A 57,521-nucleotide genomic window follows, 5' to 3' on the forward strand; every position below is an offset into this window, starting at 1 on the left:
AGTTGCACCTGCGTCATGCATGACGATCTACAGGAACCCGCCCCGCTGCGGGAGCGGAGCCCACAGATTGATCACAACTGGATACGCCCCCTAGTAGGCCCGCCGCGTAAGGGCCGGAGCCCGTCTACGCAGGAGCGCCGTCCCCCCGAAGGCGGGCGGGACTTCGGCGGCAGGCCCGGCCCCGGCCGCCGCCCGGACCCCGCAACCAGGACGAGGTGCGGGGCCCGGCCGGCGCCGGACGCCATATCGTGGAGGGCGGCGGCCGTGCGGGGCCGCTGCCCCATCCAAGAGAAGGACCGGACGCCCATGACCCGCGTGATCGCCGGAGCTGCCGGCGGACGCCGCCTGGCCGTACCGCCGGGCACCGGCACCCGCCCGACCTCCGACCGGGCGCGCGAGGGCCTGTTCTCCACCTGGGAGTCGCTGCTCGGTGACCTGGACGGGGCCCGGGTCCTGGACCTCTACGGCGGATCGGGCGCCGTCGGGCTGGAGGCGCTCTCCCGCGGGGCCGGGCATGTGCTGCTCGTGGAGGCCGATACGCGCGCGGCCCGGGTCATCCGGGACAACGTGCGCGTGATCGGCCTGCCCGGCGCCGAGGTCCGCACCGCCAGGGCCGAGCACCTGCTCGCGGGGCCCGCTCCGGCCGATCCGTACGACGTGGTGTTCCTGGACCCGCCCTACGTCGTCACGGATGACGATCTTCGCGAGATCCTGCTCACACTCCGTACGGAGGGCTGGCTCGCCGGTGACGCGCTCGCCACCGTGGAGCGCAGCACCAGAGGCGGAGAATTCCGGTGGCCGGCCGGGTTCGAAGGGCTGCGGGCCCGTCGCTACGGCGAGGGCACGCTTTGGTACGGTCGCGCCGCCTCGACGCGCACCACAGCAACATCAACCCGCGTGTCATGACCGGACCGGAGAGCGAGGAACCACAGTTGCGCCGCGCCGTCTGTCCGGGGTCCTTCGACCCCGTCACCAATGGACACCTCGACATCATCGGCCGCGCCTCGAAGCTGTACGACGAGGTGTACGTCGCCGTGATGATCAACAAGTCGAAGAAGGGCCTGTTCAGCGTCGACGAGCGGATCGACCTGCTGCGGCGGGTCACCGCCGAGTACGGCAACGTCAGGGTCGAGGCCTTCCACGGTCTGCTCGTCGACTTCTGCAAGCAGCGCGACATCCCGGCGATCGTCAAGGGTCTCCGCGCGGTCAGCGACTTCGACTACGAGCTGCAGATGGCCCAGATGAACAACGGCCTCTCCGGCGTCGAGACCCTCTTCGTCCCCACCAATCCCACGTACAGCTTCCTCTCCTCCAGCCTGGTCAAGGAGGTCGCGGCCTGGGGCGGTGACGTGTCCCATCTCGTGCCGCCGCTGGTGCTGGAGGCGCTGGTCAAGCGCCTCGGCGAGCGCGAGGCCTGACGAGGCGCGGCGACGTGCCGGACGGCTTCCCGATCTGACAGCCCGTCAGCAGGTGTCGGCGGGGTGCCCCGTGGTCGTACAGTCGTCAGGACCCGACCCATCCCGGTAGAGAGTGGCGAAGCCCAAGGTGGACGTGCAGAACAAACTCGACGAGATCGTCGAGGTGATCGGCAGGGCCCGGTCCATGCCCATGTCGGCCTCGTGCGTGGTCAACCGCGCCGAGCTCCTCGCCATGCTCGAAGAGGTCCGCGAGGCGCTGCCGGGGTCGCTCGCCCGGGCGCAGGAACTGCTCGGCGGCCGTGACCGGATGGTCGAGGAGGCCCGTGCCGAGGCCGAGCGGATCATCCAGGGCGCGCACGCCGAGCGGGGCTCGCTGGTCTCCGGCACCGAGGTCGCCCTGCGGTCCCAGGAGGAGGCCGACCGTATCCTGGCCGAGGCCCGCCGCGAGGCCGAGGAGATCCGCGCCGAGGCCGACGACTACGTCGACAGCAAGCTGGCCAACTTCGAGGTCGTCCTGACCAAGACCATCGGTTCCGTCGACCGAGGCCGGGAGAAACTGCTCGGCCGCGGCCCCGGCCTCGACGAGCAGGGCTACGAGGACGAGGACGCCCCCGAGCGCAGCGCGGACCCCGCCACCCTGCGCGAGCGCGCCGACGCGTACGTCGACACCAAGCTGGGTGCCTTCGAGGCCGTGCTGTCCAAGACGCTGGAGGCGGTCGGCCGCGGCCGGCAGAAGCTGCACGGGCAGCGGCCGAGCGACGAGCTGGGCGCGCACATGGCCGCACAGGACGGTGTCGCCCAGGTCCCGCAGACCTCCGACGCCGAGTACCTGGCGGGCCTTGCCGGACAGGATCCATCCCAGCAGGCCCAGGTCCCGGCCCAACCGCAGCAGGTCGCGGCGCAGGCCCAGCCTCAGGTCCCCGCCCAGATGCAGCCCCACCAGGACTACTACGCCGCCTATCAGCCGCAGGACCCCTACGGCTACCAGCAGACGTACGGGCAGCAGGACGCGTACGGCACCTACCAGGACCCGTACGGCTACCAGCAGGGGTACGACCCGGCCTACGCGCAGCAGCAGGCCGAGCAGCAGGCCCAGCAGCAACAGCAGCCTCAGGCGCCGCAGGGTGCGGCCGCGCTGGACGAGACGAGCCTCTTCGACACGAGCATGATCGACCTCGACCAGCTCCGGCAGTACGAGCAGGGCCGCTGACCGTCCTGCGCCCGGGTCGTGGGTCGCCTGGCAACGGGCGGATTGGGCCCACGGCGCCCCGTCCAGTATCCTGGCCCTTCGGTCGCGCGTACGTCCGCGATCACGGCTGCCCGCACTCATCCGGAGGTCACTCCGGGCGCCAGGGCCGCCGGCACCGCAGCGTAGAAAGCAGGAAGCCCTGAACGCCCGCCTCGACCACCGCAACCCGCTCGTGTTCGACACGCACGAGCTGGGCCGGCGTCCCGGCGCGCTTCAGCGGCTCACCCGCTCCGTCGACGCCCCGGAAGATCTCGGCATCGAGGTCATCGGGGTGCCCGGCGACGCGGCGGTGGAGCTCGACCTCCGCCTGGAGTCGGTCATGGAAGGGGTGCTCGTCACGGGCACCGTCCGTGCGCCGCTCAAGGGGGAGTGCGTAAGGTGTCTGGAGCCGCTGGAGCGAGAGCTCGAAGCGGACTTCCAGGAGATGTTCTCCTACCCCGACGCCGATGACCGGAGCCGCGAGACGGAGTCCGGCGACGACGCCGAGGACGAGGACTTGCTCTTCCTCGAGGACGGCATGTTCGACCTCGAGCCGGTGCTGCGCGACGCGGTGGTGCTCGCACTTCCGCTGCAGCCGGTGTGCCGGGAGGACTGCCCCGGACTGTGCCCCGAGTGCGGGGCGCGGCTCGCGGACGACCCGGACCACCACCACGACGCCGTCGACATCCGTTGGGCGGCACTGCAGGGACTCGCCGATTCACTCAAGGACGGCGAGAAGGACGACATGAGCGGCGCCGAAGCGGGCGTCGACGAGAAGCAGGAGAAGTAGCCGTGGCCGTTCCCAAGCGGAAGATGTCGCGCAGCAACACGCGTCACCGCCGGTCGCAGTGGAAGGCTGCGGTCCCCACCCTGGTGGCGTGCGAGCGCTGCCACGAGCCGAAGCAGCAGCACATCGCGTGCCCGAGCTGCGGCACCTACAACCGCCGCCAGGTCCTCGAGGTCTGAACGGCGGGTGACAGGCTTCATGTCGGACGCCAGCAAGCCGAAAAAGGCTCAGGCAGACAAGGCCTCGTCCCATGCGCTCCTGGAAGGGCGGCTCGGGTATCGGCTCGAGTCCGCCCTTCTGGTGCGTGCGCTGACCCACCGCTCCTACGCGTACGAGAACGGCGGTCTGCCCACCAATGAGCGGCTGGAGTTCCTCGGGGACTCCGTGCTCGGACTGGTGGTCACGGACACGCTGTACCGCATCCACCCCGACCTGCCCGAGGGCCAGCTGGCCAAGCTGCGGGCCGCGGTGGTCAACTCGCGCGCGCTCGCGGGGGTCGGCCGTGGCCTGGAGCTGGGCTCGTTCATCCGGCTCGGGAGGGGCGAAGAGGGCACGGGAGGCCGGGACAAGGCGTCGATCCTCGCGGACACCCTGGAAGCGGTGATCGGGGCCGTCTATCTGGACCGGGGTCTCGACGCGGCCGCGGAGCTGGTGCACCGGCTCTTCGACCCGCTGATCGAGAAGTCCTCCAACCTGGGAGCGGGCCTGGACTGGAAGACCAGTCTCCAGGAGCTGACCGCAACCGAGGGCCTCGGGGTCCCCGAGTACCTGGTCACCGAGACCGGGCCCGACCACGAGAAGACCTTCACGGCTGCCGCCCGCGTCGGTGGTGTCGCGTACGGCACCGGCACCGGCCGCAGCAAGAAGGAAGCCGAGCAGCAGGCGGCGGAGACCGCCTGGCGCGCGATCCGCGAGGCCGCGGACGCCGCGGCCAAGGCGAAGGCCGAAGCGGAAGGTGCTTCCGGCAACGGGAAGGCCCAGGCAGCCGCCGACGGCGGCGCCAAGGGCTCCCGCGCCAACGCCGACCACTCGGCGGGCTGACGCACCGTCCGCCCGGCCTTCGCGGGCCGGGCGGAAGCGTCACGAAGGCTTCTCCCGTGGGCCGGTCCGTATGCGGGCCGCGGCGCGAGCGGTCGCGGGCCGTCGCTCGGCCCGCTCGGTCTCCCGCGCCTCGGGGCGTACCGCGTACGGCGTCGGGGCCCAGTAGCGTCAACGGTCGCCGTCCGGCGCGGAGCGTGGGGCACCACACTCCGACCGGTGTGGCCGCGGACGTGTCCGCGCGGTGCCCGCGGGAATGACCTTGGGCGCAACCGTGTCCGCCGAACCTCCCGGAGGAGCCCCCGTGCCAGAGCTGCCCGAAGTCGAGGTGGTCCGACGCGGCCTGGACCGCTGGGTGTCCGGCCGCACCATCGCCTCCGTCGAGGTGCGGCACGCCCGCGCGATCCGCCGCCATCTGGCCGGTCCCGCCGACTTCGCCGACCGGCTCGTCGGCGCCACCTTCGGCCCGGCCCACCGCCGGGGCAAGTACCTCTGGCTGCCCGTCGAGTCCACCGGAACCTCGGTCCTCGGTCACCTCGGCATGAGCGGTCAGCTGCTCGTCCAGCCCGAGGACGCCCTTGACGAGACCCATCTGCGCATCCGCTTCCGCTTCGCCGACGCCGCGGGAACGGAGCTGCGCTTCGTCGACCAGCGGACGTTCGGCGGTCTGTCCCTGCACGCCCAGGTGCCGGGGTCGCCGGACGGGCTCCCGGACGCCATCGTCCACATCGCCCGCGACCCGCTCGACCCCGCCTTCGACGAGTCCGCCTTCCACGCGGCGCTGCGCCGCCGTCGTACCACGGTCAAGCGGGCGCTCGTCGACCAGTCCCTCATCAGCGGTGTCGGCAACATCTACGCCGACGAGGCCCTGTGGCGGTCCAAGTTGCACTACGACCGGCCGACGGCGACCATGACCCGGCCCCGGAGCACCGAACTGCTCGGCCACATACGGGATGTGCTGAACGCGGCCCTCGCCGTCGGGGGCACCAGCTTCGACAGTCTCTACGTCAATGTGAACGGCGAATCCGGCTACTTCGACCGCTCCCTGGACGCGTACGGCCGCGAGGACGAGCCCTGCCGCCGCTGCGGCACCCCGATCCGGCGCCGTCCCTGGATGAACCGGTCCAGCTATTACTGCCCCCGCTGCCAGCGCCCCCCGGCCCGCAGAACGCTCGCCCCGCGCTGAGCGCCCGGGCTCTCATGGCCTCTCGAACAGGCCCTGGCACGCGCGCCCCTGCGTATCTCGCCGCCCCGGCGCGCGTGAACCAACCAAAGTCGCTAATTGCCTATATTCAGTGAGGTTTGTCCTATTTCTGTTCAGGGATCCTCACGAATCCTCATCGGTGTACGCGGAGGCGATGGTGACGGAAGTGCCCACGGCGGTCGGACTGGAAGAGCCCAGCAAGGTGCGCGACACCGCCCCGCCGTCGGCGCCGAAGGAGGTCCGCCTCGCCCCGCTGCCCGGCGCGCCGGGCAGCCGGCTCCGCTGGTACCGGCCGCGGACCTGGCCGCGTGACTGGCTGATCCTCGTCGCGTACTGGAGCGCCTCCCGGCTGCTGATGCTCGCCCTGCTGCGCCAGGGGCACGACCACATCGCGGCAGAGGTCCATGTGCTCTACCGCCGGTGGGACGAGCAGCTCCGCGGCGGATCGTTCCCCATCGGGGACGTGAGCTGGCAGTACCCGCCGGGCGCCGCGTTCGTCATGATCGCGCCGGGCCTGGTCCCCCGGATCAGCTACCTCCAGGCCTTCGTGCTGCTCATGCTCGTCTCCGACGCGGTGGTCCTGCTGGCGCTGGTGCTGGCCGTGCACCGCGGCCGCGGACGCAGCCCGGCCGGGGCCTGGATGTGGGCGCTCGCCCTGCCGCTGCTGCTGAGTCTGCCCTTCGCCCGTTACGACGTCCTGGTCACCGGACTCGCCGTCCTCGCCCTGCTCGCGCTGCCGACGCGCCCGCGCCTGGGCGGCACACTGGTCGGCCTCGCCGCCGTGATCAAGGTGTGGCCGGTGCTGACCGTGCTCGGCACGCCACGGGGTCGTACGACGCGCGGGGCCTGGCTCGCGCTCACCGCGTCCGCCGGAGTCCTGCTCCTGATGCTCGCGACCGCGTTCCGGGGCGCGTTCGCCTTCCTCTTCGCCCAGCAGGAGCGCGGCGTGGAGATCGAGTCGATGGGCGGCGCAGTGCTGCATGCGGCGCGCCTGTTCGGATGGCCGGGGGAGGTGAAGCACCAGTACGGCTCGTTCGAGTTCGTCGGCCCGTATGTCTCCTCGGTCGCGGCGGCGTCGCTGCTGCTCACCGCCGCCGCCTTCGCCTGGCTGCTGCTATGGCGTGTGCGGGCACGCCGCTGGACCGATGCCACGCCCTACGATGCCGCGCTGGCCGCCGTACTCCTCTTCACCACCACGAGCCGGGTGATCAGCCCGCAATATCTGATCTGGCTGATCGGGCTGGCCGCGGTGTGCCTGACGGTGGAGCGGACCACGCAGCGCCCGGTGGCCGTGCTGCTGCTCCTCGTGGCCGCGGTGACCACCATCGACTATCCGCTGTTCTTCAGTGCCGTGGTGGGCGGTTCATGGCAGGGAACCGCCGTGGTGGTCGTGCGGGACGGCCTGCTGCTCGCGGCGACGCTGCTGTCCTGCGTACGCCTGTGGCGGGCCACGGTGCCGCGCCGTCCGCGCGGCGCGGGCCGCCTGCCCCGGCCGGGCCACGGTGCCGCGCCGTGACGGCAGGGAAGCCGGGGGGCTGACGGGCCGGTTCTCCGAGGTCGAGCACGCACGGGCGCCGCATGCGCCTCCCCGAGGCGCCCCCCAGGTCTCGCCTCGACCGTTCCGGCAGCTGACGAACGACGGACCCGCGCGCCGCCATTGACCGCGCACCCGGGGGTGTGCAGTCCTCACCCACCGGGGCCCGGAGGCGGCCCGACTCGTCGGGCACGCCCCCTGACCTGCGGCTGCCTCAGAAGCCGAAGTCCTGCGTCCACCAGGGGCCGCCCTCACCGAACTGCGCGCCCACGCCCATCTTCTTGTAGTCGCAGTTGAGGATGTTGGCCCGGTGGCCGGGGCTCGCCATCCAGGCGTCCACGACCGCTTCGGCGTCCTGCTGGCCGCGGGCGATGTTCTCGCCGCCCAGTCCGATGATCCCGAGCACGTCCGCACGGTCCCAGGGATTCTCGCCGTCGGGGTCGGTGTGGTCGAAGAAGTCGCGGTCGGCCATGTCCTCGCTGAAGGCCTCGGCAAGATCCGCGAGGTCCTTGTCACGCTTCACCGGGCGGCAACCGGCCTCCTTCCGCTCCTTGTTGACCAGGCGCAGCACCTTGGCCTCGGCGGAGGACTCCGATTCCGTCGAGCCGGGCACGCGTCCGGGCTTCTCCTGCTTGCCCTTGGGCGGGCGGGGTGCGGACGGCTTGCTGTCGTCGTCCGAAGAGCCGGACGGCCGCTGCGAAGGTTCGGAGGGTTTCTCCGGTTGGTGCGACCGGGACGGGATCGAGCTCGGCGGGCCCGTCGGATCGCTGCCGCGTCCGATCGGGCTCGAGGGGCGGCCCGTGGGGGTCGATGATGCGGTGCCCTGCGGGTCGAAGCCGGGTATGCCCCCGGTCTCCACCTGGGTGCCCTTGCCGACGGCACCGCCGACCGTGTAATCGTCGCCTCCCGGCATCAGCCCGGAGGCCATGGCCACGGCTCCCACGGCCATGGCGGCCGAAGCGCCGAGGAGACCCGTCCGGACTGGTGCATAGCTCCGGCGTGCACCTCGGTGCCGACCGGCGCCGTTCCTCGGTGGGGGCGCGGAAGCAGTGCGTCGGTGGCGGCCCATCGCTGCCTTCCTCCACATGCGTTGGAGACACCATGTTTCACTCGGATGAGTGAGCCTTTCAATTGCGGGGCACTGTACGCCATCACGGGTGGGGTCGGAGTGCTTCTCGAGTAAATGGCCGGTTAGCGTGGTGACATGAGCGAAGATGTCCGGCTCACTGCGTGGGTCCGTGGCCGTGTTCAGGGCGTCGGCTTCCGCTGGTTCACCCGAGCGGAGGCTCTCGGGATCGGTGGCCTCTCGGGGTTCGCCTCGAACCTCTACGACGGTCGCGTCCAGGTGGTCGCCGAGGGCTCACGAGAGGGCTGCGAGAAACTGCTGGATTGGCTCCGCGTCGGCGACACGCCCGGGCAGGTCAGCGGAGTGACGGATATCTGGGACGCCCCGCGGGGTGGATACGAGGGCTTCGAGATCCGGTGACCGACTCCGCGCTCCGACCCCTCGCGTACGGGCGCCGACCGCGCTCCGAAGTGCTGCTGTCATGTGCGCGGGGGCGGGGTGACCTGGTGGTTGCCAAGAACGCGCCGTCATGGAAAGCTGCGGCCGTAAGGATGATCTCCAAGCGCCACGGGCCTCCTGGAGTGAGCAGCGCCGCGCATGCAGCCGCCGCGCGCCACCGGGCCGCCCGGGCCTACGGCGTGTGATCGTGTTGACCGTCCAACCTTTTGGTGAGACGCTGGAATCCCCGCGCACCCTACCTGTTTGACATTGAGAACAACGGTGATGGCAGACATCGCGGGTGCGACATTCCCTCACGACCCACACCGCTTCGGTCGGTCACTCATTGTGGAGGACCATCCATCATGGCAAAGGCGCTTCTCGGTTACGTCGGCGGATCCGACCCGCGACTCCTCGCCGAGATGCGACGGCTGCAGCAGCGTGTACAGGACCTCGAATCCGAGCTTGTACGGATCCAGGCCGAGAACGACGCGCTCGCGGCTGCCGCGCACCAGGGCGACTCGCTGCTTGACGGCATCGACATCGACGTACCCAAGGCGGAGCCTGCGCTGACCTGACCCCAGCCATCACCATCGGCCGGTCGGGCTGCAACGTCAGCCGCTTGAGAATCTGCAAGGGACGCTTCGGCGTCCCTTCTTTCCTTTCCGCCCGGCATCCGTAGGGCGCCTCCCTTACCGACTGATGTGCCCTGCGTATCCTCCGGTGAAACTCTCCGGAGACACCCGAGCGCAAAGGTAGAGTCCGACGGCGTGCACCTCAAGAGCCTGACCCTGCGCGGGTTCAAATCCTTCGCGTCGGCCACGACGCTGAGATTCGAGCCCGGCATCACCTGTGTCGTGGGCCCGAACGGCTCGGGTAAGTCCAATGTCGTGGACGCCCTGTCCTGGGTCATGGGCGAACAAGGTGCGAAGTCGCTGCGCGGCGGCAAGATGGAGGACGTGATCTTCGCCGGGACCACCGGCCGGCCGCCGCTCGGGCGCGCCGAGGTGTCCCTCACGATCGACAATGCCGACGGCGCCCTGCCCATCGACTACGCCGAAGTGACCATCACGCGGATCATGTTCCGCAACGGTGGCAGCGAGTACCAGATCAACGGGGACACCTGCCGGCTCCTGGACATCCAGGAGCTGCTCTCCGACTCGGGTATCGGCCGTGAGATGCACGTGATCGTGGGTCAGGGCCAGCTCGACTCCGTCCTGCACGCCGACCCGATGGGCCGCAGGGCTTTCATCGAGGAGGCGGCGGGCGTCCTCAAACACCGCAAGCGCAAGGAGAAGGCGCTCCGGAAGCTGGACGCGATGCAGGCCAACCTCGCGCGTGTCCAGGACCTCACCGACGAGCTGCGGCGGCAGCTCAAGCCGCTGGGCCGGCAGGCCGCGGTGGCCCGACGGGCCGCCGTCATCCAGGCCGACCTCCGCGACGCGCGGCTGCGGCTGCTGGCCGACGACCTGGTGACGCTGCGCGAGGCGCTGCGCGCCGAGGTCGCCGACGAGGCCGCGCTCAAGGAGCGGAAGGAGGCCGCGGAGTCCGAGCTGCGCGCTGCGTCGCAGCGCGAGTCCGCCCTCGAGGACGAGGTGCGCCGACTCACCCCGCGGCTCCAGCAGGCGCAGCAGACCTGGTACGAGCTGTCGCAGCTCGCCGAGCGGGTGCGCGGCACGATCAGCCTCGCGGACGCCCGTGTGAAGAGCGCGACCTCCGCGCCCCCGGAGGAGCGACGCGGCCGGGACCCCGAGGACCTGGAGCGCGAGGCCGCGAGGATCCGCGAGCAGGAGGCGGAACTGGAGGCCGCGCTGGAGGCCGCGACCCGGGCCCTGGACGACACGGTCGCCCATCGGGCCGAACTGGAGCGCGAGTTGGCAATGGAGGAGCGGCGTCTGAAGGACGTCGCCCGCGCCATCGCCGACCGCCGCGAGGGTCTCGCGCGGCTCCACGGTCAGGTCAACGCCGCCCGTAGCCGGGCGGGTTCCGCCCAGGCCGAGATCGACCGGCTGGCGAGCGCCCGCGACGAGGCGCAGGAGCGCGCGGTGGCGGCCCAGGAGGAGTACGAGCAGCTCAAGGCCGAGGTCGATGGACTGGACGTGGGCGACGCCCAGTTGGCCGAGCGTCACGAACAGGCCAAGCGTGAGCTGGCCGCGGCCGAGACCGCGCTGAGCGAGGCGCGCGAGGCGGCCACCGCGGCCGAGCGCAGGCGCGCGGCGACCTCGGCCCGGCACGACGCCCTGGCCATGGGGCTGCGCCGCAAGGACGGTACGGGCGCGCTGCTGGCCGCCGCCGACCGGCTGAGCGGCCTTCTGGGCCCCGCCGCCGAACTGCTGACCGTCACGCCCGGCTACGAAGTACCCGCAGCCGCTGCCCTGGGCGCTGCCGCCGATGCCGTCGCGGTCGCCGACCCTGCCACCGCCGCCGACGCCATCCGCCTTCTCCGGAAGCAGGACGCGGGCCGTGCGGCGATCCTGCTGGCCGCGGTTCCGGAGCCCGGTTCTGTTGCGACGGCGTACGAGTCGGTGGCGGCCGCGCCGTCCGGAAGCGGCCGCGTCCCCGGTCCCGCCGCGGAGCCCGGCGTTACGGGGAACCCGGTGGGGGTGGGAGCCCAGGACGCCGGAGCCACTGGTTCCGCCGCGGAGTCGGCAGAGTCTGTCACGTCCGTTTCCGGCCGGACCGGAACGGTTCCGGGCGACGACCACCCGGAAGCGCCCGGGGACGGCCGCGCTGCCTCCCGCGCATGCCCCGATGACGAGCGCGGCGGTACCGGAGGCGAGGGCATCCCGGCCCCTGCCCGTACGCCCGGAGCGGATGCCAGGACGTACCCGGCGGTGACGGGGCACCTGGACCCGGAGCGCGACTCCGCGGCCGGGCCCGCTGCCGGTGCCTCGCCGGGGGACCGTGCGACGGCACTGCAGCAGCCGTACGACGGTGGCCACGGGCCTCTCGCCCGGCCGGGGGAGCCGGGGCAGGGGACGCCGGCCGCGCCCCGCCACACCGGAGCCGGGTCCACGGACGATGACGCAACCGGATCCGAGGACGCGCCAGCGGGCGACGGACCGGCAGCGGAGCCGGGCGCGCTCCCCGGACAGCGCTCGGACGCACCCGAGCCCAGCGGCTCCGGCATGCCGCACTCCGGCGGCTCCGGCGGCTCCGGCGTACCGCGGCCCGGCGGCTCCGGCGCGGCGCACGACAGCGCGGCCGGCCCGGGAGCCGGCCGTGCCGCCGGGGATCCGCCGTACGCCCATGACCTCGTCCGGGGTCCCGCGGACCTGATGCCCGCGCTGCGGCGCCTGCTGCGCGACGTGGTGGTCGTCGGAACCCTGGAGGACGCCGAGGACCTGGTCGCCGCGCGCCCCGGGCTCATCGCCGTCACCGCCGAAGGTGACGTGCTGGGCGCGCACTTCGCGCAGGGCGGTTCGGCCGGGGCGCCGAGCCTGCTGGAGGTGCAGGCCTCCGTCGACGAGGCGGCGGCCGAGCTTGAAGACCTGGCCGTACGGTGCGAGGAGCTGGCGCAGGCGCAGCACCGCGCGAGCGACCGGCGCACCGCGAGCGCCGCGCTCGTCGAGGAGCTGGCCGCGCAGCGCAGCGCCGCCGACCGGGAGAAGTCGGCCGTCGCCCAGTCGCTCGGACGGCTCGCCGGACAGGCCCGCGGCGCGGCGGGCGAGGCCGAGCGCATGACCGCTGCCGCGGCCAAGGCGGAGGGCGCCCTCGTCCGGGCGACGGAGGAGGTCGAGGAGCTCGCCGAACGGCTGCGCACCGCCGAGGAGGCGCCGGCCGAGGAGGAGCCCGACACCTCCGTACGGGACCGGCTCGCGGCCGACGGAGCCAACGCGCGGCAGACGGAGATGGAGGCGCGGCTGCAGGTCCGTACCCACGAGGAGAGGGTCAAGGGCCTTGCCGGACGGGCGGATTCGCTCGACCGGGCGGCGCGCACCGAGCGGGAGGCGCGAGCGCGCGCGGAGCAGCGGCGGGCCCGGATGCGCCATGAGGCCGCGGTCGCCTCGGCCGTCGCGGACGGTGCCCGGCAGCTGCTGGCCCATGTCGAGGTCTCGCTCGTACGGGCCGAGGAGGAGCGCGCGGCGGCCGAGCGCGCCAAGGGGGAGCGCGAGCAGGAGCTGTCCGCCGAGCGCAACCACGGGCGCGATCTGAAGGCGGAGCTCGACAAGCTGACCGACTCGGTGCACCGGGGCGAGGTGCTGGGCGCCGAGAAGCGGATGAAGATCGAGCAGCTGGAGGCGAAGGCGCTGGAGGAGCTGGGCGTCGAACCGGCCGGGCTGATCGCCGAGTACGGGCCGCAGCAGCTCGTTCCGCCGTCCCTGCCGGCCGAGGGCGAGGAACTGCCCGAGGACCCGGAGCATCCGCGCAACCAGCAGGTCCCCTATGTCCGGGCCCAGCAGGAGAAGCGGCTCAAGGCGGCTGAGCGGGCGTACCAGCAGCTCGGCAAGGTCAATCCGCTCGCGCTTGAGGAGTTCGCGGCGCTGGAGGAACGCCACAAGTTCCTCAGCGAGCAGCTCGAGGATCTGAAGAAGACCCGGGCCGATCTCCTTCAGGTGGTGAAGGAGGTCGACGAGCGCGTCGAGCAGGTCTTCACGGAGGCGTACCGGGACACGGCCCATGAGTTCGAGGGGGTTTTCTCCCGTTTGTTCCCGGGTGGCGAGGGACGGCTCGTCCTGACCGACCCCGACAACATGCTCACCACAGGCGTGGACGTCGAGGCGCGTCCGCCGGGGAAGAAGGTCAAGCGCCTCTCGCTTCTCTCGGGCGGCGAGCGGTCGTTGACCGCGGTGGCGATGCTGGTGTCCATCTTCAAGGCCAGGCCCAGCCCGTTCTATGTGATGGACGAGGTCGAGGCCGCCCTCGACGACACCAATCTGCAGCGGCTGATCCGGATCATGGAGGAGCTGCAGGAGAGTTCCCAGCTCATCGTGATCACCCATCAGAAGCGGACCATGGAGGTCGCGGACGCGCTGTACGGCGTCTCGATGCAGGGTGACGGCGTCTCGAAGGTCATCAGTCAGCGTCTGCGCTGATCAACTACAAGTATTGAACGAAATCTTCACATCGCTTCAGCGGTTCTCATGGACTGCGGCCTATTGACTTCGAGACTTGAAGACATAGTCTCTGCAACGTTGCCTTTACCTTCAAGTGGTGGCGCAGTCATGTCCGCGTCCCATCAGAAGGGCCGACCCCCAGACCCGGCGGCGCTGCCGGGCCAAGGAGCAGACGTTGACCACCACCGCGCAGCCACCGCAGACCGAAGGGCGCAAGGCCCGCCCCGAGCATCTCGGCCACGTCATCTTCATCACGGCCGCCGCAGCGATGGGCGGCTTTCTCTTCGGGTACGACAGTTCGGTCATCAACGGTGCCGTCGAAGCCATCCGCGCGAGGTTCGGCGTCGGTTCGGAAGCCCTCGCTCAGGTCATCGCGGCCGCGCTGATCGGCTGTGCCCTCGGCGCCGCCATCGCCGGCCGGCTCGCCGACCGCATCGGCCGTATCCGCGTGATGCAGATCGCGGCCGCGCTCTTCACGGTCAGCGCGCTCGGGTCCGCTGTACCGTTCGCGCTCTGGGACCTGGCCCTGTGGCGGGTGTTGGGCGGAGTCGCCATCGGCATGGCCTCTGTCATCGGCCCCGCCTACATCGCCGAGGTCGCCCCACCCGCGTACCGGGGCCGGCTCGCCTCCTTCCAGCAGGCCGCCATCGTCATCGGCATCGCAGTCTCCCAGCTCGTCAACTGGGGTGTGCTGACCGCCGCCGACGGTGAACAGCGCGGCGAGCTGGCCGGGTTCGAGGCCTGGCAGTGGATGCTCGGCGTGATGGTGGTCCCCGCCGTCCTCTACGGCGTGCTGTCCTTCGCGATCCCGGAGTCCCCCCGCTTCCTGATATCCGCCGGCCGTACGGATGAGGCGCGCAAGGTCCTGGCGGACGTCGAAGGCGGTGCCGTCGATCTGGACACCCGCGTCGGCGAGATCGAGACGGCGATGCGCAGCGAGCACAAGTCCACCTTCAAGGACCTTCTCGGCGGCCGCGCCGGATTGCTGCCCATCGTCTGGATCGGTATCGGCCTCTCGGTCTTCCAGCAGCTCGTCGGTATCAACGTGATCTTCTACTACTCGTCGTCGTTGTGGCAGTCCGTCGGCATCGACCCGAGCAGCTCGTTCTTCTACAGCTTCACCACATCGATCATCAACATCATCGGCACGGTGATCGCGATGGTCTTCGTCGACCGCCTCGGCCGCAAGCCGCTCGCCCTCATCGGCTCCGTCGGCATGGCGGTCTCGCTGGGCGCGGCCGCATGGGCGTTCTCGTACAAGACCGGCAGCGGCACCCACATCTCCATGCCGGACCTCCAGGGCACGGTGGCACTCTTCGCCGCCCACGCCTTTGTGCTGTTCTTCGCCCTTTCCTGGGGCGTGGTCGTCTGGGTGCTGCTCGGCGAGATGTTCCCCAACCGGATCCGTGCCGCCGCGCTCGGTGTCGCCGCCTCGGCCCAGTGGGTCGCCAACTGGCTGATCACCGTGAGCTTCCCGTCCCTCTCGGACTGGAACCTCTCCGGCGCGTACGTGATCTACACGGTCTTCGCTCTGCTCTCGGTCCCGTTCATCCTCAAGTGGGTGCCGGAGACCAAGGGCAAGGCGTTGGAGGAGATGGGCTGATTCCCCCCGCTGCCCACTCCTCGTGGCAGGTCGCTGCCCCGGCTCATCCCTGGAGCCGGGGCAGTACCTTTTCGCCGAACAGATGCAGACTGCGCCAGCCCTCGTCCACCGGCATACCGCCGCACAGCGGATGCAGCACCAGACTTCCCGCGCCCTCGCCCGATGCGGCGAACGCCGCGCACTCTTCGGGGGTGAGGATGCGGTGGATGCCCTCGCGGCGCAGCTCTCCGACCGTGTCCGCACGCGAGCGTACGGCCGAGTGGATGCCCCCGGCGGACTGCCAGGACGCGTACATCCGCGCCTCGTGCAGCAGGTGTTCGCCGTACAGCGCCCAGGCGCGGTCCGGGTCCTCCGCAATGTGCAGCAGCGGGGTACGGGCGGGCGGCATCATGCACCAGCCCTCCGTGCCGAACTCCTCGCGGCAGGCGTGGTAATAGGCCTCCAGTTCCGGGAGGTGGGCGCTGGGGAAGAAGGGCAGGCCGAGCCGGGCCGCACGCCGGGCCGCCGCCTTCGAGCTGCCGCCGACCAGCAGTAGCGGATGGGGCCGGGTGTACGGGCGGGGGGTGACGCGGACCGTACGGCCCCCGTAGTCGAACGGCTCGCCCGTCCAGGCCCTCAGCAGCGTTTCCAGTCCCTCGTCCTGGAGCCGCCCGCGCCGCTCCCAGGTGCGGCCCAGCATCGCGTACTCCTCCTGCCGGTAGCCGATGCCCGCCACAGCCGTGATCCGCCCGGCGCTGGTGAGGTCGAGCACGGCGAGATCCTCGGCCAGGCGCAGGGGGTCGTAGAGCGGGGCGATGAGCGCGGAGACGGTGACGGAGATGCGGCGGGTGGCGCCCAGGACGGCGCCCGCAAAGACCAGGGGAGAGGGCAGCCAGCCGTTCTCGGCGCCGTGGTGCTCCTCGGTCTGGACCATGGTGACGCCGCGGTCGTCCGCGTAGGCCGCCATCTCCACGGCGGCGCGGTAGCGGTGGGACAGCGACTCCGGCGAGGCGCCGGGGCCGACGAGGTTGAACCGTACGACGGTGACGGGCATGGCGGACGTCCCCCTTCGCCTTCGCGGTGAGCGGGCGAGGAGGCACGGTAGTTGACGATGCGTCAGCTAGCTAGAGGGTCCGGCCCGTGGGTTCAGCCGGTGGCGGCCGGTGCCGCGACCCGGTCGGGGTCTTCGGGGGACGCCTCCTCCGCCGGTGCGCTCTCCCGGGGCTCCGGGAGGCGGCGAAGACCGCACGGCCAGCGCGACGGTGGCCGCCCAGCCCAGGGGAGTCAAAAGGGCCGGGAGAACGCCAGGCGCCCCGCACGGCCCCGAACCGGTGTAGGGGGCACGGATGTGCGGCCGGACGGTGCGTTTTGTCACGTTTGCTGCCGTAGCTGCCCGAGGGCTCGCCATCGCGGCCGTGTGGCCGATACTGGGTCCGTTATGGACACCGTCATCCTTGCTGTAGTCATCGCCGTGATCGCGCTCGTCGCGATCAGCGGGCTCGTGATCGGCAGCCGCCGGAAGAAGCGGCCGGAGAGCCCGCCGAGTTCGCCCACCATCACCGCGCCCCCCGCCGAACCGCACGTCGGCGACGAGGCCGAGACCCCGCGCGACGAACCGCGCCGCACCATCGAGGAAGTCGGCCTCCCCGAGGCGGAGGCCGAGGCCCCGGCCCCAGGGGCGCCGATCGTCACCGAGCCGGTTCCGCCGGTCGAGGTCCCCGAGCCGACGGCAGGCCGCCTCGTACGGCTGCGGGCCCGGCTCTCCCGCTCCCAGACCACCTTGGGCAAGGGCCTGCTCGGCCTGCTCTCCCGCGAGCACCTCGACGAGGAGACGTGGGAGGAGATCGAGGACACGCTGCTGACCGCCGACGTCGGGGTCGCCCCGACCCAGGAGTTGGTCGAGCGGCTGCGCGAGCGCGTCAAGGTGCTCGGTACACGTACGCCCGAGGAGCTGCGCGGCCTGCTGCGCGAAGAGCTGCTCAAGTTGATCGGCACCGAGGCCGACCGCTCCGTGCACACCGACGGGTCCGTGGGATCCGCCGACGGTGAGGAGGTCCCGGGCATCGTCATGGTCGTCGGCGTCAACGGCACCGGCAAGACCACCACCACCGGCAAGCTGGCCCGGGTGCTCATCGCCGACGGGCGCAGTGTGGTCCTCGGCGCGGCCGACACCTTCCGCGCCGCGGCGGCCGACCAGCTCCAGACGTGGGGCGAGCGCGTCGGCGCCCGTACGGTCCGAGGGCCGGAGGCCGGCGACCCGGCCTCGGTCGCCTTCGACGCGGTGAAGGAAGGCATGGCCGAGGGCGCGGACGTCGTCCTCATCGACACCGCGGGTCGGCTGCACACCAAGACCGGACTGATGGACGAGCTGGGCAAGGTCAAGCGGGTCGTCGAGAAGCACGGGCCGGTCAGCGAGGTCCTGCTGGTGCTCGACGCCACGACGGGGCAGAACGGCCTGGTGCAGGCGCGGGTCTTCGCCGAGGTCGTGGACATCACCGGAATCGCGCTCACCAAGCTGGACGGAACCGCCAAGGGCGGCATCGTCGTGGCCGTGCAGCGGGAACTGGGCGTGCCGGTGAAGCTCGTCGGGCTGGGCGAGGGGGCGGACGACCTCGCGCCGTTCGAGCCCGAGGCGTTCGTGGACGCGCTGATCGGCGACTGAGCCGACCGCACTCCCGAGGCGGCTGAAGTCCCGGGCCCCGCCGCAGAGCTCCGATGCGGCGGGGCCGGGGCTTTGGCTTCCGGCGTCCCTGCGGCGTCCTATGGCGGCTCCCGCGCCGCTTCCGGGGCATCCGGTGGGCGGGCGGGCTCCGGCGTTGCGGGCGCACGAGACGTACCCGGCGCACGAGACGTACCCTGCGCACGAGACGTACCCTGCGCCACTTCGGACCGCTCCTCGACGGACAGGGGGCTGCCGGTACGGGACCGGGCTGGTCAGGCCACCGAGCGGTGGCAGGCGTACGCGAGCGTGCCGAGCAGAAGACGGGCCTGCGGCGGACGGCCCGCGGTGTCCAGGGCCGGGGGTCGCAGCCAGCGCACCGGCCCCAGCCCGCCCAGGTCGGAGGGCGGCGCGGTGATGTGGCTGCCGGCGCCGATGCCGTGCAGGTCGAGGCCGGTGTCGTCCCAGCCCATCCGGTAGAGCAGCTCGGGGAGTTCGGTCGCTCCGCCGGGCGCGACGAAGAACTGCGCCCTGCCGTGCGGGGTCACGACGACGGGGCCGAGCGGAAGTCCCATCCGCTCGAGGCGGACCAGGGCGTGCCGCCCCGCCGTCTCGGCGACCTCGATCACCTCGAACGACCGGCCCACCGGCAGGAGCACGGCGGCGCCCGGTACCTCCGCCCAGGCAGCTGTGACCTCGTCGAGCGTGGCACCCGCCTTCACCTCGGGCGCGAAGTCGAGCGGGTGGGCTCCGGGGCGGGGGCAGCGGGCCGTCCCGCAGGAGCACTCGCCGTGGCCGTCACCGGGGCCCCGCTTGGCGCGGGCACCGGGTGCCACGTCCCACCCCCACAGGCCGGTGTACTCCGCCACGGCCGTGCACTCGGTCGCACGGGCACGCCTCCGTGAGCCGGACCGCATGTCGCGGATGCCGCCGATCGTGAAGCCCATGCCCCCTCCAACGGGTCTCTGCCGCCGATGGTTACGTCATGGAGTCTCGCCGTGACCGTCCGTCGTCATCCCGTCTCCGTGGCGGCGCGGCGTGGCTCAGCGGGTGGTGTGCGTCGGAGTGTGCGCTCCCCTATGCGCCTCTCCGCCCTCTTGTCGTCGCCCTGTGTCAAGTGAATCGCGAAGCGCTGCGGGTGAGTTCATTCGAAGGGGTGGCGAATGGTGGCGTTTCCCGGAATCGCCTCGCGAGCATGGTGATCGCGGGACTACGTTGAGTGCACGAACTCCGTTGAGTGCGCCCGCTGTTGGGTATGCCGGTGGCATGACGCTCCGTCTCCCCGCCCTCCCCGCAGGCCACTTCGCGGGACAGGACGCCGTACGAAGCGGCATTCTGTTGGACGGTTCGCGGACGACATCGAAGTGTGGGTTGGGGGCGTTCCGGTGAGCGGCAACGGCGGTAGCGGGTCGAGCGCCGACAAGCGCCCCAATGAGCAGCTCGGGTCGTGGTTCGTGCGCAGCGGCTGGTCGAAGGGCGAACTGGCGCGCCAGGTGAACCGCCGCGCCCGCCAGATGGGGGCGCACCACATCAGCACGGACACCTCCCGTGTGCGCCGCTGGCTCGACGGGGAGCAGCCGCGCGAGCCCATTCCGCGGATCCTCTCCGAGCTTTTCTCCGAGCGATTCGGCTGTGTCGTCGCCATCGAGGAGCTCGGGCTGCGCGCCGCCCATCAGTCACCCTCCGTCTCCGGCGTCGACCTCCCCTGGGCCGGCCGGCAGACGGTCGAGCTGATCAGCGAATTCTCGCGAAGCGACCTGATGCTGGCGCGGCGGGGCTTCCTCGGCACTTCCCTCGCCCTCGCGGCGGGCCCCGCCCTCATCGAGCCGATGCAGCGCTGGCTGGTGCCCGGCCCGCCCGCTGCGCCGGCCGAGCCCCCGGTGGTGACGGCCCGGGCGGCACCGCGCCGCGCGACCAAGCTGTCCGGGCCGGAGCTGGATCTGCTCGAGGCCACCACCCGGATGTTCCGGCAGTGGGACGCGCAGTGCGGTGGCGGGCTGCGCCGCAAGGCGGTGGTGGGCCAGCTCCATGAGGTCACCGATCTGCTGCAGGAGTCCCAGCCCGAGGCGGTCTCCGCCCGCCTGTTCAAGGTCGCCGCCGAACTCGCCGAGCTGGCGGGCTGGATGAGCTACGACGTCGGTCTCCAGCCCACCGCGCAGAAGTACTTCGTCCTCGCCCTCCACGCCTCCAAGGAGGCCGGGGACAAGTCGCTCGGCTCGTATGTGCTGTCCAACATGAGCCGCCAGATGATCCATGTCGGCCGGCCGGACGACGCCCTGGAGCTGATCCACCTCGCGCAGTACGGCAGCCGGGACTGCTCGACCGCGCGGACCCAGGCGATGCTGTATGCGATGGAGGCCCGGGCGTACGCCAACATGGGCCAGCCCAACAAGTGCCACCGCGCCGTGCGGATGGCCCAGGACACCTTCGCCGAGATCTCCCGGTCCGACCACGAACCGGACTGGATCCGGTTCTTCTCCGAGGCCGAACTCCACGCCGAGAACGCACACTCCTACCGCGACCTGGCCTATGTGGCCGGGCGCAGCCCGACATACGCCTCGCTCGCCAGGCCCGAGATGGAGCGTGCCGTCGAGCTGTTCGGCGAGGACGACATCCACCAGCGTTCGTACGCCCTCAACCTGATCGGCATGGCCACCGTCCATCTGCTGGAGAAGGAGCCCGAGCAGTCGGCGGCCGCGGCTGAGAAGGCCCTCGTCGTCGCCAAGCGGGTGCGGTCGGAGCGAGTGAACACACGGTTGCGCAAGACCGTGGACACCGCCGCCCGGGACTTCGCGGACGTGGCCGAAGTCGTCCACGTCGCCGATCAGCTCGCGCTGCACCTCCCGGACACCATCGAGACGGCCCAGGCGGTCTGACCGGCCCCGTTCGGCCCTGACGAAACCTTCCCGGGCTCGGACCGGGCCTTTCCGGGGCCCGAGTGGACCGTTCCTGAGCGGACCCTCCCGGGCGCGCAGACGCTTCTGCCGGAGCGAACGCCCGCCGGATTCCGGCCCTCGGCCATCGGCGCCGGTGTTACGCAGGCCGGTCCCGGCCCTTCCCGGAACAACCGCACCGTCACAGTGCCGTCGCTCCCCGTTCCCGCCGAGCCGGCGGAGCGCTGCCGTTCCGTACGCCCAACTGGCTCCTTTTCCGCAGGTCAGCCGGTTGGGTGTGGCCTCAGCTCCGGGTACTCGCGGCAGAGTATCGGCGGTGCCGCGCGGACCACCGGCAGTTCATCCGCGCGTAACACGCCCAGGCTCTTCGTCACGGCGGCGAAACACCGTGCGGCATCGACTGAAACCGGCCTGCGTCAATGTCGAGGCGCATAACCGGCCCACCCCCCTCCGCTTCAGGCACCGCCCGCACGGGCCGCACGACGACGAGGAGACGCCGATGCCCCCAGGCATCACCACACTCGCCGCAGACGCTCCCGAGTTGTCTGCCGCCAACACCGGATTCATGCTCATCTGCTCTGCCCTGGTGATGCTCATGACCCCGGCCCTCGCCTTCTTCTACGGAGGCATGGTCCGCGTCAAGAGCACCCTCAACATGCTGATGATGAGCTTCATCAGCCTGGGGATCGTCACCATCCTGTGGGTGCTGTACGGCTTCAGCATGGCCTTCGGCACCGACTCCGGCAGCGTCATCGGCTGGTCGTCCGACTTCGTCGGACTGAGCGGTATCGGCCTCACCGAGCTCTGGGACGGCTACACGATCCCGATCTATGTGTTCGCCGTCTTCCAGCTCATGTTCGCGATCATTACACCGGCCCTGATCAGCGGCGCTCTCGCAGACCGCGTGAAGTTCACCGCCTGGGCGCTGTTCATCGCGCTGTGGGTCACGGTCGTCTACTTCCCGGTCGCCCACTGGGTCTGGGGAGCGGGCGGCTGGCTCTTCGAGATGGGCGTGATCGACTTCGCGGGCGGTACGGCGGTCCACATCAACGCCGGTGCCGCGGCCCTCGGTGTGATCCTGGTGATCGGCAAGCGCGTCGGCTTCAAGAAGGACCCGATGCGGCCGCACAGTCTGCCCCTGGTGATGCTCGGCGCCGGTCTGCTGTGGTTCGGCTGGTTCGGCTTCAACGCCGGTTCCTGGCTGGGCAACGACGACGGCGTGGGCGCGGTGATGTTCGTCAACACCCAGGTCGCCACCGCCGCCGCGATGCTGGCCTGGCTCGCGTACGAGAAGATCCGCCACGGCGCGTTCACCACCCTCGGCGCCGCCTCCGGCGCGGTCGCGGGCCTGGTCGCCATCACCCCGTCCGGCGGCTCCGTCAGCCCGCTCGGCGCTATCGCCGTCGGCGCAGTCGCCGGTGTGCTGTGCGCGATGGCCGTCGGCCTGAAGTACCGCCTGGACTACGACGACTCCCTCGACGTCGTCGGCGTCCACCTCGTCGGCGGTGTCGTCGGCTCGCTGCTCGTCGGCCTCTTCGCCACCGGCGGTGTCCAGTCCGACGCCAAGGGCCTGTTCTACGGCGGCGGCCTCGATCAGCTCGGTAAGCAGGCCACGGGCGTCTTCGCGGTCCTCGCGTACTCTCTCGTCGTCTCCGCGGTCCTTGCCTTCGCCGTCGACAAGGTGATCGGCATGCGGGTCTCCGAGGACGTCGAGGTCTCCGGCATCGACCAGGACGAGCACGCGGAGACGGCGTACGACTTCAGCGGAGCCGGCGGTGGCTCGGTGGCCCGCAAGGCCGCCCCCGCCACGGACAAGGACGCCCCCGCCGCACCCGCGGCGAACAAGAAGGTGGACGTATGAAGCTCATCACCGCAGTCGTGAAGCCGCACCGGCTCGACGAGATCAAGGAGGCCCTGCAGGCCTTCGGAGTGCAGGGCCTGACCGTCACCGAGGCCAGTGGCTACGGGCGGCAGCGCGGCCACACCGAGGTCTACCGCGGCGCTGAGTACACCGTCGACCTCGTCCCGAAGATCCGCATCGAGGTGCTGGTCGAGGACGCGGACGCCGACCAGCTCATCGATGTCGTCGTGAAGGCGGCGCGCACCGGCAAGATCGGCGACGGCAAAGTCTGGAGCGTCCCGGTCGACTCGGCGGTCCGCGTACGGACCGGCGAGCGCGGACCGGACGCACTCTGACACCGACCGGACAAGGAGCCCGAGTGACGGCGGAAAGCCTCGACGAGAAGAGCCCCGGAGCCATGGGGAAAGCGTCCGACTCGGGACCCGGCAGCTATGCGGCGGCCCGGCTGCATCTCCTCCAGGAGGGGACGCAGTCGGGGTCGCCGCGCCGTGCTGCCCTGGCCGGTCTCACCGACGACTGGCTGGCCGGGCTGCTCCGCCGGGGTGCCCGGGACGCCGGTCTCGGTGGTGTCTCCCTGGTGGCCGTCGGGGGCTACGGCCGCGGCGAACTCTCCCCGCGCAGCGACCTCGACCTGCTCCTGCTGCACGACGGGACGGCGGACGCCGGTGCGGTGGCCTCGCTGGCCGACCGTCTCTGGTACCCCGTCTGGGACCTCGGGCTCTCCCTCGACCACTCCGTCCGCACCCCCGCCGAGGCCCGCAGGACCGCGGGGGAGGACCTCAAGGTGCAGCTCGGCCTGCTCGACGCCCGCCACGTCGCGGGTGATGCCGCGCTGACGGCCGGGATGCGCACCGCCGTTCTCGCCGACTGGCGCAACCAGGCCCCCAAGCGGCTGCCCGAACTGCTGGAGCTGTGCCAGGAACGGGCCGAGCGCCAGGGCGAGTTGCAGTTCCTGCTGGAACCCGATCTCAAGGAGGCGCGGGGCGGTCTGCGCGATGTGACCGCGCTGCGCGCGGTGGCCGCCTCCTGGCTCGCCGACGCGCCCCGCGAGGGGCTGGAGGCCGCGCGGCGGAATCTGCTGGACGTCCGCGACGCGCTGCACCTGGCCACCGGCCGGGCCACCGACCGGCTGGCCCTCCAGGAACAGGACCAGGTTGCCGCCGGTCTCGGCCTGCTGGACGCCGACGCGCTGCTCCGCCAGGTGTACGAGGCCGCTCGCCGCATCGCGTACGCCGGGGACGTGACCTGGCGCGAGGTCGGACGGGTGCTGCGCGCCCGGGCGGCGCGGCCGAAGCTGCGCTCCCTGCTCGGCGGCCGCACGGGCCGTCCGCAGGGCGAGTACGAGCGGACGCCGCTCGCCGAGGGCGTCGTGGAACAGGACGGCGAGGTGGTGCTCGCCCGCACCGCGCGCCCCGACCGCGACCCCGTGCTCCCGCTGCGGGCCGCCGCCGCGGCGGCCCAGGCCGGACTGCCGCTCTCGCTGCACGCCGTACGGCGCATGGCCTCTGCCGCGCGGCCCCTGCCCGTACCGTGGCCGGCCGAGGCCCGGGAGCAGCTGGTCACCCTGCTCGGCGCGGGCGCGCCCACGGTACCGGTGTGGGAGGCGCTGGAGGCGGGAGGACTGATCACCCGATTCCTGCCCGACTGGGAGCGCGTACGGTGTCGGCCTCAGCGCAACGCCGTCCACCGCTGGACCGTCGACCGTCATCTGGTGGAGACCGCCGTACGGGCCTCCGCGCTGACCCGCCGGGTCAGCCGCCCCGATCTGCTGCTGGTCGCGGCCCTGCTGCACGACATCGGCAAGGGCTGGCCCGGCGACCACTCGGTCGCGGGTGAGGTCATCGCCAAGGACGTGGCGTCGCGGATCGGCTTCGACCGCGCCGACACCGAGGTCCTGGCCACCCTCGTACGTCACCATCTGCTGCTCGTGGAGACCGCGACGCGGCGCGATCTGGACGATCCGGCCACCATCGCCTCGGTCGCCCGGGCTGTCGGCGGCGCCGGCACCCTGGAGCTGCTGCACGCACTCACCGAGGCCGACGCGCTGGCCACGGGACCCGCGGCATGGAGCTCCTGGCGCGGCTCCCTGGTCGCAGATCTGGTGAAACGTGTCACCGCGGTGCTCGCGGGCGAACCCGTCGAGGACCAGGCGGCGACCGAGGAGACCACGGCCGAGCAGGAGCGTCTGGCCGTCGAGGCCCTCCGTACGGGAGGGCCCGTACTGGCTCTCCACGCGCAGACCGAGCCCGCGCTGCCGGGTGAGGAGGAGGGCGGTACGGGCGACGCGGACGCCCGGCCGGAACCGGTCGGGGTGGAGCTGCTCATCGCCGTGCCCGACCAGCGGGGCGTCCTGCCCGCGGTGGCCGGGGTCCTGGCCATGCACCGGCTGACGGTCCGCGCCGCCGATCTGCGCGCCGTCGAACTGCCCGATGCCGCGGCGTCGCAGGAGCCGGGCGGGCAGCGGCCGGGCGATGTGCTGCTGCTCAGCTGGCGGGTGGCCGCCGAGTACGGTTCGCTGCCGCAGGCCGCGCGGCTGCGCAACGACCTGGTCCGCGCCCTGAACGGCTCGCTCGACATCGCCGCCCGCCTCGCCGAGCGCGAGGCCGCCTACCCGCGCCGCCGCGGTGTGGATGCCCCGCCGCCGCGGGTGACCGTCGCCTCGGCCGGCTCCCGCCTCGCCACCGTCATCGAGGTGCGCGCCCAGGACGCGCCCGGGCTGCTGCACCGCATCGGCCGGGCGCTGGACGCCGAGGCGGTACGGGTGCGCAGCGCCCACGTCAGCACCCTCGGCGCAAACGCGGTCGATGCGTTCTACGTCACGGATCCGGCCGGCGGTCCGCTGCCGGACGGGCAGGCCGCACAGGTCGCCCGTGCCGTGGAGAACGCCCTGGCGTGAGTCCCTCGGCCGGTGCCCGGTGCGGTACGGGGCAGACCGCACCCGGGCCGTACGGATACCCTTGGGAGTCATCTGCCCGACCGCTCCCCGATCCGAGGATTCGCGACCGCCGTGTTCGACACTCTTTCCGACCGCCTCGCAGCGACGTTCAAGAACCTCCGGGGCAAGGGCCGCCTCTCCGAGGCGGACATCGACGCCACGGCGCGGGAGATCCGTATCGCGCTGCTCGAGGCGGACGTCGCGCTGCCCGTGGTGCGGGCCTTCATCAAGCAGGTCAAGGAGCGCGCGCTCGGCGCCGAGGTCTCCCAGGCGCTGAACCCCGCCCAGCAGGTCATCAAGATCGTCAACGAGGAGCTCATCGGCATCCTCGGCGGCGAGGCACGACGACTGCGGTTCGCCAAGCAGCCGCCGACGGTGATCATGCTCGCCGGTCTGCAGGGTGCGGGCAAGACCACCCTCGCCGGAAAGCTGGGCCGCTGGCTGAAGGCGCAGGGCCACACGCCGGTGCTCGTGGCCGCGGACCTCCAGCGCCCGAACGCGGTGAACCAGCTCAGCGTCGTGGCCGAGCGCGCCGAGGTCGCCGTATTTGCACCGGAGCCCGGCAACGGTGTCGGGGATCCGGTGCAGGTCGCCAAGGACTCGATCGAGTTCGCCCGCTCCAAGCAGCACGACGTCGTGATCGTCGACACCGCCGGACGCCTCGGTGTCGACGCCGAGATGATGCAGCAGGCCGCGGACATCCGGGACGCGGTCAGCCCCGACGAGATCCTCTTCATCGTCGACGCGATGATCGGCCAGGACGCGGTCAACACCGCAGAGGCGTTCCGCGACGGCGTCGGCTTCGACGGGGTCGTGCTCGCCAAGCTCGACGGCGACGCCCGCGGTGGTGCGGCGCTGTCGATCGCGCACGTCACCGGCCGCCAGATCATGTTCGCCTCCAACGGCGAGAAGCTGGACGACTTCGACGCGTTCCACCCGGACCGCATGGCGTCCCGCATCCTCGGCATGGGCGACATGCTCAGCCTGATCGAGAAGGCCGAGCAGACCTTCAGCCAGCAAGAGGCCGAGAAGATGGCCGCCAAGCTGGCGAAGGGGCCCAAGGAGTTCACGCTCGACGACTTCCTGGCCCAGATGGAGCAGGTCCGCAAGATGGGCTCCATCTCCAAACTGCTCGGGATGCTCCCGGGCATGGGCCAGATGAAGGACCAGATCAACAATCTCGACGAGCGGGACGTGGACCGCACGGCGGCGATCATCAAGTCGATGACCCCGGGCGAGCGCCAGGACCCGTACATCATCAACGGCTCGCGCCGCGCCCGTATCGCCCGGGGTTCCGGCGTCGACGTCAGCGCCGTGAAGAACCTGGTGGAGCGCTTCTTCGAGGCCCGCAAGATGATGTCGCGCATGGCTCAGGGCGGCGGCATGCCGGGGATGCCCGGGATGCCGGGCATGGGCGGCGGCCCCGGCCGGCAGAAGAAGAAGCAGAAGCAGGCCAAGGGCAGGCAGCGCAGCGGCAACCCCATGAAGCGCAAGGCCGAGGAGCAGGCCGCGGCGCAGCGCAAGGCTGCCGGCGCCGGCAGCCAGGAGGGCGGCGCGTTCGGCCTTCCCGGCGCCGGCCAGGACGCGAGCTCATTCGAACTCCCCAAGGAATTCCGGGACATGCTCCCGCCCCAGGACAAGTAGGCGGGCGCTGTGGTGCGTTGACGCGCCACGACACGTTGCGGCCGCGGCCGGGAGACCAGTTCCCCGCCGCGGCCGTTGTCGCGGGCCTGCACGCCGTCGGGGGTCAGACGCGGGCGATGAGGTAGCGGAAGACGTTGGGCATCCAGACCGTTCCGTCCGGGCGGGTGTACGGGTGCAGGGCCTCGGTCAGCTCCTTCTCGACCTGCGCCTGGTCCGTGGCCTCGGCGGCCGCGTCGAACTGGCCGGTCGACAGCAGGCCGCGTACGGCACTGTCCATGTTGGCGTACCCGAACGGGCAGGCCACCCGGCCCGAGCCGTCGGGGCGCAATCCGGCCTGCCGGGCCAACTCCTCCAGGTCGTCCCGGCCACCGGGCTGCCGACCGCCTCCGGGAGCGGGCAGCGGTTCCGCGAGCCGGGACGCGATCCGCAGTACCGACGCGGTGGCGCACCGCTCGGCCGGGCCCCAGCCGGCCAGGACGACCAGTGTGCCGCGCTCGGCGGCCGCCGCCGCCTCCGCCAGCGCCACCACCAGGTCGCCTCCGGTGTACGCGTGCGGGTCGAACGCCGTCACCAGGTTGAACGGGGCGCCACCGGGATCGGCGACCTCCTCTGCTGTTCCGCCCAGCCGTCTCGACGGGCCGGCCGCCGTCCCGCCCGGCCCGTCGGGGCCGGGGAGCAGCCGTTCCCGCGCCAGCGAGAGCCGCTGCGGATGGGCGTCGGTGCCGGCGACGGTCGCGCCCCGCACGGATGCCATGAGCAGTGCCAGGCCGGAGCCGCATCCCAGGCCCAGCATCCGGGTCGAGGGGCCGACCTCCAGGCGTTCGTACACCGCCTCGTACAGCGGCACCAGCATGCGTTCCTGGATCTCCGCCCAGTCGCGGGCGCGCGCGGAGCCCGCGGGATCCGGAGGGGAAACGGGGTGAAGGTGGTGCTGCGACACGAGCGTGGGTGTCATCGATGCGCCCCAATCCGCCGAGAGCCGTTGCCGTCCTACGCCTGATCCGCCCCCGTGAAAGTGTGCATTCAGCCAAATCCCCCGGCGCCGTTCCGGGCCGCAACCCGAGGGCCGGGGATCCCCGATGCCAGGTAACTGCCGATCCGTCCGGGAGTCCAGGGGTTGTGCGAGGGTGCTTGTGTGCACCCTCCGTGCGCCCCCTGTGTCAGCCCGTGCACCCTCCGATTCACATTTCAGGGTGACACCCCCGTACCATCTCCGCCATGGCAAAAGCTCCCGTGCTCACTCCCCAGGCGGAGGACTTCCCGCGCTGGTACCAGGACCTGATCAACAAGGCCGAGCTGGCCGACAACGGCCCGGTGCGCGGCACCATGGTCATCCGGCCGTACGGCTACGGCCTGTGGGAGCGGATGCAGCAGGACATGGACCGCCGGATCAAGGAGGCCGGTGCGCAGAACGCGTACTTCCCCCTCTTCATCCCGCAGTCCTACCTGACCAGGGAGGCGGAGCACGTCGAGGGCTTCGCCCCCGAGCTGGCCGTCGTCACCCACGGCGGCGGCAAGGAGCTGGAGGAGCCGGTCGTCGTCCGGCCCACCTCCGAGACGATCATCAACGAGTACTTCTCGAAGTGGGTGCAGAGCTACCGCGACCTGCCCCTGCTCATCAACCAGTGGGCCAACGTGGTCCGCTGGGAGATGCGTCCCCGGCTGTTCCTCCGCACATCGGAATTCCTCTGGCAGGAAGGCCACACCGCCCACGCCACGTACGAGGAGGCGCGGGACTACGCCGCCCGCATCCACCGTCGCGTCTACGGCGACTTCATGGAGGACGTCCTGGCCATGGACGTGGTCCTCGGCCGCAAGACGGCCAAGGAGCGCTTCGCGGGCGCCATCAACACCCTCACGCTCGAAGGCATGATGGGCGACGGCAAGGCGCTGCAACTGGGCACCAGCCACGAGCTCGGGCAGAACTTCGCCAAGGCCTTCAACACCCAGTACCTCTCGAGGGACGGCAAGCAGGAGCGCGTCTGGCAGACCTCCTGGGGCAGCACGACCCGCATGATCGGGGCCCTGGTGATGATGCACGGCGACGATGACGGCCTCCGCGTCCCGCCGCGCCTGGCCCCCGTCCAGGTCGTCGTCCTGGCCATCAAGGGCGACGACGCGGTGATCGCCGCCGTCCGCGAGATCGGTGACAGGCTCGCCGCGGCAGGACTACGCGTCCAGGTCGACGACCGCACGGACACTCCCTTCGGCCGTCGCGCGGTGGACTGGGAGCTCAAGGGCGTACCGGTCCGCATCGAGATCGGCCCCAAGGATCTGGCGGGCGGTACGGCGATGGTCGCCCGCCGTATCCCCGGCGGCAAGGAGCCGGTGCGGACCGAGGCCCTGGAGACGCTGCTCCCGAAGATCCTCGAGGACGACCAGGCGCTGCTGCTGCGCCAGTCCCGCGAGCGCCGCGAGGCGCGCACCTCCGATGTGACCACGATCGAGGAGGCCGCGGAGGCGGCGGTGGCGGGCGGTTGGGCCCGGATCCCATGGGCGGTGCTCGGCGAGGAGGGCGAGGCGAAGCTGGCCGAGCAGTCGGTGACCGTGCGCTGCCTGGTGGGGGAGGACGGGTCCGTACCGGGCTCCGACGACGCCCCCGGCACCCTCGCCGTCGTCGCCCGCTCCTATTGATCGCCCGGCCCCGCGGTCGCGGGGCCTCGATGTCCCGGGCAGGACGCGCTCCGGTGTCGCAGATTTTCTACGCACGGGGGCGTACGGGCCGGTACGCACCGGCTTGGCAGGAGCTGCGCCGCTCCTCCACAGATCTGCGGATCCTGCCCTCGTCACGGCGCATGAACCGAAACTGACTGGTACGTGCAAAATATTTGGGATGGCCCGGAATCGGAACACCAGGGCACCTCGGATCGTTCTTACGACGTGAGCACGACACCACCTGTTCTCGCGGCGGAGTTGGCGCAGGCGTGGGCCGACATTCAACGGCACCACCCCGAGCTGCCGGATCTTGCCGCCCCCGAATCGCTGATCGGAGAATCCTCGTCCGCCTGCGGCGCGGAGCTCTCCTTCGAACGGCTGCTCCACGAAGCCGTCCACGGCATCGCCGCCTCACGCGGCGTTCGTGACACCTCGCGGGCCGGCCGTTACCACAACCGCAGATTCCTCGCGATCGCCGAGGAGCTCGGGCTCGACCATCCCGATGAGCCGCACGCCAGCAGCGGCTTCTCCCTGGTCGTACTCAGCCCCGACGCGAAGAAGCGCTACCGCACCACCATCGAGCGGCTCCAGCGCGCTCTCAAGGCGCACTCGGTCGCCACGACGGCGGACACCACCCGCAGCTTCCGGGGACCTGCCGCCCGGCACGGCTCCTCCGGCGGCGGGGTGCGCGTGAAGGCGGTGTGCGACTGCGGGAGGAATGTGCGGGTCGTTCCGTCCGTGCTCGCCCAGGCGCCCATCGTCTGCGGCGGGTGCGGCAAGCCCTTCCGGATCCCCGAGACGGCTGCGGCCGCCTGACAGCGCGTCGTACGGCCCCGTAGTGACCCCTCGCGGTCACCCCGGGGCGTACGGCGGTGTGTCCGCGGTGTGGCACAATGGTCCGCTGAGTACTCGGCAGCCGGACCGGATCCCTCTCTCCCTCGGCTGACGCGTCCACCGGGCGCTCGGATCCCACAACCCCACGTGGAAGCCGTTGCGCTCAAACACGTCGTAGAGCAGGAGACACCACACCCGTGGCAGTCAAGATCAAGCTGAAGCGCCTGGGCAAGATCCGGTCGCCGCACTACCGCATCATCGTCGCCGACTCCCGTACCCGCCGTGACGGCCGGGCCATCGAGGAGATCGGTCTGTACCACCCGGTGCAGAACCCCTCGCGCATCGAGGTCGACACCGAGCGTGTCCAGTACTGGCTGGGCGTCGGCGCGCAGCCGACCGAGCCTGTGATGGCCATCCTCAAGGTCACCGGCGACTGGCAGAAGTTCAAGGGCCTGCCCGCCCCGGAGCCGATGAAGGTCGCCGAGCCGAAGGCCGACAAGCGCGCCCTCTTCGAGGCCGCCGCCAAGGAGACCGGCGACGAGCCGAAGGGTGAGGCCATCACCCCGAAGACGAAGAAGGCCGAGAAGAAGGCGGACGCGGCGGCCGAGTCCGCTGAGTCCACCGCGTCGACCGAGGCCTGAGGATGCTCGAGGAGGCCCTCGAGCACCTGGTGAAGGGCATCGTCGACAACCCCGACGACGTGCAGGTCGCCTCGCGCAACCTACGGCGGGGCCGCGTACTGGAGGTCCGGGTCCACCCCGAGGACCTCGGCAAGGTGATCGGCCGCAACGGCCGCACCGCGCGTGCTCTGCGCACCGTCGTCGGCGCCATCGGCGGCCGTGGTGTCCGCGTCGATCTCGTCGATGTGGACCACGTCCGCTGAGCGGCGCGGAGTACACCGGCTGAGGCCGGGGAGGGCCTGGCCCTCCCCGGCCTTTGTCGGCACCAGCCGCCCGCGGCGGCGTTCCACAGCAACCGTCCACCCGGAACCTCGACGGCGAGGTCACCGCGTCCGCCCGAGGCGGAGGGGCCGGAGCCGCAAAGGGGAGCAGCAACAGTGCAGTTGGTAGTCGCGCGGATCGGCCGCGCCCACGGCATCAAGGGCGAGGTCACGGTGGAGGTGCGCACCGACGAGCCGGAGCTGCGGCTCGCGCCCGGTACCGTCCTGGTCACGGACCCCGCCTCGGCCGGCCCGCTGACGATCGAGAGCGGCCGCGTCCACAGCGGGCGACTGCTCCTGCGCTTCGAGGGGGTGCACGACCGTACCGGCGCCGAGGCCCTTCGGAACACCCTGCTCATCGCGGAGGTCGACCCGGAGGAGACCCCCGAGGACCCCGAGGAGTTCTACGACCACCAGCTCATCGACCTCGATGTGGTGACAGTGGACGGCACCGAGGTCGGGCGGATCGCCGAGATCAGCCATCTCCCGTACCACGACCTGCTGATCGTCAGGCGCGCCGACGGCAGCGAAGTCATGGTGCCGTTCGTGAGCGAGATCGTGCCGGACATCGACCTCGAGGAACAGAAGGCGGTCATCGACCCGCCACCGGGCCTCCTGGACGAGGGTGAAACGGCATGAGACTCGACGTCGTCACGATCTTCCCGGAGTACCTGGAGCCGCTGAACGTCTCCCTGGTCGGCAAAGCGCGCCGGCGCGGACAGCTCGATGTGCACATCCACGACTTGCGGCAGTGGACCCACGACCGGCACAACACCGTGGACGACACCCCCTACGGCGGCGGTCCGGGCATGGTCATGAAGCCCGAGCCGTGGGGCGAGGCGCTGGACGCGGTCATCGAGGCGGACGCCGGTCCGGAGGGGGCAACGCCCACGCTCGTCGTCCCGACCCCGAGCGGGCGCCCGTTCACCCAGGAACTCGCCGTCGAACTCGCCGAGCGGCCCTGGCTCGTCTTCGCACCCGCCCGCTACGAGGGCATCGACCGGCGCGTGATCGACGAGTACGGCGAGCGACTCGAGGTGCACGAGGTCTCCATCGGCGACTACGTGCTGGCCGGCGGCGAGGCCGCGGTGCTGGTGATCACGGAGGCGGTCGCCCGGCTGCTGCCCGGCGTACTCGGCAACGCCGCCTCGCACCAGGACGACTCCTTCGCACCCGGCGCGATGGAGAACCTCCTGGAGGGCCCCGTCTACACCAAGCCCCCCGAGTGGCGCGGCCGCGGCATCCCCGAGATCCTCCTCAGCGGCCACCACGGCCGTATCGCCCGCTGGCGGCGCGACGAGGCGATCCGCCGCACGGCCGCCAACCGGCCCGAGCTGCTGAAGCGCTGCGACCCGGCAGCTCTGGACAGGAACGACCGGAAGTTCCTCGCCGAGCTGGGCTGGACCGAGGACCCCGAGGGCCGATTTTGGCGGCCGCCGGGTGACGTGGAAGAATAAGCCGCTGCTGTGTGCGTCCGGCGCGCGTCCCCTGCCACAGGGGGAACGGCGCCCGCCCGACGGTGCGGCTCCCGAACTCATCACGACGTACCGCCGATGACCTGTGGCATCGGCGAGGAAAGCAGACGACCATGTCTCACCTTCTCGACACCGTCGACGCGGCCTCGCTGCGCAGCGACGTCCCCGCCTTCCGTCCGGGCGACACCGTGAACGTCCACGTTCGCGTCATCGAGGGCAACCGCTCCCGTGTCCAGCAGTTCAAGGGTGTCGTCATCCGCCGCCAGGGCGCCGGCGTCCGCGAGACCTTCACGGTCCGCAAGGTGAGCTTCAGCGTCGGCGTCGAGCGGACCTTCCCGGTGCACACCCCGATCGTGGAGAAGATCGAGGTCGTCACCCGCGGCGACGTGCGCCGCGCCAAGCTCTACTACCTCCGCGAGCTGCGCGGCAAGGCCGCGAAGATCAAGGAGAAGCGCGAGAACTGAGTTCTCTGCAGGCGTTCTGTCCCGGCCGGATAGGCTCTGGCCCGATGGACACCGACACGCAACCCTCGGAGCGCGACCGCTCTTCCGCCCCCGGCGCGGGGCATGAACACCGGTCGCGCTCCGTGCGTATTCGGGGAGGGGGACGTCCGCGAAGGGAGGCTCCGGGGAAGGAACGGCTCTGCTGGCTCCGGCGGCGTGGCCCGTGGCGCCGCGCCGCTGTGCTCACGGGCGTCTGCGCGGTCCTCGTCGGACTGTTCAGCGCCTGGGTGGTCCAGCCGTTCCTGATCCCCAGCGGATCGATGGAGCCGACGCTGAGGGCCGGAGACCGGGTGCTCGTGAATAAGCTGGCGTACCGTTTCGGTGATGAGCCGCGGCGGGGCGATGTGGTGGTGTTCGACGGCACCGACTCGTTCGTCCGCGGCGAACCGACCGGGGACCCGGTGACGGGACTGCTGCGGGAAGGGGCGGCCGCGGTGGGCCTTGCCGAGCCGGACGAGACCGACTTCGTCAAACGCGTGGTCGGCGTCGGCGGCGACCGGGTCACCTGCTGCGACAAGCGGGGGAGGATCACAGTGAACGGCGAGGCGGTCGAGGAGTCGTACCTCCATCCCGGCGACGTCCCGTCCCGGGTGCCCTTCGACATCGTGGTGCCCGAGGGCAAGCTGTGGATGATGGGGGACCACCGCAGCGCATCCCGGGACTCGCGCGACCATCTCGGCGAGCCCGGAGGGGGCATGGTGCCTGTGGACCGGGTCATCGGCAGGGCGGACTGGATCGGCTGGCCGCACGACCGGTGGACCGAGCTCGACCACGGGCGCGGGCATGGGTAAACGAGGCCGGCCGAAGCATGGGCTGCACCGCATGGACATGCGGCTGCCCACCGGCACGCGCCCGACGACCGGCAGGGTGACGCCCGGGCGGGCCGAGCGCCGCAAGGCGGCGAAGCGGATGAAGCGGCGCCGCCGTACCAAAGCAGTGCGCGAGGTGCCGATCCTCGTAGGAGTCGCGCTGCTCATCGCGCTGGTCCTCAAGACATTTCTCGTGCAGGCCTTCGTCATCCCCTCCGGCTCCATGGAGCAGACCATCCGCATCGGCGACCGGGTGCTGGTGGACAAACTCACGCCGTGGTTCGGGTCCAAGCCGGAGCGCGGCGATGTGGTGGTCTTCAAGGACCCGGGCGGCTGGCTGGAGAAGGAGCAGACACCGCCCAAGGATGACCCGGTCGTCATCAAGCAGAGCAAGGAGTTCCTGACCTTCATCGGTCTGCTGCCCTCGGAGGACGAGCAGGACCTGATCAAACGGGTCGTCGCCGTGGGCGGGGACACTGTCAAGTGCTGCGGCAAGGACGGGCGGGTCACCGTCAACGGCATGCCGCTGAACGAGCCGTATCTGCATCCCGGGAACGCCCCGTCCGAGATGAAGTTCTCGGTGACCGTCCCGCCCGGGCGGATCTTCGTCATGGGCGATCACCGGGACAACTCCGCCGACTCCCGCTTCCACCTGAACGAACCCGGGAACGGTACGGTTTCGGAGGATCTTGTCGTCGGCAGGGCCGAGGTCATCGCCTGGCCGCTCGGCCACTGGCGTCGTCTCGAGGAACCCGGCACATATGCCTCCGTGCCCGACTCGGGCGGTGCGTCGACGGCTGCGGGCTCCGCTGCCCCTAGGCTGTCGTTCGGGCCCGATGGGTCCCCAAAGTCCCCGGACGTGCAAGTGGCGCCCCTTCTCCCGAGCCCTGCGGAACTCCCGCTCGTTATGGGAGTGGTGGGCCTGCACCGTGCATGGGGCAGGCGGCAGCGCGGAGTGAGGAGTGGATGTGGGGGATTTGGCGGTCGGCGCACGATCCGGTCACGAAGAGCCCGAGAACCAGCCGGCAGAGCGGCGCGATGAGCTCGCTGAACCACCCGCGGCAAAGGAGGACCGCAGCCGCGTGAAGCAGCAGAGGAGCAAACAACGCTCCTTCTGGAAGGAGTTGCCGATCCTCATCGGCATCGCGCTGCTGCTCGCCCTCCTGATCAAGACGTTCCTGGTGCAGGCGTTCTCCATCCCCTCGGACTCGATGCAGGACACGCTGCAGCGCGGCGACCGGGTGCTCGTCGACAAGCTGACCCCGTGGTTCGGCTCGGAGCCCGAGCGCGGCGAGGTCGTCGTCTTCCACGACCCGGGCGGTTGGCTCGGCGAGGTGCCGCAGTCCGACGCGGGGCCGGTGGCCGAGGGCATCCAGAATGTGCTGAGCTTCATCGGCCTGATGCCGTCCTCCGAGGAGAAGGACCTGATCAAGCGGGTCATCGCGGTCGGCGGCGACACCGTCGCGTGCAAGGGCGGCAACCAGAAGGTCGAGGTCAACGGCAAGCCGCTGGACGAGCCGTATCTGCGGCCGGGCAGCTCGCCCTGCGGGGACAAGCCGTTCGGCCCGGTGAAGGTGCCGGAGGGCCGGATCTGGGTGATGGGCGACAACCGCCAGAACTCCCTCGACTCGCGTTACCACCAGAACCTCCCGGGCAAGGGCACGGTCTCCGTGGACGACGTGGTCGGCCGGGCCATCGTCGTGGCCTGGCCCCTGAACCGCTGGGCGACGCTGCCCGTGCCGGGCACCTTCGACCAGCCGGGCCTGGGCGCCCAGCAGGCGCTGGGCGCGGCCGGTGCCGTGGCCCCCGGAGCGCTCGGGGTCGCCGGCGCCGTCCCGCTGGTGCTCCGGCGTCGGCGGCGGCTGACTGCCGGGGGAACCGCCGGGTAGGGTGCCGCCCAGATCCCCGACGGACCCGAGGAGCTGGGATGAGCGCTGCGGCACGTACCCGTCGTACGAGCGACGGCCACGGCCGGCTGGGCAGCATGCTGTCCGGCCTGGCTGTGACCGTCGGCTGTGTGCTCTTCCTCGGGGGTTTCGTCCTCGGCGCGATCCTCTACCAGCCCTATACCGTCCCCACGGACTCCATGGAGCCCACCGTGGACACCGGAGCCCGGGTGCTCGCGCAGCGGATAGACGGGGGCGACGTGCGGCGCGGGGACGTCGTCGTCTTCAAGGACGAGTTGTGGGGCGACCTGCCCATGGTCAAGCGCGTGGTCGGCGTCGGCGGGGACAAGATCGCGTGCTGCGACAAGCAGGGCCGGCTGACGGTGAACGGCAAGCCGGTCGCGGAGTCCTACCTGCCCAAGGGCGAGCCGGCCTCGCCGTCCGACTTCGACACCGCCGTACCCAAGGGCCATCTCTTCCTGCTGGGCGATCACCGCAGCACATCCCAGGACTCGCGGGTCCACCTGGCCGACGGCGATCACGGGTCGGTTCCGCGGGGCGCGGTCAGCGCCCGCGTGGAGGCGACGGCATGGCCGCTGGCCGGCTTCGGGATGCTCGCGCAGGCCACCCCGTTCGAGGATCTGCCCGGCGGCATCTCCGAGCCCGGGCCGCTGCGGCCGATCTTCGTGGCCGTGGTGGCGGGTGCGGTGCTGATCCTGGGCGGAGCAGCGTACGGTCCGCTGTCGCGGCGCTCGGGGCGCGGCCGGAAGGGGCGGGCGCGTGTCCGGACAGCCTGAGGCCGCAGCGGCCGAGGGAGGCTCCGTTCCCGCCGGAGAGCGCAAGGTCGCCCGGGTCGTCCTGCTCGACGCCGAGGACCGGATCCTTCTGCTGCACGGCTTCGAGCCCGCCGATCCGTCGTCGACCTGGTGGTTCACCCCCGGCGGTGGCCTTGAGGAAGGCGAGACCCGCGAGCAGGCCGCCCGGCGGGAGCTCGCAGAGGAGACCGGAATCACGGACGTCCGGCTCGGGCCCGTGCTGTGGCAGCGCCACTGCTCTTTCCCGTTCGACGGGCGACGATGGGACCAGGACGAGTGGTACTACCTGGCCCGCACGGACAGGACGGAAACGGAGACGAGCGGCCACACCGACCTGGAACGACGCAGTGTCACGGGGCTGCGATGGTGGACGCGGGCAGAGCTGTCGGCGACGCGTGAGACGGTGTACCCGACCAGGCTCGCCGGACTGCTGGAAACGCTGTTCGACGAGGGGCCGCCGAGCACTCCGGTGATCCTGGCGGCGGAAGTCGTCTAGCGCCCGTGCGTCTGACGCACAATGGGGGGACGCACGGCTGAAGGGGAACATGCCATGAGCGCCGAGGACCTCGAGAAGTACGAGACCGAGATGGAGCTGAAGCTCTACCGGGAGTACCGCGACGTCGTCGGCCTGTTCAAATACGTGATCGAGACGGAGCGTCGCTTCTACCTCACGAACGATTACGAGATGCAGGTCCACTCGGTGCAGGGCGAGGTGTTCTTCGAGGTCTCCATGGCCGACGCCTGGGTGTGGGACATGTACCGGCCTGCCCGTTTCGTCAAGCAGGTCCGGGTGCTCACATTCAAAGACGTGAACATCGAGGAGCTCAACAAGAACGACCTCGAATTGCCGTCCGGCGAATCAGGCTTCAACGAATAACCCGATCGAGTGGCCGGGATATCCACAATCCGCGCGCTGTCCACCGATCTCGACCATGATCCCCTGAACCCCGCCTGATCCGTCACTGTCAGTGGCGGAGGTGGGGCCGATGAACGCGCGAGGAGCGCTCGGCCGCTACGGGGAGGACGTGGCGGTCCGCAAGCTGGCCGAGAGCGGCATGACGGTCCTGGAGCGCAACTGGCGCTGCCGGGCCGGGGAGATCGACATCGTGGCCGCGCACGGCGACGCGGTCGTGGTGTGCGAGGTCAAGACCCGCCGCGCAGGTGCCTACGAGCATCCGATGGCGGCCGTTACCCCACGCAAGGCCGAGCGGCTGAGACAGCTGGCCGAGCGCTGGCTCGCCGACCGCTGGCTAACGCTCCACGACGGACTGCCCGACGGCGGAGTGCGGATCGACCTCGTCGGTGTGCTGCTGCCGCGGCGGGGCGCCCCGGTCGTGGAGCACGTACGGGGGGTGGCGTGATGGCCTTCGCCCGTACCTGCTCGGTAGCGCTGGCCGGGGTCGAGGGCGTGATGGTGGAGGTCCAGGCGGACCTCGAGCCGGGGGTCGCGGCCTTCACCTTGGTCGGCCTGCCGGACAAGAGCCTGGTGGAGAGCCGGGACCGGGTTCGCGCCGCGGTGGTCAACTCGGGAGTGAGCTGGCCGCAGAAGAAGCTCACGGTGGGGCTCAGCCCCGCCTCGGTGCCCAAGGGCGGCAGCGGATTCGACCTTGCAGTAGCCTGCGCCGTCCTCGGCGCCGCCGAGCGGATCGATCCACGGGAGCTCACCGACCTGGTGATGATCGGCGAGCTCGGACTCGACGGCCGGGTCCGGCCCGTGCGCGGGGTGCTTCCCGCGGTTCTGGCGGCCGCGGACGCGGGCTACCGCCAAGTGGTCGTCCCCGAGCGCACGGCGGCCGAGGCGGCGCTCGTCCCCGGGGTCTCGGTCCTCGGCGTGCGCAGCCTGCGCCAGCTCATCGCGGTCCTGACCGACGAAACGGTCCCCGAGGAGGAGGAAATCCGGGACGACGGCAGGCCGGACCCGATGCTCGCGGGGCTCATCCTGCCCGGAGCCGGGACGGGAGCCGGACTCCTGCGCTCCGAGACCGGGCCGGAGCCCGACCTGGCGGACGTCGCCGGACAGGCGGGCCCGCGCCTGGCCCTGGAGGTCGCCGCGGCCGGAGGCCACCACATCTTCCTCAAGGGGCCACCGGGGGCCGGGAAGACCATGCTGGCTGAGCGGCTGCCCGGCATCCTGCCGCCACTGACCCGGGAGGAGGCCCTGGAAGTCACCGCGGTGCACTCGGTGGCCGGGCTGCTCCCGCCCGGCAGGCCACTGGTCGAGTCCGTGCCCTACTGCGCTCCGCACCATTCGGCCACCATGCCCTCGCTCGTCGGCGGCGGGAACGGACTGCCTCGGCCCGGCGCCGTGTCCCTGGCGCACCGGGGGGTGCTCTTCCTGGACGAGGCACCGGAGTTCAGCAGCCGCGTCCTGGACGCACTGCGCCAGCCGCTGGAGTCCGGGCATGTGGTCGTGGCACGCAGCGCCGGGGTGGTGCAGCTGCCCGCACGGTTCCTGCTGGTACTGGCCGCCAACCCGTGTCCGTGCGGCCGGCACACGGTCCGTACGGGCTGTGAGTGCTCGCCTTCCGCGGTCCGCCGCTACCGGTCGCGTCTGTCCGGGCCCCTGATGGACCGGGTGGACCTGCGGGTCGAGGTCGAGGCCGTCGGGCGGAGGGAGCTGATCGGCATGGCGGGCGGCGGCGAATCCAACGAGACCGTGGGCGCCCGCGTACGGGCCGCGCGAGAGCGGGCCGCCGTGCGGATGCGCGACACCCCCTGGCGCCTCAACGGCGACGTGCCCGGGCACGCACTGCGCACCCGATGGCGGCCGGCGCCCGATGCGATGCTGGAGGCCGAGCGCGACATGGAGCGGGGCATGCTGACGGCTCGCGGCCTGGACCGGGTACTGCGTGTTGCCTGGACGGCCGCCGATCTCGCCGGGCGGGACCGTCCCGAGGCACAGGATGTAGTGCTCGCCCTCCAACTGCGGACCGGCGTCGAGCGCGCGGCGGCCCTGACGGGAGGCCCGCGATGAGCGCCGGTGGCGTGACCGAGGCCGCGCCGCCGGGGACCGGGCCGGCGCCAGGGCTGTCGTCCGCGCCGGCGTCAGAGCCAGGAAGTGGGCCGAGGCCGGCGGCCTGCACGGACCAGGAACGCCTGGCGCGGGCCGCGCTCAGCAGGATCGCTGAACCGGGTGACGAGGTCATCGGGGCCTGGCTGCGGGCCATCGGCCCCGTCGGGCTGATGCGGCTCCTCACCAGCGCGGAGGAGCCGCAGCCACCGGAAGTCGCGGGGAAGACGGTGAGCGCGGAGCGGATGGCCGGGTACCGCATCCGGGCCACCGGCCTCGACCCGGCCGCGGACCTCGCCGCGGTGAGCGCGGTGGGCGGCCGCTTCGTATGCCCCGGGGACGGCGAGTGGCCCCGGCAACTCGACGACCTCGGACACGCACGCCCGGTCGGCCTCTGGGTACGGGGACTGCCCTCGCTGCGCAAGTGGGCCCTGCGATCCGTCGCCGTGGTCGGCGCACGGGCCTGCACCGACTACGGCGCCCACGTGGCCGCCTCACTCGGCGCGGGGCTCGCAGAGAGCGGCTGGGTCGTGGTGTCCGGAGCGGCCTACGGCGTCGACGGGGCCGCCCACCGCGGGGCGCTGGCCGCGGACGGCGCGACCATGGGCGTACTCGCCTGCGGTGTGGACGTCGCCTATCCCCGAGGACACACCGAGTTGATCGCACGCATCGCCGAACGCGGCATGGTCATGGCGGAGTTACCGCCCGGCGGACACCCCACGCGCAGCAGGTTCGTGCTGCGCAACCGCGTCATCGCCGCGCTCACCCGGGGCACCGTCGTGGTGGAGGCGCAGTACCGCAGCGGATCACTGGTCACGGCCCGCCGTGCCCAGAAGCTGGGCCGGGTAGTCATGGGCGTACCGGGGCCCGTGACCTCGGGCCTGTCGGCCGGTGTTCACGAACTACTGCGCGGCGAGGCCGCCCTCGTCACCGACGCCGCGGAGGTCAACGAACTCATCGGCCGTATCGGCGACCTGGCTCCCGAGCGCCACGGCCCCGTGGTCGCGAGAGATCTCCTGGATCCCCTCTCGGCCAGGATGCTCGACGCGCTGCCCCGCCGCGCGAGCCGGGACGCGCGGCGGCTCGCGCGGGACGCGGGGACCGGATATGACGAGGCGTTGGCAAAACTGTACGAACTCCAGTCACTGGGGTTCGTCGAACGGCACGGCGAACGCTGGCAGTTGGCACTGAAATCACCGGACTCCGGAGGAGTACCGCGAGGCGGTCCTTGACCTGGGACGTTCGGGTGACAGGGTTGGGCCGATGACCGCAACAGCCGACTTTGTGTCCCGTTCACGACCGCCGAGCCCCCGGGGTGTCGTAACCCTGCAGAGCGGCACGCGGAACGTATCTGCCCAGCGCGAGCGTGGAGCGTTCGCACGCTGCGACAGGTCAGTCACGCTACGCTCACAAGCGTTCCGACCACGACAGACGTCCTCACCCCGGTGACGGCAGAAGAGCTCAAGGCGACGAATGCCCCAGCACACCTCCGGGTCTGACCGCGCGGCAGTGCCACCCGCCGCCCGCGGCAGCGTGCGCCCCCCCGCACCCTCGTCGCTCGACGAACTGTGGCGGTCGTACAAGGCCACGGCTGACGGCCGGCTGCGGGAGCAGCTCATCCTTCACTACTCCCCGCTCGTCAAGTACGTGGCAGGCCGGGTCAGCGTCGGCCTGCCTCCCAACGTCGAGCAGGCGGATTTTGTTTCCTCGGGAGTCTTCGGGCTCATCGACGCCATCGAAAAGTTCGATCCGGACCGTTCGATCAAATTCGAGACGTATGCGATCACCCGGATTCGCGGTGCGATGATCGATGAACTGCGCGCGCTCGACTGGATCCCCCGCTCGGTCCGGCAGAAGGCGCGCGCCGTCGAGCGTGCCTACGCCACCCTCGAGGCGAAGCTCAGACGGAGCCCCTCCGAAGCCGAAGTGGCCGAGGAGATGGACATCGGCCTCGATGAACTGCACAACGTCTTCAGCCAGTTGTCCCTGGCCAACGTCGTCGCCCTCGAAGAACTGCTGCATGTCGGCGGCGAGGGCGGCGACCGGCTCAGCCTCATGGACACACTGGAGGACACGGCCGCCGACAACCCCGTGGAGGTCGCCGAGGACCGCGAACTGCGCCGGCTGCTCGCCCGGGCCATCAACACCCTGCCGGAGCGCGAGAAGACGGTCGTGACCCTCTACTACTACGAGGGGCTGACGCTCGCCGAAATCGGCCAGGTCCTGGGCGTCACCGAAAGCCGGGTGAGCCAGATCCACACCAAGTCCGTGCTCCAGCTCCGGGCGAAACTCGCCGACGTCGGCCGCTGAAGCTGCTGAATCGTCCCTCCGCTGTGTCGAGATGTCGCCGCGGGGAGTGCACCGGCCGGTACGTCGTCCGTACAGTGGAGGCGTGCCAAGGATTCGAGCGGCCTCCGTGGCCGAGCACCGGACCATGCAGCGCAACGCCCTGCTGGACGCTGCCCGATCCCTCTTGTCCGAGGGCGGCACGGAAGCCCTGACCTTTCCCGCTCTCGCCGAACGCACCGGGCTCGCGCGCTCCTCCGTCTACGAGTACTTCCGCTCCCGCGCGGCCGTCGTCGAGGAACTGTGCGCCGTCGACTTCCCGGTCTGGGCCTCGGAGGTCGAGGCCGCCATGGAGCGCGCCGAGACGCCCGAGGGCAAGATCGAGGCATATGTGCGGCAGCAGCTCGCACTCGTCGGCGACCAGCGGCACCGGGCCGTCGTGGCAATCTCGGCAGGTGAACTGGACGCCGGTGCGCGCGAAAAGATCCGTGCCGCGCACGGGAGCCTCATCGCCATGATCGTCGAAGCACTCGGAGCCCTCGGCCATGAGCAGCCGCGGCTCGCGGCGATGCTGCTGCAGGGCGTCGTCGACGCGGCGGTGCGCCGAATCGAGATCGGCGCCGCCGAGGATCCTGGACAGATCACCGAGGCCGCGGTCGCCATGGCGCTGCACGGCGTCCGGGGCTGAACCGTCTCTCGACAGCGGCCCGTCCCGCGACGGCGCAGTCGACGGTGCGCCCAGAGCGCCGCGGCGGCCAGAAAGGCGCTCCATCCCAGGGAAGCAGGGCCGGGGCCGCCCGCGGACGCAGGCCTGACCATTTGGGGTGCAGAGGAAACCGTTGTCTTCGCATGGCCCGGCCCTGAGATCCCCCGCGAGCCGACCGCCCCGCGCGCGGCACCCCGTCCAGCCGTTCCGGCTGCACCCCGTCCAGCCGTTCCGTGAGAGTCGGCTGCTCCGCCCTCGACGGCCCGTCCCCGCATCGGGGAAGAACCTGCTGTTCCGTCCTCCGTGCCGGTACGCGGCTCCGGCACCCCGAACACCGGCAGCAGCCGGGACGGTCCGCCGCGCAGCATTCCGTCGGGCAGCAGGGAGAGCGGATCGAGGTAGCGGTCACCGCGCCTCAGCCCCCAGTGCAAGCACCCCTCCCTGCAGTGGAACGGGCCTTCATCGAGAGTGCCGACCCGTGCGCCCGCCGCCACACGGTCGCCCTTCGCGACGTCCGGGTGCACCGGCTCGTACGTGACGCGCAGCGGCGGCTTCCCCGTGCCGTCCAACTCGATGGCCAGCACTCCCCGGCCGGCGACACTTCCCGCGAACGAGACCCGGCCCGCGCCCGCGGCCCGTACCACCTGGCCCGGGCGGCCGGCGAGATCCACTCCGCGGTGCCCTGCCGCGTACGGCGACGGCGGCGGCTCCCAGGCCCGCACCACGTGCGGCCTCGGCCTCCCGTCCTGGCCCTTCAGCGGCCAGGCGCGGCCGTCGCTCCGGCCCGAGGCGTCGCCCCCGCCCCCACCTGGCCTCGGCCTCCCGTCCTGGCCCTTCAGCGGCCAGGCGCGGCCGTCGCTCCGGCCCGAGGCGTCGCCCCCGCCCCCACCCCCCTGCCCCCCACCCAAGCCACTCCCGCTCTCGCTACCCCCGCTCTGGCCACTTCCGCTCCCGCCCCTGTCCCGGCCATCGCCGTCGGCCGGGACGCCGGTCGTGGAACCGGTCAGGGCCGGAGTCCCCACAGGCATGTCGCCGGACCGGGGAGCGGGTCTTCCCGCCGCCGTGATCAGCGCCAGGGCAAGGGTCGCCAGAAGCAGTGCCGGGACCACCGGCCTGCCCACCCGCCCCCACGGCACCGGGCCCCGGAGCTCCCCCCACCGAACTCGCTGCCACGGCCCCTGACACTGCCGGACCCGCTCCGACCCCCTCTGCCGCCGAACTCCCTCCCACGGCCCTTGCCAACACCGCCGCGGCTCCCGGCCCCGCTGCCCTGGCCCCGACCCTGCCGAACGCGCCCCCGCCCGTCCTGCTTCCGGCCGCCGTAGTGTCGCCCGCTCTGCCCCCGTCCGTCCTGCTTCCGGCCGCCGTAGTGTCGCCCGCTCTGCCCCCGCCCGCCCTGATTCCGTCCGCCGTAGTGCCGCCCGCTGTCCCGTGTCGCATCGCATGGCACGAGCCTGGCCCGGCGTCGGGGCGCTCAGGGATCACGGCGGAAAGCTGTGGACGGGCCGCGGCATGTGGACAAAATGGTCACTCGTACGGGTGGGATCCGCGGCCAGCGGCCGACGCGTCCGGCACGCGTTTCACCGCACCGGCGGGAAGCCGCCGTGTGTCGCTCGGCGGCTCAGCGGTCCCGTACACTTCTGGTGGCGATCCGGGTCACCGGGTCGACTTCGCACGCCCCGCCGTCGGCGCTTCCACTTCCCATCGGACAGCTCCGCGGCCGCGTTCCTCGGTCCACGGCAGGCCCTCGCGAGAGCGCCCTCCATGGCAGACGCGCAGGGGCGTCAGGCACGCCGGCCGACCGGCCGGCGTGGAACCGAGTACCTCAAGGAGTACGGCCATGGCCGTCGTCACGATGCGGGAGCTGCTGGAGAGCGGCGTCCACTTCGGGCACCAGACCCGCCGTTGGAACCCGAAGATGAAGCGCTTCATCTTCACCGAGCGCAACGGCATCTACATCATCGACCTGCTCCAGTCGCTGTCGTACATCGACCGCGCCTACGAGTTCGTCAAGGAGACCGTCGCCCACGGCGGCTCCATCATGTTCGTCGGCACGAAGAAGCAGGCCCAGGAAGCCATCGCCGAACAGGCGACCCGGGTCGGCATGCCGTACGTCAACCAGCGCTGGCTGGGCGGCATGCTCACCAACTTCTCGACCGTCTACAAGCGCCTGCAGCGCCTGAAGGAACTCGAGGCGATCGACTTCGAGGACGTGGCCGCCTCCGGCCTCACCAAGAAGGAGCTCCTCGTCCTCTCCCGCGAGAAGGCCAAGCTGGAGAAGACCCTCGGCGGTATCCGCGAGATGCAGAAGGTGCCCAGCGCCGTCTGGATCGTGGACACCAAGAAGGAGCACATCGCCGTCGGTGAGGCGCGCAAGCTCAGCATCCCGGTCGTCGCGATCCTCGACACCAACTGCGACCCGGACGAGGTCGACTACAAGATCCCGGGCAACGACGACGCGATCCGCTCCGTCACCCTGCTCACCCGCGTGATCGCCGACGCGGTCGCCGAGGGTCTCATCGCCCGCTCCGGCGCCGCCGAGAGCAAGGGCGAGAAGGCCGCGGGCGAGCCGCTCGCCGAGTGGGAGCGCGACCTGCTCGAGGGCGAGAAGAAGTCCGAGGAGCCGGCCGCCGCCGCGGCCGAGAAGCCCGAGGCCGAGAAGCCCGAGGCCGAGAAGCCCGAGGCCGAGAAGCCCGCTGAGGCCGAGAAGCCCGCTGAGGCCGAGAAGCCCGCCGAGGCCGAGAAGGCCGCCGAGGCCGAGAAGCCGGCCGACGCCAAGGCCGCGGACGCCGAGCAGGCCTGACGACCCCGTCACGGCTGCCGACGGCGGGGGCCCGGGGCCCCCGCCGTCCCACCGTAGATCCGATCGACTTTCGAGAAGAGACTGACAGACCATGGCGAACTTCACCGCCGCTGACGTCAAGAAGCTCCGTGAGCTCACCGGCGCCGGCATGATGGACTGCAAGAAGGCGCTGGACGAGGCCGAGGGCAACGTCGACAAAGCCGTCGAGATCCTGCGCGTCAAGGGCCAGAAGGGCGTCGCCAAGCGCGAGGGCCGCAGCGCCGAGAACGGTGCCGTCGTCTCCCGCCTCTCCGCCGACAACGCCTCCGGCGTTCTGGTGGAGCTGAAGTGCGAGACCGACTTCGTCGCCAAGGGCGACAAGTTCGTGGCCGTCGCGGACGCCGTCGCCGAGCACGTCGCCAAGTCCTCCCCGGCCGATCTGCAGGCTCTGCTCGCCTCCGAGATCGAGGCCGGCAAGACCGTCCAGGCGTTCGTGGACGAGGCCAACGCGACCCTCGGCGAGAAGATCGTCCTCGACCGCTTCGCGCAGTTCTCCGGCGGCTATGTCGCCTCCTACCTGCACCGCACCAGCCCGGACCTGCCCCCGCAGGTCGGTGTCCTGGTCGAGCTGGACCAGGAGAACGCCGAGGTGGCCAAGGACATCGCGCAGCACGTCGCCGCTTTCGCGCCGAAGTTCCTCTCCCGCGAGGACATCCCGGCCGAGACCGTCGAGAACGAGCGCCGCGTCGCCGAGGCCACCGCGCGCGAGGAGGGCAAGCCCGACGCCGCCCTCCCGAAGATCGTCGAAGGTCGGGTGAACGGCTTCTTCAAGGAGAACGTGCTCCTGGACCAGGCGTTCGCCAAGGACAACAAGAAGAGCGTGCAGAAGATTCTGGACGAGTCCGGCGTTACGCTGAAGCGGTTCGCCCGCTTCCGTGTCGGCGCCTGATCCGTACGACTTCGTACGGCTCGGTACCACTCCGTTCAAACACGGAATTCGCCCGACCCGCTAGGGTCGGGGGCAGTCGGCCGCCATATGCGCCGGACGACCGCAGATGTGACGAGGAGGCCATTGCCGCAGAGGGCTCGACCAGATCCCACCGGCAATGGCCTTCTCGTATGTGCACGAGGAGATCTCCATGAACCAGGGCGCGGACACCGCTGACACGGCAGACAAGGCAGGCCACGGCCAGTACGGGAAGAAACGCCGCCGCTTCCTGCTGAAGCTGTCCGGCGAGGCATTCGCCGGTTCCGGGGCGCTCGGCGTGGATCCCGACGTGGTGCACAAAATGGCCCGCGAGATTTCCGCAGTGGTCCGGGACGGCTATGAGATCGCGGTCGTCATCGGCGGCGGCAACTTCTTCCGCGGTGCCGAACTGCAGCAGCGCGGCATGGACCGGGCCCGCTCCGACTACATGGGTATGCTCGGCACGGTCATGAACTGCCTCGCCCTCCAGGACTTCCTGGAGAAGGAGGGCATCGACTCCCGCGTCCAGACCGCCATCACCATGGGACAGGTCGCTGAGCCGTACATCCCGCTGCGGGCCGTACGGCATCTGGAGAAGGGGCGCGTCGTCATCTTCGGCGCGGGCATGGGCATGCCGTACTTCTCCACCGACACCACCGCTGCCCAGCGCGCCCTGGAGATCGACGCCGAGGCGCTGCTGATGGGCAAGAACGGCGTGGACGGGGTCTACGACTCCGACCCGAAGCAGAACCCGGACGCCGTGAAGTTCGACGCGCTCGAGTACGGCGAGGTGATCGCCCGTGGCCTGAAGGTCGCCGATGCCACCGCCATCACGCTGTGCATGGACAACAAGCTTCCGATCCTTGTCTTCGAGCTGCTCGCCGAGGGCAATATCGCGCGTGCGGTGAAGGGTGAGAAGATCGGCACGCTCGTCAGCGATCAGGGTACGCGGGCCTGACCACCGGCCCGTACGGCCGGGGTAACCCGGCAACTCCGGGCCGCACGAACAGCCCGGCACGGGGATGGACAACGACCTGCCGGTCGTACACCGTGCAGGAAACACGCGCGAGGGGCGAGGCTGTGCTCACTCACGAGACCAGGAGCAAGTGGTGATCGAAGAGATCCTCCTCGAGGCCGAGGAGAAGATGGAGAAGGCCGTCGTGGTCGCCAAGGAGGACTTCGCCGCGATCCGCACCGGGCGTGCGCACCCGGCGATGTTCAACAAGATCGTGGCGGACTACTACGGTGCGATGACGCCGATCAACCAGCTGGCGTCGTTCTCGGTGCCCGAGCCGCGCATGGCGGTCGTGACTCCTTTCGACAAGAGTGCGCTGCGCAACATCGAGCAGGCGATCCGCGACTCCGACCTCGGGGTCAACCCGTCGAACGACGGCAACATCATCCGTGTGGTGTTCCCGGAGCTGACGGAGGAGCGCCGCCGCGAGTACATCAAGGTCGCCAAGGGCAAGGGCGAGGACGCGAAGATCTCGATCCGCAGCGTCCGCCGCAAGGCCAAGGAGTCCATCGACAAGCTCATCAAGGACGGCGAGGTCGGCGAGGACGAGGGCCGCCGCGCCGAGAAGGAGCTCGACGACACCACGTCGAAGCACGTGGCGCAGGTGGACGAGCTGCTCAAGCACAAGGAAGCCGAGCTGCTCGAGGTCTGATGAACGACTCTTCCTGGGGGGGCCGCCCCGTGTCCCGGGCCGGCGGGGCACCGGTTCCTCATGCCGAACGGGGTGTTCCCGGCGAAGCCAGGGGGAGCCATGCGCCGGTGCCGCCGACCGCCGGCCTCTGGAGACCGCCCGACCAGGGGTCTGCTCCGGCGGGTCCCGCGCACGGGATGCCGGAGGCCAAGCAGACTCGGGCCATGCCCAGCTTGTCCGACTCCGGCGGAAATCAGGACGACCGTGACCGGGGGGCCGCTCGCCACAGCGGCCCTCCGCCGCAGTCGCCGGCCGCCCCGCAGAAGAAGCGGGCCGGGCGGGACCTGCGGGCCGCGATAGGGGTCGGTCTCGGTCTCGGCGCGGTGATCATCGCGTCGCTCTTCATCGAGAAGGCCGTCTTCGTCGCGGTGATCGCCGCCGCCGTGATCGTCGGCCTCTGGGAGCTCTCCTCCCGGCTGTCGGAGAAGAAGTACATCCGCATCCCGCTCGTACCGCTCGCGGTGGGCGGGGCGGCCATGGTCGTCGCCGGGTACCTGCGGGGCGCGGAGGGCGCGTCCGTGGCCATGGCCCTGACCGCGCTCGCCACGCTCGTGTGGCGGATGGCCGAGCCTCCCGAGGACTATCTGCGGGATGTCACGGCCGGTGTCTTCGCGGCCTTCTACGTGCCGTTCCTGGCCTCGTTCGTGGCCCTGATGCTCGCCGCTGACGACGGCGCATGGCGGGTGCTCACCTTCCTGCTGCTGACGGTCGTCAGCGACACGGGCGCGTACGCCATCGGCTGGCGGTTCGGCCGGCACAAGCTCGCCCCGCGCATCAGCCCCGGCAAGACCCGCGAAGGGCTGTTGGGCGCGGTGGGCTTCGCGATGGCCGCGGGCGCGCTGTGCACGGAGTACCTGATCGACGGCGGGAGCTGGTGGCAGGGGCTGCTGCTCGGCCTCGCGGTGGCCGTCAGCGCCACACTCGGCGACCTCGGCGAGTCCATGATCAAGCGGGATCTCGGGATCAAGGACATGGGGAACCTGCTGCCGGGCCACGGCGGGATCATGGATCGGCTGGACTCGCTCCTGCCGACCGCGCCTGTGGTGTGGCTGCTGCTGGTGGTCTTCGTAGGCCCGGGCTGATCCGGGACGTACGACATCCGGGGGCCCGCCGCGTTGCGCGTGCGGGCCTTCGTCGTTGCGTGGCCATTTCCGACGCGGGACGCCACGCACCCGCGGCGCGTTCAGCGGTGGGCGCCCGCTCAGCGTGCCGGGCGAAGGCCGTCGCGATCTTCTCGCGTCCGGCACCGGAGGGCCGGCAGCGGGCGGAGCAGCACCCCGGCCTTGTGCGGGTCGAGCAGGCCGCCGTTGATCAGTCCGCGCAGCTTGCACTCCGGTCTCGGGGCCGTAGACCTGCTCGCCGTGGCGGGATCGTCCCTGAATCCCGGTTTCGACGAGCGCTACCTGCGGCGGAACTCGACCTGAACACCGGTACGCGCAGCGGAAGAACCTGCGCCACCCCATCGCGGCACCCAACCGCCTTCGTAGAAACCTTCCTTGGGGGCGTCGCCGGGCCGTGCGGATCGGCAGGTGGCAGGCGGCCACCGGGGGTGACCGGTCTCCCACCAAGCGGCGGCCACCGGGAGTGACCGGTCTCCCACCGCCCCGGCCTGGGGCGGCGTAGTTGATCTGCCACACTGGTGCAGTTATGCCTGCACCCGGAGAACTCATCTTCGTCGCGCCGCGCGGGGCCAAGAAGCCGCCGCGGCACCTTGCCGATCTCACGCCCGCAGAGCGCCGTGACGCCGTTGCCGCGCTCGGTGAGAAGCCGTTCCGCGCCGGTCAGGTGTCGCGTCACTACTTCGCCCGCTACACCGACGATCCGGGGGCCTGGAGCGACATCCCCGCCGCCGCGCGCGAGAGGCTGGCCGCCGGGCTGCTGCCCGAGCTGATGACCGTGGTGCGGCACATCTCGTGCGACGACGACACCACCCGTAAGACGCTGTGGCGGCTCTTCGACGGCACGCTCGTGGAGTCCGTGCTGATGCGCTATCCCGACCGGGTCACCATGTGCATCTCCTCGCAGGCCGGATGCGGCATGAACTGCCCGTTCTGCGCGACCGGACAGGCCGGTCTCGACCGCAACCTCTCCACCGCCGAGATCGTGCACCAGATCGTCGACGGGATGCGGGCGCTGCGCGACGGCGAGATCCCCGGAGGCCCGGCGCGGCTGTCCAACATCGTCTTCATGGGCATGGGCGAGCCGCTCGCCAACTACAACCGCGTCGTCGGCGCCGTCCGCCGCCTCACCGACCCCGCGCCCGACGGCCTCGGACTGTCACAGCGCGGTATCACCGTCTCCACCGTCGGCCTCGTCCCCGCGATGCTGCGCTTCGCCGACGAAGGCTTCAAGTGCCGTCTGGCCGTGTCTCTGCACGCCCCCGACGACGAGCTGCGCGACACCCTCGTGCCCGTCAATACCCGCTGGAAGGTGCGCGAAGTCCTCGACGCGGCCTGGGAGTACGCGGAGAAGTCCGGCCGCCGGGTCTCCATCGAGTACGCCCTGATCAGGGACATCAACGACCAGGCGTGGCGGGCCGATCTCCTCGGCCGGCTCCTGAAGAACCGCCGGGTGCACGTCAACCTCATCCCGCTCAACCCGACCCCCGGCTCGAAGTGGACCGCCTCCCGCCCCGAGGACGAGCGGGCGTTCGTCGCCGCGCTGGAGGCCCATGGTGTGCCCGTGACCGTACGGGACACCCGGGGGCAGGAGATCGACGGTGCCTGCGGGCAGCTTGCCGCAACCGAGCGCTGACGCCGCTGATACCGTGCATTCGTACAAATGAACACCTCCGACAGGGGAGCGCACCGAGCGCTGAGAGTGCGGCCAGGCGACGCCGCAGACCCTCGGACCTGATCCGGGTAATACCGGCGTAGGGAGTCACTCGACGATGTACAACAACCTTCGGCGTGCCATGGGCGCGGCGCTGATCGGCGCGCTCGGTGTCTCGGCACTGGCCGCATGCGGCGGTTCGGACGACGACGGCGCCAAGGCCGGAGACCGCAAGACGGTCACTCTTGTCACGCACGACTCGTTCCAGGCCTCACCGGGGGTCCTCAAGCAGTTCACGAAGGAGACCGGCTACAAGGTCGAGGTGCTGCGGGGTGGCGACGCCGGTTCGGCGGTGAACCAGGCTGTCCTCTCCAAGGACAATCCGCAGGGCGACGTGTTCTTCGGCGTCGACAACACACTGCTCTCCCGGGCGCTGGACGCCGGGCTGTTCACCCCGTACGAGGCGACGGACTTGGAGAAGGTCCCGGCCGCGCTCCGGCTCGACGGGGACCGGCATCGCGTCACCCCCGTCGACACCGGAGACATCTGCGTCAACTACGACCGGAAGTACTTCGCCGGCAAGAAGCTCGCGCCCCCGCGCACGTACGAGGACCTGCTCAAGCCCGCGTACAAGAACCTCCTGGTCACCGAGAACGCAGCCACCTCCTCCCCGGGCCTCGGCTTCCTCCTGGGCACCGCCGCGGCCCGTGGCGGCGACTGGCAGGACTACTGGAAGAAGCTGAAGGCCAACGGCGTCGAGGTCGTCGACGGCTGGGAGCAGGCCTACTTCGACCGGTTCTCGGGCGCGGGCAAGGGCGACAAGCCCCTCGTCGTCTCCTACGCCTCCAGCCCGCCCGCCGGGGTCCTGGAGATGAAGCCGCGGCCGAAGCAGGCGCCGACCGGCGTCGCGACCGACACCTGCTTCCGCCAGATCGAGTTCGCGGGGCTGCTGAACGGCGCCAGGAACCAGAAGGGCGGCAAGGCGCTGCTGGACTTCCTGCTGAGCAGGACGTTCCAGGAGGACGTCCCGCTGAAGATGTTCGTCAACCCCGCGCGCCAGGACGCCCGGCTGCCCGAGGTGTTCACCCGCTACGGCGAGACGATCGACAAGCCCGCGACGCTGCCGCCCGGGAAGATCGCCGAGAACCGTGAGCAGTGGGTCGAACAATGGTCCTCGCTGGTCCTGAAGTAACCACCGCCAAAGGCGCGGCCGCCCGGGCCCGGCCCCGCGGCCGCCGGCACACGGCGGTGCGGCTCGCGCTCATGGCTGTGCCCGTCGCCTTCTTCGGTGTCTTCTTCGGCTACCCGGTCGCCGCCATCGTCGGCCGGGGTCTACGGGACGGCGGGCGCTGGCAGTTGGGCAGGGCCGTCGAGACGCTCACCGACCCCGGTGTGCTGGACGTCCTGTGGTTCACCGCCTGGCAGGCGGCCGCCTCCACCGTCCTGACCCTCGCGATCGCGCTGCCGGGCGCCTATGTCTTCGCCCGCTTCGACTTCCCCGGCAAGGAGATCCTGCGGGCGGTCGTCGTCGTGCCGTTCGTGCTGCCGACGGTCGTCGTCGGCTCGGCCTTCCTCGCGCTGCTCGGGCGCGGCGGCATGCTCGACGACCTGTGGGGCTTCCGCCTGGACACCACGGTCTGGGCGATCCTCCTCGCCCATGTCTTCTTCAACTACGCGGTCGTGGTCCGTACCGTCGGAGGGCTCTGGTGCCAGCTGGACCCGCGGCAGGAGGAGGCGGCCCGGGTCCTGGGCGCGAGCCGCTTCGCGGCCTGGCGCCGGGTGACGCTGCCCGCGCTCGCACCCTCCGTCGGGGCCGCGGCCCTCATGGTGTTCCTCTTCACGTTCACCTCCTTCGGCGCCGTGCAGATCCTCGGCGGCCCGCGCTACGCGACGCTGGAGGTGGAGATCTACCGGCAGACCGCGCAGCTCCTGGACCTGCCGACCGCCGCCGTCCTCACCCTCGTCCAGTTCGCCGCGGTCGCCGCGGTCCTCGCGCTGCACGCCTGGTCGGTACGGCGCCGGGAGAGCGCCCTCGCGCTCGTGGACCCGGCGCGGACGGCGCGACGCCCGCAGGGGCCGGGTCAGTGGGCCCTGCTCGCGGGCGTGCTCGCCGTGGTCGCCGTGCTGATCCTGCTGCCGCTCGGTGTGCTGATCGAACGGTCGCTCGCCGCGCCCGGAGGCCACGGGTTCACCTTCTACCGGGCTCTGCAGTCGGCGGCCGGAAGCGGCGGCACGTTCCTCGTGGCCCCGCTGGAGGCCGTGTGGAACTCGCTGCAGTACGCCGCGGCGGCCACGGCCATCGCCCTGGTGATCGGCGTGCTCGCGGCCGCGGCCCTGACCCGCCGCGCCGGACGGCTCCTGCGGGGCTTCGACGCGCTCCTCATGCTGCCGCTGGGCACCTCCGCGGTGACCGTCGGCTTCGGCTTCCTCATCGCCCTGGACGAGCCGCCCCTCGATCTGCGCTCCTCCTGGCTGCTGGTGCCGCTGGCCCAGGCACTGGTGGGCGTGCCCTTCGTCGTACGGACCATGCTTCCCGTCCTGCGCGCCGTCGATGAGCGGCTGCGGGAGGCGGCCGCCGTCCTCGGCGCCCCCCCGCTGCGGGCCTGGCGCGAGGTGGATCTGCCGCTCGTGCGCAGGGCGCTGCTGGTGGCGGCGGGCTTTGCATTCGCGGTGTCCCTGGGGGAGTTCGGCGCGACGGTGTTCATCGCCCGGCCCGACACCCCGACGCTGCCGGTCGCCGTGGCCCGCTTCCTGGGACGTGCGGGCGCGCTCAACTACGGACAGGCGATGGCCCTGAGCACGATCCTCATGCTGTTGTGCGCGGGCGCGCTGCTGGCGCTGGAGCGCTTCGCGCCCCGCGTCACCGGGGCACCGGCCGACCGCCCGGGAGGGTTCTAGATGTCCCTGCTGCAACTGGACGGCGTGACCGTACGCTTCGGCGGCCGCGCGGTGGTCGATGCGGTGGACCTGGAGGTCGCCGAACACGAGACCGTCTGCGTCCTCGGGCCCAGCGGCAGCGGAAAATCCACCCTGCTGCGCGCGGTCGCCGGGCTTCAACGGGCCGATGCGGGGCGGGTGTTGCTCGCCGGGCGGGACCAGAGCGGTGTGCCCGCTCACCGGCGCGGGGTCGGCCTGATGTTCCAGGACCACCAGCTGTTCCCGCAGCGGGACGTGGGCGGCAACGTCGCCTTCGGGCTGCGGATGCGCGGCACCCCGCGCGCGGAAGCGCGTCGTACGGTCGAGGAGTTGCTGGATCTGGTCGGGCTGCCCGGGGCGCAGCGACGGGCCGTCACGGCACTGTCCGGCGGCGAGCAGCAGCGGGTGGCGCTCGCCCGTGCCCTCGCACCGGAACCGAAGCTGCTGATGCTCGACGAGCCGCTCGGCCAGCTCGACCGGAGCCTGCGGGAGCGCCTGGTCGTCGAACTGCGTGCGCTCTTCGAGCGGTTGGGGACGACGGTGCTGGCCGTCACCCACGACCAGGGGGAGGCGTTCGCCCTCGCCGACCGGGTGGTGGTGATGCGCGAGGGCCGAATCGAGCAGACCGGCACGCCGCTGGAGGTGTGGCAGCGTCCGGCTTCGGAGTTCGTCGCCCGCTTCCTCGGCTTCGACAACGTGGTCCGCGCGACCGTACGGGGTGAGGCGGCCGAGACCCCGTGGGGCAGGATCCCCGTACCGCCGGGGTCCGGCGAGGGGAGGCGCCGGCTGCTGGTCCGCCCGGCAGGCGTTCGGGTCGTCCCGGTCGCCGACGGCCTGCGGTGCAGCGTCGCGGCCCGCACCTTCCGCGGCAACCACGTTGCGTTGCTGCTCCACCCCGCGGAAGGGCCGCGGCTGGAGGCCGCCTGTGCCCTGCACGACGCCCCCGAGCCGGGTGCGACGGTGGGCGTCACGTTCCGCGGCGAGGACGTCGTCGTACTGCCCTCCGCCGGCTGAACGGGACGCCGGGGAGGGCAGCGAGGGGTCCGGTGAGGAGGACGCCGAGTTTCACGCCGTCGGGGTCATGTCGAAGGCGGTGGGGGTCAGGTCGAGAGGGGCAGGGCGGCGAGTTCGGCCACCGCCCAGGAGATGGGAGCGAGGACGACGACCATCACCATGCCGCGCAGCAGGGCCGCACGGCGCAGCAGCGAAGGCGAGGCCCCGATCCGCAGCAGTGCCGCCGTCGTGTCGCTGCGCGCGCCCTTGGTCTCCAGGGCGACGGTCAGGACGGTCGCTGTGGCGCAGGCCATGATCAGGGCCGCACCCACCCCGGTCAGCGGCCCGAACGGCCGGTGGCCGGTGGAGTCGAGCGCCGTCCCGTAGAGCTGGGTCGCGGCGAGTGCGCCCGAGGCGACCGCGCACAGTACACCCAGCGGGCGGCCCAGCCGCGTCGACTCCTCCTGCAGCACACGGCCGGACAGCAGCCGCAGGGCGCCGGGGCGGCCCGAGGCCAGCAGCTTGCCGCAGAGGTGCGTCAGGCCGGGGCAGGCCAGGACGAGCCCGATCACGATGAGCACCCAGCCGCCGACCACACCCGGCGGGATGTTGTCCAGCCGGCCCGGCAGCGGCAGCAGGCTGTCGGAAGAGGCCGGGGTGGTTCTGGCCGCGTACGAGCCGAGGGCGATCCCGGCCGCCGTCAGCGCCACACCCCAGGGCAGCCCCGTCGAGACGCTCGCGCTCGCGGACGCCGGCGGCCCGTCGGCCGCCGCGGGGCGGCTCGGCTCCGGGGAGTTGTCGGGGGCGGGCTTGCGCGGCCGCAACGCGATGGCGGTGGTCGTACCGGATAGCAACGGCACGACGAAGAGCAGGGTCAGCAGGCCGGCGTAGGGCAGCGGATGCCCGGCACCGAGCATGTCCGCCACACCGCTGTGCGGCGCGCGGCCGACGTCCCCCCGCAGCCCCAGGAAGGCGACCAGCGCGAACACGCTGCCCAGCGTGCAGGACACGGCCGTTGACACGGCGGCGAGCAGAGCCATGCCGAGCGGGCCGAGCCCGACCGACGACAGCCCCGGCTGCGTACGTGCCGCCGGGTCCGTACGGGCGACGGCGACGGAGAGTTGGACGACAGCGGCGATCGGGACGAGGCACCACAGGAGGCGGAAGGCCGAGCCGGCCGCCTGCTCGGGATGCGCCAGCGCGTGGCCGAGCGCGGACAGCAGCAGGAAGCCGACGCCGGCGGAGGCCGCGGCGACCATCAACCGCCGCAGCAGGACGAGGGGATGGGTGCCGCGAGCTAGACGGAGAGCGAGCACTCGGCTCTACCCTCCTTGTCCGGAAAGGGGATGCCACCGACCCGGCGGCCGTCCACCAGCGCGACGGTACGGTCCGCGAGCGCCGCCACCTCGGCGTCGTGGGTGGCGAGCACGACCGTGATGCCGTGCGAGCGCGCGGCCGTGGTGAGCGTGCGCAGTACATGGGCGCGGTCGGCGCGGTGCAGGGGCGCGGAGGGCTCGTCGGCGAAGAGCACCGCCGGCTCCGAGGTCAGAGCCCTGGCGATGGCGATGCGCTGCCGCTGCGCCTGGAGCATCGCGGACGGCCGCTTCCGGGCGCCCTCGCCGACGTCGAGGCGGTTCAGCCATTCCAGGGCGGACGCCTTCGCCGCCCGGTGCGGGGTGCCGCGCAGCAGCAGGGGAAGGGCCGCGTTCTCCCAGCCGGTCAGCTCGGGTACGAGCTGGGGCTCGGTGTCGATCCAGCCGAACCGGTCCCGGCGCAGCCGCTCGCGGCCTACCGGACCGAGCGTGTGCACCGGGGAGCTGTTGAACCAGACTTCACCGCTCTGCGGGGCCAACTGGCCCGCCAGGCACCGCAGCAGCGTCGTCTTTCCGCTGCCGCGGGGCCCGGTGACGGCGAGGATCTCGCCTTCCCGCACGCCGACGGAGACACCGGCGAGTGCGGGCGTCTCGCCGTGCGCATAGTGCAGGGAACGTGCCCAGAGCACGTCGTTGTCCGGTGGGGCCTCCATGGCGAACACCTCGGCTTTGTTGCGACAGTCCGTTCCCCTGGCCGGGTGAACGAACATGAGCCCAATCGGTCACTTGGCACCGTAAGGACTCGGCC

51 protein-coding genes, 1 pseudogene and 1 riboswitch are annotated in these 57,521 nt (G+C 71.4%); of the genes and pseudogenes, 45 read left to right on the forward strand and 7 right to left on the reverse strand.

Annotated elements, in window-relative coordinates; translation table 11 throughout:
- Positions 1–306 precede the first annotated feature (306 nt).
- From rsmD to AB0M26_RS14440, 8 genes are all read left to right on the forward strand, one after another.
- A complete protein-coding gene (rsmD, locus tag AB0M26_RS14405) occupies positions 307–906 on the forward strand; it encodes a 16S rRNA (guanine(966)-N(2))-methyltransferase RsmD (RefSeq protein WP_365259839.1) in 600 nt (199 codons plus the stop codon).
- 26 nt (positions 907–932) lie between these two features.
- Positions 933–1,418 carry a pantetheine-phosphate adenylyltransferase gene (gene coaD, locus AB0M26_RS14410; RefSeq protein WP_365260140.1) on the forward strand — a complete coding sequence of 162 codons (486 nt, stop codon included), beginning with the start codon at positions 933–935 and terminating at the stop codon, positions 1,416–1,418.
- Positions 1,419–1,545: 127 nt separating this feature from the next.
- A complete protein-coding gene (locus AB0M26_RS14415) occupies positions 1,546–2,628 on the forward strand; it encodes an ATP synthase F0 subunit B (RefSeq protein WP_365260143.1) in 1,083 nt (360 codons plus the stop codon).
- Positions 2,629–2,806: 178 nt separating this feature from the next.
- On the forward strand, positions 2,807–3,436 hold the full coding sequence (locus AB0M26_RS14420; RefSeq protein ID WP_365260146.1) for a YceD family protein: 630 nt from the start codon (positions 2,807–2,809) through the stop codon (positions 3,434–3,436).
- A gap of 2 nt (positions 3,437–3,438) precedes the next feature.
- Positions 3,439–3,612: a 50S ribosomal protein L32 gene (gene rpmF / locus AB0M26_RS14425; RefSeq protein WP_009714764.1), complete on the forward strand. Its 174-nt coding sequence runs from the start codon at positions 3,439–3,441 to the stop codon at positions 3,610–3,612.
- Between the two features lie 19 nt (positions 3,613–3,631).
- Entirely contained in the window at positions 3,632–4,474 is an 843-nt protein-coding gene (rnc, locus tag AB0M26_RS14430; protein WP_365259843.1) for a ribonuclease III, read from the forward strand.
- Positions 4,475–4,775: 301 nt separating this feature from the next.
- The gene (gene mutM, locus AB0M26_RS14435; protein WP_365259846.1) at positions 4,776–5,657 is read left to right on the forward strand and encodes a bifunctional DNA-formamidopyrimidine glycosylase/DNA-(apurinic or apyrimidinic site) lyase; all 882 of its coding nucleotides are present in this window, start codon (positions 4,776–4,778) and stop codon (positions 5,655–5,657) included.
- 172 nt (positions 5,658–5,829) lie between these two features.
- Positions 5,830–7,191: a glycosyltransferase family 87 protein gene (locus tag AB0M26_RS14440; protein WP_365259849.1), complete on the forward strand. Its 1,362-nt coding sequence runs from the start codon at positions 5,830–5,832 to the stop codon at positions 7,189–7,191.
- A 232-nt stretch (positions 7,192–7,423) separates the two neighbouring features.
- On the opposite strand, the gene AB0M26_RS14445 is transcribed toward AB0M26_RS14440, so the two are convergent.
- Positions 7,424–8,137, reverse strand: a complete 714-nt coding sequence (locus AB0M26_RS14445; protein WP_365259851.1) for a CAP domain-containing protein — start codon at positions 8,135–8,137, stop codon at positions 7,424–7,426.
- Positions 8,138–8,413: 276 nt separating this feature from the next.
- Between AB0M26_RS14445 and AB0M26_RS14450 the strand changes: the two genes are divergently transcribed.
- The 4 genes from AB0M26_RS14450 to AB0M26_RS14465 all read left to right on the forward strand — a co-directional run bounded on the left by AB0M26_RS14450 (position 8,414) and on the right by AB0M26_RS14465 (position 15,373).
- Positions 8,414–8,695, forward strand: coding sequence for an acylphosphatase (locus AB0M26_RS14450; RefSeq protein WP_365259854.1), 282 nt, complete (start codon positions 8,414–8,416; stop codon positions 8,693–8,695).
- Between the two features lie 383 nt (positions 8,696–9,078).
- Complete coding sequence (locus AB0M26_RS14455; protein WP_365259857.1) at positions 9,079–9,291, forward strand: hypothetical protein; 213 nt, start codon at positions 9,079–9,081, stop codon at positions 9,289–9,291.
- Positions 9,292–9,483: 192 nt separating this feature from the next.
- Positions 9,484–13,749: an AAA family ATPase gene (locus AB0M26_RS14460; RefSeq protein WP_365259860.1), complete on the forward strand. Its 4,266-nt coding sequence runs from the start codon at positions 9,484–9,486 to the stop codon at positions 13,747–13,749.
- A 196-nt stretch (positions 13,750–13,945) separates the two neighbouring features.
- Entirely contained in the window at positions 13,946–15,373 is a 1,428-nt protein-coding gene (locus AB0M26_RS14465; RefSeq protein ID WP_365259863.1) for a sugar porter family MFS transporter, read from the forward strand.
- Between the two features lie 43 nt (positions 15,374–15,416).
- On the opposite strand, the gene AB0M26_RS14470 is transcribed toward AB0M26_RS14465, so the two are convergent.
- The gene (locus tag AB0M26_RS14470; protein WP_365259866.1) at positions 15,417–16,406 is read right to left on the reverse strand and encodes an LLM class flavin-dependent oxidoreductase; all 990 of its coding nucleotides are present in this window, start codon (positions 16,404–16,406) and stop codon (positions 15,417–15,419) included.
- Between the two features lie 384 nt (positions 16,407–16,790).
- Between AB0M26_RS14470 and ftsY the strand changes: the two genes are divergently transcribed.
- On the forward strand, positions 16,791–18,014 hold the full coding sequence (gene ftsY, locus AB0M26_RS14475; protein WP_365259868.1) for a signal recognition particle-docking protein FtsY: 1,224 nt from the start codon (positions 16,791–16,793) through the stop codon (positions 18,012–18,014).
- Positions 18,015–18,286: 272 nt separating this feature from the next.
- Here the strand turns inward: ftsY and AB0M26_RS14480 are convergent, their stop codons facing one another.
- Complete coding sequence (locus tag AB0M26_RS14480; protein ID WP_365259872.1) at positions 18,287–18,958, reverse strand: bifunctional DNA primase/polymerase; 672 nt, start codon at positions 18,956–18,958, stop codon at positions 18,287–18,289.
- A gap of 438 nt (positions 18,959–19,396) precedes the next feature.
- Here AB0M26_RS14480 and AB0M26_RS14485 point away from each other — a divergent pair, with 438 nt between their 5' ends.
- The 5 genes from AB0M26_RS14485 (at position 19,397) to ffh (ending at position 27,345) form a co-directional block, all read left to right on the forward strand.
- Complete coding sequence (locus AB0M26_RS14485; RefSeq protein ID WP_365259875.1) at positions 19,397–20,887, forward strand: hypothetical protein; 1,491 nt, start codon at positions 19,397–19,399, stop codon at positions 20,885–20,887.
- A gap of 517 nt (positions 20,888–21,404) precedes the next feature.
- Positions 21,405–22,766 (forward strand): ammonium transporter, encoded by a 1,362-nt coding sequence (locus tag AB0M26_RS14490; protein WP_365259878.1) that lies wholly within the window; start codon positions 21,405–21,407, stop codon positions 22,764–22,766.
- The gene (locus AB0M26_RS14495) at positions 22,763–23,101 is read left to right on the forward strand and encodes a P-II family nitrogen regulator (protein WP_360846688.1); all 339 of its coding nucleotides are present in this window, start codon (positions 22,763–22,765) and stop codon (positions 23,099–23,101) included. The genes AB0M26_RS14490 and AB0M26_RS14495 overlap by 4 nt, the downstream gene beginning before the upstream one ends.
- A 62-nt stretch (positions 23,102–23,163) precedes the next feature.
- Positions 23,164–25,662, forward strand: a complete 2,499-nt coding sequence (locus AB0M26_RS14500) for a [protein-PII] uridylyltransferase (protein WP_365260149.1) — start codon at positions 23,164–23,166, stop codon at positions 25,660–25,662.
- Positions 25,663–25,773: 111 nt separating this feature from the next.
- Positions 25,774–27,345 carry a signal recognition particle protein gene (ffh, locus tag AB0M26_RS14505; protein ID WP_365259881.1) on the forward strand — a complete coding sequence of 524 codons (1,572 nt, stop codon included), beginning with the start codon at positions 25,774–25,776 and terminating at the stop codon, positions 27,343–27,345.
- A gap of 103 nt (positions 27,346–27,448) precedes the next feature.
- Here the strand turns inward: ffh and AB0M26_RS14510 are convergent, their stop codons facing one another.
- On the reverse strand, positions 27,449–28,300 hold the full coding sequence (locus AB0M26_RS14510; RefSeq protein WP_365259884.1) for an SAM-dependent methyltransferase: 852 nt from the start codon (positions 28,298–28,300) through the stop codon (positions 27,449–27,451).
- 263 nt (positions 28,301–28,563) lie between these two features.
- On the opposite strand from AB0M26_RS14510, the gene proS reads away from it, so the two are divergent.
- The 18 genes from proS (at position 28,564) to AB0M26_RS14600 (ending at position 43,246) form a co-directional block, all read left to right on the forward strand.
- Positions 28,564–29,979, forward strand: a complete 1,416-nt coding sequence (gene proS / locus AB0M26_RS14515; protein WP_365259887.1) for a proline--tRNA ligase — start codon at positions 28,564–28,566, stop codon at positions 29,977–29,979.
- Positions 29,980–30,225: 246 nt separating this feature from the next.
- Complete coding sequence (locus AB0M26_RS14520; protein ID WP_360846699.1) at positions 30,226–30,816, forward strand: hypothetical protein; 591 nt, start codon at positions 30,226–30,228, stop codon at positions 30,814–30,816.
- A gap of 215 nt (positions 30,817–31,031) precedes the next feature.
- Positions 31,032–31,475 (forward strand): 30S ribosomal protein S16, encoded by a 444-nt coding sequence (rpsP, locus tag AB0M26_RS14525; protein ID WP_365259891.1) that lies wholly within the window; start codon positions 31,032–31,034, stop codon positions 31,473–31,475.
- A 2-nt stretch (positions 31,476–31,477) separates the two neighbouring features.
- Positions 31,478–31,717, forward strand: coding sequence for an RNA-binding protein (locus AB0M26_RS14530; protein WP_009190870.1), 240 nt, complete (start codon positions 31,478–31,480; stop codon positions 31,715–31,717).
- 174 nt (positions 31,718–31,891) lie between these two features.
- A complete protein-coding gene (gene rimM, locus AB0M26_RS14535) occupies positions 31,892–32,413 on the forward strand; it encodes a ribosome maturation factor RimM (RefSeq protein WP_365259895.1) in 522 nt (173 codons plus the stop codon).
- Entirely contained in the window at positions 32,410–33,231 is an 822-nt protein-coding gene (gene trmD / locus AB0M26_RS14540; RefSeq protein ID WP_365259898.1) for a tRNA (guanosine(37)-N1)-methyltransferase TrmD, read from the forward strand. Before rimM ends, trmD begins: the two co-directional genes overlap by 4 nt.
- Positions 33,232–33,362: 131 nt before the next feature.
- Positions 33,363–33,713, forward strand: coding sequence for a 50S ribosomal protein L19 (gene rplS, locus AB0M26_RS14545; RefSeq protein ID WP_360846709.1), 351 nt, complete (start codon positions 33,363–33,365; stop codon positions 33,711–33,713).
- Positions 33,714–33,757: 44 nt separating this feature from the next.
- Positions 33,758–34,543 (forward strand): signal peptidase I, encoded by a 786-nt coding sequence (lepB, locus tag AB0M26_RS14550; RefSeq protein ID WP_365259903.1) that lies wholly within the window; start codon positions 33,758–33,760, stop codon positions 34,541–34,543.
- Positions 34,536–35,603, forward strand: coding sequence for a signal peptidase I (lepB, locus tag AB0M26_RS14555; protein ID WP_365259906.1), 1,068 nt, complete (start codon positions 34,536–34,538; stop codon positions 35,601–35,603). The genes lepB (AB0M26_RS14550) and lepB (AB0M26_RS14555) overlap by 8 nt, the downstream gene beginning before the upstream one ends.
- On the forward strand, positions 35,539–36,450 hold the full coding sequence (lepB, locus tag AB0M26_RS14560) for a signal peptidase I (protein WP_365260152.1): 912 nt from the start codon (positions 35,539–35,541) through the stop codon (positions 36,448–36,450). The genes lepB (AB0M26_RS14555) and lepB (AB0M26_RS14560) overlap by 65 nt, the downstream gene beginning before the upstream one ends.
- A 38-nt stretch (positions 36,451–36,488) precedes the next feature.
- Positions 36,489–37,244 (forward strand): signal peptidase I, encoded by a 756-nt coding sequence (gene lepB / locus AB0M26_RS14565; protein ID WP_365259909.1) that lies wholly within the window; start codon positions 36,489–36,491, stop codon positions 37,242–37,244.
- On the forward strand, positions 37,228–37,758 hold the full coding sequence (locus AB0M26_RS14570) for an NUDIX hydrolase (RefSeq protein WP_365259912.1): 531 nt from the start codon (positions 37,228–37,230) through the stop codon (positions 37,756–37,758). Before lepB (AB0M26_RS14565) ends, AB0M26_RS14570 begins: the two co-directional genes overlap by 17 nt.
- 54 nt (positions 37,759–37,812) lie before the next feature.
- A complete protein-coding gene (locus tag AB0M26_RS14575; RefSeq protein ID WP_360846720.1) occupies positions 37,813–38,139 on the forward strand; it encodes a DUF2469 domain-containing protein in 327 nt (108 codons plus the stop codon).
- Between the two features lie 109 nt (positions 38,140–38,248).
- Complete coding sequence (locus AB0M26_RS14580; protein ID WP_365259915.1) at positions 38,249–38,623, forward strand: YraN family protein; 375 nt, start codon at positions 38,249–38,251, stop codon at positions 38,621–38,623.
- Positions 38,623–40,236 carry a YifB family Mg chelatase-like AAA ATPase gene (locus AB0M26_RS14585; RefSeq protein WP_365259918.1) on the forward strand — a complete coding sequence of 538 codons (1,614 nt, stop codon included), beginning with the start codon at positions 38,623–38,625 and terminating at the stop codon, positions 40,234–40,236. The genes AB0M26_RS14580 and AB0M26_RS14585 overlap by 1 nt, the downstream gene beginning before the upstream one ends.
- Positions 40,233–41,504 (forward strand): DNA-processing protein DprA, encoded by a 1,272-nt coding sequence (dprA, locus tag AB0M26_RS14590; RefSeq protein ID WP_365259921.1) that lies wholly within the window; start codon positions 40,233–40,235, stop codon positions 41,502–41,504. Before AB0M26_RS14585 ends, dprA begins: the two co-directional genes overlap by 4 nt.
- A gap of 241 nt (positions 41,505–41,745) precedes the next feature.
- Positions 41,746–42,582 (forward strand): RNA polymerase sigma factor WhiG, encoded by an 837-nt coding sequence (whiG, locus tag AB0M26_RS14595; RefSeq protein ID WP_365259924.1) that lies wholly within the window; start codon positions 41,746–41,748, stop codon positions 42,580–42,582.
- Positions 42,583–42,688: 106 nt separating this feature from the next.
- A complete protein-coding gene (locus tag AB0M26_RS14600) occupies positions 42,689–43,246 on the forward strand; it encodes a helix-turn-helix domain-containing protein (RefSeq protein ID WP_365260155.1) in 558 nt (185 codons plus the stop codon).
- 332 nt (positions 43,247–43,578) lie between these two features.
- Here AB0M26_RS14600 and AB0M26_RS14605 read toward each other — a convergent pair.
- Positions 43,579–44,034: pseudogene (locus tag AB0M26_RS14605) on the reverse strand (M23 family metallopeptidase); the annotation flags it as partial.
- A gap of 1,070 nt (positions 44,035–45,104) precedes the next feature.
- On the opposite strand from AB0M26_RS14605, the gene rpsB reads away from it, so the two are divergent.
- From rpsB to AB0M26_RS14650, 9 genes are all read left to right on the forward strand, one after another.
- Complete coding sequence (gene rpsB, locus AB0M26_RS14610; RefSeq protein ID WP_365259927.1) at positions 45,105–46,067, forward strand: 30S ribosomal protein S2; 963 nt, start codon at positions 45,105–45,107, stop codon at positions 46,065–46,067.
- A gap of 91 nt (positions 46,068–46,158) precedes the next feature.
- Positions 46,159–46,995, forward strand: a complete 837-nt coding sequence (tsf, locus tag AB0M26_RS14615; RefSeq protein ID WP_365259929.1) for a translation elongation factor Ts — start codon at positions 46,159–46,161, stop codon at positions 46,993–46,995.
- A 190-nt stretch (positions 46,996–47,185) separates the two neighbouring features.
- Positions 47,186–47,971 carry a UMP kinase gene (gene pyrH / locus AB0M26_RS14620; protein ID WP_365260157.1) on the forward strand — a complete coding sequence of 262 codons (786 nt, stop codon included), beginning with the start codon at positions 47,186–47,188 and terminating at the stop codon, positions 47,969–47,971.
- A 151-nt stretch (positions 47,972–48,122) separates the two neighbouring features.
- A complete protein-coding gene (gene frr, locus AB0M26_RS14625) occupies positions 48,123–48,680 on the forward strand; it encodes a ribosome recycling factor (protein ID WP_360846738.1) in 558 nt (185 codons plus the stop codon).
- A 107-nt stretch (positions 48,681–48,787) separates the two neighbouring features.
- The gene (locus AB0M26_RS14630; protein ID WP_365259932.1) at positions 48,788–49,801 is read left to right on the forward strand and encodes a phosphatidate cytidylyltransferase; all 1,014 of its coding nucleotides are present in this window, start codon (positions 48,788–48,790) and stop codon (positions 49,799–49,801) included.
- 565 nt (positions 49,802–50,366) lie between these two features.
- On the forward strand, positions 50,367–51,473 hold the full coding sequence (rlmN, locus tag AB0M26_RS14635; RefSeq protein ID WP_365259935.1) for a 23S rRNA (adenine(2503)-C(2))-methyltransferase RlmN: 1,107 nt from the start codon (positions 50,367–50,369) through the stop codon (positions 51,471–51,473).
- Between the two features lie 32 nt (positions 51,474–51,505).
- Positions 51,506–51,615, forward strand: a riboswitch (TPP riboswitch).
- Positions 51,610–52,683 (forward strand): thiamine ABC transporter substrate-binding protein, encoded by a 1,074-nt coding sequence (locus tag AB0M26_RS14640; protein WP_365259938.1) that lies wholly within the window; start codon positions 51,610–51,612, stop codon positions 52,681–52,683. Its footprint overlaps the riboswitch before it by 6 nt.
- A complete protein-coding gene (locus AB0M26_RS14645) occupies positions 52,659–54,389 on the forward strand; it encodes an iron ABC transporter permease (RefSeq protein WP_365259941.1) in 1,731 nt (576 codons plus the stop codon). Before AB0M26_RS14640 ends, AB0M26_RS14645 begins: the two co-directional genes overlap by 25 nt.
- Positions 54,390–55,421 carry an ABC transporter ATP-binding protein gene (locus AB0M26_RS14650; protein WP_365259944.1) on the forward strand — a complete coding sequence of 344 codons (1,032 nt, stop codon included), beginning with the start codon at positions 54,390–54,392 and terminating at the stop codon, positions 55,419–55,421.
- A gap of 86 nt (positions 55,422–55,507) precedes the next feature.
- Here the strand turns inward: AB0M26_RS14650 and AB0M26_RS14655 are convergent, their stop codons facing one another.
- Both AB0M26_RS14655 and AB0M26_RS14660 read right to left on the reverse strand, forming a co-directional pair.
- Positions 55,508–56,716 (reverse strand): hypothetical protein, encoded by a 1,209-nt coding sequence (locus AB0M26_RS14655; RefSeq protein ID WP_365259947.1) that lies wholly within the window; start codon positions 56,714–56,716, stop codon positions 55,508–55,510.
- Entirely contained in the window at positions 56,698–57,426 is a 729-nt protein-coding gene (locus AB0M26_RS14660) for an ATP-binding cassette domain-containing protein (RefSeq protein WP_365259950.1), read from the reverse strand. Before AB0M26_RS14660 ends, AB0M26_RS14655 begins: the two co-directional genes overlap by 19 nt.
- Positions 57,427–57,521: the final 95 nt, after the last annotated feature.

This window comes from Streptomyces sp. NPDC051776 (assembly GCF_040681345.1).
Lineage (GTDB): Bacteria > Actinomycetota > Actinomycetes > Streptomycetales > Streptomycetaceae > Streptomyces.

Coding starts and splice junctions, on each gene's coding strand:
- rsmD (WP_365259839.1), top strand. CDS start 307: ATGACCCGCGTGATCGCCGGAGCTGCCGGCGGACGCCGCCTGGCCGTA.
- rnc (WP_365259843.1), top strand. CDS start 3,632: ATGTCGGACGCCAGCAAGCCGAAAAAGGCTCAGGCAGACAAGGCCTCG.
- AB0M26_RS14440 (WP_365259849.1), top strand. CDS start 5,830: ATGGTGACGGAAGTGCCCACGGCGGTCGGACTGGAAGAGCCCAGCAAG.
- AB0M26_RS14445 (WP_365259851.1), bottom strand. CDS start 8,137: ATGGCCTCCGGGCTGATGCCGGGAGGCGACGATTACACGGTCGGCGGT.
- AB0M26_RS14450 (WP_365259854.1), top strand. CDS start 8,414: ATGAGCGAAGATGTCCGGCTCACTGCGTGGGTCCGTGGCCGTGTTCAG.
- AB0M26_RS14455 (WP_365259857.1), top strand. CDS start 9,079: ATGGCAAAGGCGCTTCTCGGTTACGTCGGCGGATCCGACCCGCGACTC.
- AB0M26_RS14470 (WP_365259866.1), bottom strand. CDS start 16,406: ATGCCCGTCACCGTCGTACGGTTCAACCTCGTCGGCCCCGGCGCCTCG.
- ftsY (WP_365259868.1), top strand. CDS start 16,791: ATGGACACCGTCATCCTTGCTGTAGTCATCGCCGTGATCGCGCTCGTC.
- AB0M26_RS14480 (WP_365259872.1), bottom strand. CDS start 18,958: ATGGGCTTCACGATCGGCGGCATCCGCGACATGCGGTCCGGCTCACGG.
- AB0M26_RS14490 (WP_365259878.1), top strand. CDS start 21,405: ATGCCCCCAGGCATCACCACACTCGCCGCAGACGCTCCCGAGTTGTCT.
- AB0M26_RS14495 (WP_360846688.1), top strand. CDS start 22,763: ATGAAGCTCATCACCGCAGTCGTGAAGCCGCACCGGCTCGACGAGATC.
- AB0M26_RS14500 (WP_365260149.1), top strand. CDS start 23,164: ATGGGGAAAGCGTCCGACTCGGGACCCGGCAGCTATGCGGCGGCCCGG.
- AB0M26_RS14510 (WP_365259884.1), bottom strand. CDS start 28,300: ATGACACCCACGCTCGTGTCGCAGCACCACCTTCACCCCGTTTCCCCT.
- proS (WP_365259887.1), top strand. CDS start 28,564: ATGGCAAAAGCTCCCGTGCTCACTCCCCAGGCGGAGGACTTCCCGCGC.
- AB0M26_RS14530 (WP_009190870.1), top strand. CDS start 31,478: ATGCTCGAGGAGGCCCTCGAGCACCTGGTGAAGGGCATCGTCGACAAC.
- trmD (WP_365259898.1), top strand. CDS start 32,410: ATGAGACTCGACGTCGTCACGATCTTCCCGGAGTACCTGGAGCCGCTG.
- rplS (WP_360846709.1), top strand. CDS start 33,363: ATGTCTCACCTTCTCGACACCGTCGACGCGGCCTCGCTGCGCAGCGAC.
- lepB (WP_365259903.1), top strand. CDS start 33,758: ATGGACACCGACACGCAACCCTCGGAGCGCGACCGCTCTTCCGCCCCC.
- lepB (WP_365259906.1), top strand. CDS start 34,536: ATGGGTAAACGAGGCCGGCCGAAGCATGGGCTGCACCGCATGGACATG.
- lepB (WP_365259909.1), top strand. CDS start 36,489: ATGAGCGCTGCGGCACGTACCCGTCGTACGAGCGACGGCCACGGCCGG.
- AB0M26_RS14575 (WP_360846720.1), top strand. CDS start 37,813: ATGAGCGCCGAGGACCTCGAGAAGTACGAGACCGAGATGGAGCTGAAG.
- AB0M26_RS14580 (WP_365259915.1), top strand. CDS start 38,249: ATGAACGCGCGAGGAGCGCTCGGCCGCTACGGGGAGGACGTGGCGGTC.
- AB0M26_RS14585 (WP_365259918.1), top strand. CDS start 38,623: ATGGCCTTCGCCCGTACCTGCTCGGTAGCGCTGGCCGGGGTCGAGGGC.
- dprA (WP_365259921.1), top strand. CDS start 40,233: ATGAGCGCCGGTGGCGTGACCGAGGCCGCGCCGCCGGGGACCGGGCCG.
- whiG (WP_365259924.1), top strand. CDS start 41,746: ATGCCCCAGCACACCTCCGGGTCTGACCGCGCGGCAGTGCCACCCGCC.
- rpsB (WP_365259927.1), top strand. CDS start 45,105: ATGGCCGTCGTCACGATGCGGGAGCTGCTGGAGAGCGGCGTCCACTTC.
- tsf (WP_365259929.1), top strand. CDS start 46,159: ATGGCGAACTTCACCGCCGCTGACGTCAAGAAGCTCCGTGAGCTCACC.
- pyrH (WP_365260157.1), top strand. CDS start 47,186: ATGAACCAGGGCGCGGACACCGCTGACACGGCAGACAAGGCAGGCCAC.
- rlmN (WP_365259935.1), top strand. CDS start 50,367: ATGCCTGCACCCGGAGAACTCATCTTCGTCGCGCCGCGCGGGGCCAAG.
- AB0M26_RS14640 (WP_365259938.1), top strand. CDS start 51,610: ATGTACAACAACCTTCGGCGTGCCATGGGCGCGGCGCTGATCGGCGCG.
- AB0M26_RS14645 (WP_365259941.1), top strand. CDS start 52,659: ATGGTCCTCGCTGGTCCTGAAGTAACCACCGCCAAAGGCGCGGCCGCC.
- AB0M26_RS14650 (WP_365259944.1), top strand. CDS start 54,390: ATGTCCCTGCTGCAACTGGACGGCGTGACCGTACGCTTCGGCGGCCGC.
- AB0M26_RS14660 (WP_365259950.1), bottom strand. CDS start 57,426: ATGGAGGCCCCACCGGACAACGACGTGCTCTGGGCACGTTCCCTGCAC.